Below are 48,844 nucleotides of genomic sequence, written 5' to 3'. Positions count from 1 at the left end.
AGCGCCGATGGTACTGCACTCGACAGGGTGTGGGAGAGTAGGACACCGCCGAACATCCGTTACCGAAAGGGGACCCAACACACTGGGTCCCCTTTCGTGTTTTGTATGAAAGGAATGGCTGTGTCGGAAAGCAGTGGTGATCGTCGGAACTTCCGCGGAGACGGCCCCCACCGTTCCGAAGGACAACGCGACGGTCGACCGTCGGATCGACGCGGTGATCGGGAAGATCGCCGTCAGTCTCCCCCGAGTGGACAGGATCGCGCCGGCCGTCCCGGTGGGGGTTCAGGTCAGTGGCGCGATCGCGACGATCGCCGTAACGACCGGTCCGACGATCGCCGTGGAAGCCAGGGTCGCGAAGAGCGCGGTGGATACCGGGGTCGCGACGACCGACGCGACGACCGCGGCGAGCGCCGGTCCGATGAACGGCGCTCCTTCCAGGGACGCGGCGACGATCGTCGATCCGGTGGCGGTCCACGTCGTCGTGGTGGGGAAGGTGGCTTCGGGCCGGCACGCGGTCGCGAGGCAGTCGGTCAGCAGCGTCGTGACGCGCGTCCCGACGAGCCGGACATCCCGGACGAGGTGGAAGCGTCGGAGCTCGATCCGGCCGTGCGCCGCGATCTGCTGAGTCTCGACAAGAACAACGCGAACGCCGTCGCCCGTCACCTCGTGATGGCTAGTCGGTTGATCGAGGACGACCCACGTCTCGCGCTTGCTCACGCCCGCGCGGCACGTCAGCGCGCCGGCCGAATCGCCGTCGTCCGTGAGACCGCAGGTATCACCGCCTACCACGCGGGCGAGTGGGCCGAGGCGTTGTCCGAGCTGCGGGCTGCCCGGCGCATGTCGGGTGGACCGGGCTTCCTCGCCGTCATGGCAGATTGCGAGCGTGGCCTCGGTCGTCCCGAGCGGGCGATCGAACTGGGCCGAAGTGACGAAGCGCGTGCGCTCACGGGCGAGGATGCCAGCGAGCTTCGCATGGTCGTCGCGGGCGCGCGCATGGACCTCGGTCAGTACGACCAGGCCGTGGTGACGCTGCAGACCGCCGATCTCGACGCGTCGCGTTCCGGGTCGGCTGCGGCTCGATTGTTCTACGCGTATGCGGACGCGCTCGTCGCCGCCGGACGAATCCCCGACGGTCTCAAGTGGTTCCTGAACGCGGCTGCGGCCGACCTCGACGGTGAAACCGATGCAGAGGAGCGTGTGGCCGAACTGACCGGAGAAGGTCAGTGACGTCTGCGGAGGGTGCGACGAATCGCCCGTCGCTTCGCGCCGGTCATGATGTCCTCCTGCTCGACCTCGACGGCACGGTCTACCAGGGCCGCGAGGTGATCCCCGGTGCCCGGGAGGCGCTCGAAGCGGGCAACGAGCGGCAGCTCTACGTGACGAACAACGCCAGCCGAAGCCCTGCGGAGGTGGCGGAACACCTGCGCGAGCTCGGCTTCGACGCTGCCGACGACGACGTTGTGACCAGCTCACAATCCGCTGCGCGGCTGCTGGCGGAGCATCTGGATACGGGTTCGGCGGTGTTGGTCGTCGGTACCGAGGCACTGTGCGACGAGGTCGAGAAGGTCGGGCTGCGCGCGGTTCGGCGGTTCGTCGACGCCCCCGTCGCGGTGGTGCAGGGGCATTCCCCGGCGACCGACTGGGCGATTCTCGCGGAGGCGACTCTCGCGATCCGGGCCGGTGCGCTGTGGATCGCGGCCAACGTCGACTCCACGCTGCCCACCGAGCGCGGGCTCGTCCTGGGCAACGGCTCGATGGTCGCGGCTCTGCGTACCGCGACCGGTCGGGAGCCGATCGTGGCAGGGAAGCCGGCGGCGCCGCTCATGCACGACGCGCTCGACAGGGCCCGTGCAAGCCGGCCGCTGGTCGTCGGTGACCGACTCGACACGGACATCGCGGGGGCGAATGCCGTCGACGTCGAGTCGTTGCTCGTACTCACCGGCGTGAGCACCACCGCGGACCTCCTGCGTGCCGACGTCGAGCACCGACCGACGTACGTTGCTGCGTCGTTGGAGGCGCTGAACCGGCCGGCGGAGGAGTCGGCGGTAACGGCTCATCCTGGCTGGCAGGCGAACTTCGAGGCAGGGGATGTCGTCGTGCGGAGTGTCGATACGGGCGACGGCGGGGCTGGGCATACGACCGCCGGCGCCTTCCTCACCGTGCTCGCCGCGGCGTGGGCCCATCCGGAGTTCGTTCGAATCAGGGCTGCCGACGCCGAGGCACGCGCTGCGGTCGCCGCCCTGCTCGGCGGATTGTGACGGCTTGTCGGCCGGGATCGCAGGTGGTCCGTTGTCGGGCCGATGGGCTAGGTTTGCATCGATGAGCACGCCAGTACCACTTCCAGGCCAGCACCTCCCGGGTACGGGCAGCGGTGTCGACCCGGCGGGTATCCACTCGCAGGTAGACGAGTTGCTCGCGCGGTTGGACGGTACCGCCGCCGATACGGACACTGAGACCAGACTTTCCCGGCAGGCACAGATTCTCGAACGGGCTCACGATGTACTCGTCGAGTCCCTGGCAGCAGTGGACAAGGTCTGAGGTGGCACGTCGAGCAAGGGTCGATGCGGAGCTGGTGCGACGCGGTCTCGCGCGCTCCCGCGAGCAAGCGGTGGAGTTGATCGCCGCGGGCCGCGTCCTCATCTCTGGAACTGTCGCGACCAAGCCGGCCACGGCGATCGAAGCGGGTACGCCGCTCCTCGTGACCGAGGTGGCCGAGGAGGTGTCCTGGGCGTCGCGCGGTGCCCACAAGCTGATCGGGGCGCTCGAGGCGTTCATGCCACACGGACTCGCGGTCGAGGGGCGTCGATGCCTCGACGCCGGCGCGTCTACCGGCGGGTTCACCGATGTGCTGCTGTACAACGGTGCTCGTGAGGTCGTGGCGGTCGATGTGGGTTACGGCCAGCTCGTGTGGAAGCTTCAGACCGACGACCGCGTGCACGTCCACGATCGCACCAACGTCCGGTCCATCGATGCCGAGACGATCGGAGGTCCGGTCGATCTCGTCGTCTCCGATCTTTCCTTCATCTCCCTCAAACTCGTCCTCCCGGCACTCGTCGCGTGTGTGAACGAGGGCGCGGATCTCGTCCCGATGGTGAAGCCGCAGTTCGAGGTGGGCAAGGATCGGGTCGGAGCCGGGGGCGTGGTGCGGGATCCCGAACTGCGAGTCGGTGCGGTCCTCGAGGTCGCGGAAGCTGCGGCTGCGCTCGGGCTGCAGACTCTCGGCGCGGTGGCAAGTCCGCTGCCCGGGCCGTCGGGCAACGTCGAGTACTTCCTGTGGCTCCGGAAGGGCGACCCGACCCCGGACGCCGACTCGCCGGAAGGTGAGGGCGGCGAGATTCGGGACGTCGAGGCGCTGGTTCGTCGCGCAGTCGAGGAAGGTCCGCAGTGACGCACGGGGTCTCGCGAGGCGAGGCGGGCCGCCAGATACTGCTGGTGGCGCACTCCGGTCGACCCGACATCACCGACACCGCCCGCAGGGTTGCGGCAATCTGCGCGCACGCGGGGATCGCGCTGCGCCTGCTGGACAACGAGGTCGACCTCTCCTGGGTGGAGAACGGCGTCGACGATCCGGACGTTCCTGTCGTCACCGTCGTGCCGGAGGGGCCGGGTGCCGCCGCGGATTGCGAGATGGTCATCGTCCTCGGTGGCGACGGCAGCTTCCTGCGTGCCGCCGAACTCGCTCAGTCGGCGGATGTGCCCGTGCTCGGTATCAATCTCGGCCGGATCGGGTTCCTCGCCGAGGCGGAAGCCGAGCACCTCGAGGCGGCGATGGCTCAGGTGGTCCGCCGCGAGTATCGGATCGAGCATCGGATGACGCTCGACGTCCTGGTCCGGATCGAGGACAGGATCGTCCAGCGCGGCTGGGCCTTGAACGAGGCAAGCATCGAGAACCGTTCGCGTCTGGGCGTTCTCGAAGTCGTCCTGGAGGTCGACGGCCGTCCGGTCTCGGCATTCGGGTGCGACGGGGTGCTGATCGCTACACCCACCGGGTCCACCGCCTACGCGTTCTCGGCCGGCGGACCCATCGTGTGGCCCGAACTCGAAGCGCTGCTGGTGATCCCGAGCAATGCGCACGCACTGTTCGCGCGTCCCCTCGTCACGAGTCCGGAGTCGATCGTCGCGGTCGAGACGGTCGCCGACAGCCACGACGGCTTGGTCTTCTGCGACGGACGCCGAACCCTGGAACTTCCGGCGGGCGCACGTGTCGAGGTGGTGCGGGGCAAGGACCCCATTCGCTGGGTGCGACTCGATTCGGCGCCGTTCGCGGACCGGATGGTGCGCAAGTTCGAACTACCGGTCACCGGGTGGCGAGGGAGGAAACGGTAGCTGTGCTCTCGGAGATTCGGATCGACAACCTCGGGGCCATCTCCTCGGCCTCGGCCCAGTTCCACGAAGGGCTGACCGTGCTCACCGGGGAGACCGGTGCCGGCAAGACGATGGTGGTCACGAGCCTCCATCTGCTCAGCGGTGCCCGCGCCGATGCCGGTCGGGTACGCGTCGGAGCGGCCCGAGCGGTGGTCGAGGGTCGCTTCAGTGTCGACGGCAGCTCTCAGCAGATCGACCGTGAAGTGACCCGACTGCTCGAATCGTGCGGCGCCGAACGGGACGAGGACGGCAGCATCATCGCGGTCCGCACCGTCGGCGGCGACGGGCGTTCGCGGGCGCATCTCGGTGGCCGCAGCATTCCGGCCGGCGTGCTGTCCGAGTTCACGGACCCGCTGCTCACCGTGCACGGTCAGAACGACCAGTTGCGCCTGCTGCGGCCGGATCAGCAACTTGCAGCGCTCGATCGGTTCGCGGACAAGACTGTGGGCCCTCTGCTCGCCCGCTACGGCAAGCTGCGCTCGGAGTGGGCGGAGGCGCGCAACGAACTGCTCGAACGAACCAGCCGCACACGCGAACTCGCGCAGGAGGCCGATCAGCTGACGTTTGCGCTCGAAGAGATCGACCGCATCGCGCCCACTCCGGGCGAGGATCGGGAGATCGTCGACGAGGTCCGCCGTCTCGGCGACCTCGACTCGCTGCGCTCGGCAGCCGAGGGCGCGCAGGCCGCGCTCGCCGGAGTCGAGGACGTCATGGACGGTGGCACCGGCGCGCTCGACCTGCTCGGTGAGGCACGGTCGCGGATCGAGGCGTCCGATGATCCCGCACTGGCCGGACTCGGGCCACGACTGGGCGAGGCGATGGCTGTCGTCGCCGATGTCGCGGGCGAGCTGTCCGGCTATCTCTCGGGTCTGCCGAGCGACCCCGGGGCTCTCGATACGTTGCTGACCCGTCAGGCGGAACTCAAGACACTCACCCGGAAGTACGCAGCCGACATCGACGGCGTGCTCGAATGGGCCGAGACGGCGCGCGATCGGCTCGCCCGCATCGATGTGTCTGCCGATGCGCTGGCGGAACTGTCCGAGCGGGTCGAGAAGACCGCCGCTGCCACCGCGGAGTCGGCCGTCAAACTCACCGCCGCCCGGACGAAGGCCGCCGTGAAGCTCGCGAAGGCCGTCAGCAACGAACTGGCGGGACTGGCGATGGGGCGGGCCGCGCTCGAGGTGTCGGTGCGTGCCCGGGAGGCGGGACCGGCGGATTCCGCCCCGCTGCTGGTCGACGGCCGGGAACTGCATGCCGGAGTGTCCGGCGTCGACGAGGTGGAGTTCCGGCTCGCGGCGCACAGCGGGGCGCAGTCGCTACCGATCAGCAAGAGCGCGTCCGGCGGCGAGCTGTCCCGGGTGATGTTGGCGCTCGAGGTGGTACTCGCCGGTTCGGACCGCGGCGCGACGATGGTGTTCGACGAGGTCGACGCCGGCGTCGGCGGGCGCGCTGCGGTGGAGATCGGGCGTCGGCTCGCCCGTCTCGCGAGGACCCACCAGGTGATCGTCGTGACCCACCTGCCACAGGTCGCGGCTTTCGCCGACACACACCTCGTGGTCGACAAGACCGACGACGTCCGGAGCGGAGTCGACAGCGGAGTGCGCACCCTCACCGAGGACGAGCGTGTCGTGGAACTGGCGCGCATGTTGGCGGGCCTCGACGACACCGAGACCGGACGCGCCCACGCCGAGGAACTGTTGACGATCGCCGGGCAGGAGCGCAGCGCCGCGTTCGCCTGAGTCGAAACAGACTTTTCAGTTGGCATTGTGTGACTGGTGTGGTATTTGATACGGCGCGCCTCCCGTGTGATCGCCGAGTGACGGGTGATGATCGACGGCATGAAGATGCCGGCGCTGCTCTCCCGTAAGACCGAAACGCTGCCCGGAATCAGTGGCATTGCCCGCGTCGACCGCGACACCGGCAAGCTGCTGCGCCGCGTCGGGCACGGCGACATCGTCGTGTTGGACGAGATCGACCTCGATCGCGTCACCGCGGACGCGCTCGTGGGGGCCGGCGTCCTGGCTGTCGTCAACGCCTCGATGTCGATTTCCGGGCGCTACCCGAATCTGGGCCCGGAGGTCCTCGTCGCGAACGGCATCACGCTGATCGACGCGCCGGGCACCGACCTGATGAAGGTCGTCAAGGACGGCTCCAAGATCCGACTGCACGAGGGCGCCGTCTACGCCGGCGAGCGCCTGCTGGTCCAGGGCGAGGAACAGGTCGAGGCCGAGATCTCCGATCGGATGATCGAAGCGAAGACCGGTCTCGTCGATCACCTGGAAGCGTTCTCCGGCAACACGATCGAGTTCATCCGCTCCGAGAGCCCCTTGCTGATCGACGGGGTCGGCGTGCCGGACATCGATGTGGATCTGAAGGATCGGCATGTGGTGGTGGTCGCAGACGGCCCCGACCACCTCGCCGACCTCAAGAGTCTCAAGCCGTTCATCAAGGAGTACTCGCCGATCCTCATCGGCGTCGGAGCAGGAGCCGACTCGTTGGCCAAGGCCGGCTACCGTCCCGATCTGATCGTCGGCGACCCCGACGGCATCACCGCCGAAACGCTCAAGTGCGGCGCGGAGGTGGTGCTACCCGCCGACCCGGACGGCCACGCGCAGGGACTCTCGCGCATCCAGGACCTCGGCATCGGCGCGATGACGTTTCCGGCCTCCGCGTCGCCGTCGGATCTGGCGCTGCTACTCGCCGATCATCACGGTGCGTCCCTCATCGTCACGGTCGGCACCACGGTGTCCCTCGACGAGTTCTTCGACCGCGGTCGCCGGGACACCAACCCGGCCGCGTTCATGACGCGGCTGAAGGTGGGGCCGAAACTCGTCGACGCCAAGGCGGTTTCGACGCTGTACAGCAGCCGGGTGTCGGGCGCGGCAGTAGCGCTGCTGGTTCTGGCGGCGCTCACCGCGGTGATCGTCGCTCTGGTGGTGTCCAACATCGGCGGTGACGCGATGGACTGGGCGATCGACACGTGGAACAGCTTCGCGCTGTGGGTTCAGGGGCTCTTCAAGTGATTTCGATGCGTCAACATGCCATCTCGATAGCGGCGATCTTCCTGGCACTGGCCATCGGTGTGGTGCTGGGTTCGGGTTTGCTCTCGAACGGGATGCTCTCGGGCCTACGCGACGACAAGGCCGATCTGCAGAGCCGGATCGAGGACCTCAACACGACCAACAACCAGTTGAACGAACAACTGACCGCCGCGGACGGATTCGACTCCGTGGTGTCCGACCGCATCGTGCGGGACACCCTCGCGCAACGGTCCGTCGTCATCGTGACCACGCCCGATGCCGATCCGGGTGAGGCCGAGGGAATCAACCGGTTGATCGGCCAGGCCGGCGGGAATGTGACCGGCCGCGTCGCCCTCACGAAGTCGTTCGTGGATTCGGTGAACGGCGACCAGCTGCGCACTACTGTGACGAACGTCATCCCCGCCGGGATCCAGCTGCGAACCGGCGCCGTCGACCAGGGCAGCCTGGCCGGGGACCTGCTGGGATCGGTGTTGCTGCTCGATCCGCAGACCGCGCAGCCGCAGACCACCCCCGAAGAACGGGCCCTCGCCCTCGATGCGCTGCGGGGCGGAGGCTTCGTCGACTTCGACGGCAACGTCGCGCCCGCACAGTTCGCGATCGTCCTCACCGGCAGCGGTGACCAGGAGAACACCAGTGGCAATCGTGGCGCCGTGATCGCACGCTTCGCGGCGGCGATGGACGGCCGCGGCGCCGGTGCGGTGCTCGTCGGGCCGCCGGCGGCAGCGGAGGGCAGTGGCCCGATCGCCGTCGCGCGTGCCGACGCAGGGGTCTCGGCGACCCTCTCGACGGTCGACAACGTCGATCGGGAATCGGGCCGGATCACCACGGTGCTCGCACTGCAGGAGCAGCTCGGCGGCGGCGCCGGTCGCTACGGAACCGGGCCGGGAGCGACCTCGGTGACGGTCGGGGCGCCGGCGCAGTAGCGGCTGCGGTCGGGGGACTGTGACGTCTGTCGCTCCGCAACACGTACGCCGCGCGCGGCGACTGCGCGAGAAGGTGTTACCGTGAAGTCCCGTGGGTCGGCAGGCCCCCAGCAGCTTCAACTCAGACCAAGTCCTGCACAGTCGTCACGGGAGCCCCTTTGCCACAGTCACGCATCCAGTCGCGTAGCGCCACCAAGCACATCTTCGTGAGCGGGGGTGTCGCCTCCTCCCTCGGTAAGGGATTGACCGCTTCCAGCCTCGGTGAGCTGCTCACCGCGCGCGGGCTGCGCGTGACCATGCAGAAGCTCGACCCCTACCTCAACGTCGACCCCGGAACGATGAACCCGTTCCAGCACGGTGAGGTCTTCGTCACCGAGGACGGCGCCGAGACCGACCTCGACGTCGGGCACTACGAGCGCTTCCTCGACCGCGACCTCAACGCCTTCGCGAACGTCACCACCGGCCAGGTGTACTCGGCGGTCATCGCCAAGGAGCGCCGCGGCGAGTACCTGGGCGACACCGTCCAGGTGATCCCGCACATCACCGACGAGATCAAGAGCCGCATCCTCGCCATGGCGGGTGCCGACGCCCAGGGCCATGTGCCGGACGTCGTGATCACCGAGATCGGTGGCACCGTCGGCGACATCGAGTCGCAGCCCTTCCTCGAGGCCGCGCGCCAGGTCCGCCACGACGTGGGCCGCGAGAACGTCTTCTTCCTGCACGTGTCGCTCGTTCCGTACCTCGGGCCGTCCGGCGAGCTCAAGACCAAGCCGACGCAGCACTCGGTCGCGGCCCTGCGCAACATCGGTATCCAGCCCGACGCGCTGATCCTGCGCTGCGACCGCGACGTGCCGCAGGCACTCAAGTCGAAGATCGCGCTGATGTGCGACGTCGACGTCGACGCGTGCATCTCCACACCCGACGCGCCGTCGATCTACGACATCCCCAAGGTGCTGCACCGCGAGGGCCTCGACGCGTACGTCGTCCGCCAGCTCGGTCTGCCGTTCCGAGACGTGGACTGGACCGTGTGGGGTGACCTGCTCGATCGTGTCCACAACCCGCGCGAGACCGTCAAGGTCGCCCTGGTCGGAAAGTACGTGGACCTGCCGGACGCCTACCTGTCGGTCACCGAGGCGCTGCGGGCCGGCGGCTTCGCGCACCGTTCGAAGGTCGAGATCTCGTGGGTGCCGTCCGACGAGTGCGAGACCGAGGAAGGTGCCCGGGCCGCTATCGGCGGAGTCGACGCCGTCCTGATCCCGGGCGGTTTCGGTATCCGTGGCATCGAGGGCAAGCTGGGCGCGATCCGTTTCGCCCGCACCCACAAGATTCCGCTGCTCGGTCTGTGCCTGGGCCTGCAGGCCGTGGTCATCGAGGCGGCCCGCTCGGTGGGTCTCGAGGACGCGAACTCGGAGGAGTTCGATCCCGACACCAAGCATCCCGTCATCTCGACGATGGCCGATCAGGAACAGATCGTCGCCGGTGAGGCCGATCTGGGTGGCACGATGCGTCTCGGCGCGTACCCGGCCGTGCTGGAGAAGGGCTCCGTCGTCGCCGCGGCGTACGGCAGCGAGAACGTCTCCGAGCGCCACCGTCACCGCTACGAGGTCAACAACGCGTACCGGAGCCGGATCGCCAAGAGCGGCCTCGTGTTCTCGGGCACCTCGCCCGACGGTCACCTCGTCGAGTTCGTCGAGCTGCCCGCGGACAAGCACCCGTTCTTCGTTGCCACGCAGGCACATCCGGAGCTCAAGAGCCGTCCGACCCGCCCGCACCCGCTGTTCTCGGCGTTCATCGGCGCGGCTCTCGACTACAAGGCTGCCGAGCAGCTTCCCGTCGAGGTCACCGACGTCAGCGCATCGTCGCCGGCGGACGCTGCCGAGGCGGCTACCGCGGACAGCGTCGGATAACCCCCGATGAGCCTGCCGGGGGAACACGAGTTCGACACCGTCGCCTCACGTGACGTGTACAGCGGGGCGATCGTGGCCCTGCGGGTGGACCGGGTTGCCATGCCCGGCGGGCGGGAAGCCGATCGTGAGGTCGTCGAGCACCACGGGGCTGTTGCCGTGGCGGTGCTCGACGACCTCGATCGGCTGGTGCTGATCCGGCAGTACCGGCATCCGCTGGGCCGGCGACTGTGGGAGTTGCCGGCCGGGTTGCTCGACGAGCCCGGGGAAGCGCCGCTCGACGCGGCCCGCCGGGAGCTGGCCGAGGAGACGGGTCTCGCTGCCGACGACTGGTCGATCCTCGTCGACGTGGCGCTCTCACCCGGGTTCACGGACGAGAGTGTTCGCGTGTTCCTGGCGACCGGCCTGCACGACGTCGAACGGCCGGACGCCCACGACGAGGAAGCCGACCTCGAGATAGCAAGGGTGCCGCTCGACGATGCCGTGTCCATGGCGCTGCGGGGCGAGATCGTGAACGCGACCGCGGTGTCGGGAATTCTCGCGCTCGCCGCGGCACGCGCGCGGGGGGAGGATCTGCGGTCTGCCGATGCGGCATGGGTGGACCGGCCGGACGCCTTCGCCCGCCGCAAGCACGGTCGGGCCGGGCACGGATCCGCATGACGGAGCTGGGCGGTCTGATCGACTCGTATCTGGACCACCTGGCCGTCGAGCGGGGTGCCGCACGCAACACCCTCACGTCGTACCGCCGCGACCTGGATCGCTACGCACGGTTCCTCGAAGCGCGGGGGACGGATGACATCCGGTCGGTCACCGAGACGGACGTCAGCGAGTTCGTCGTCGCTCTGCGCAAGGGCGATCCGGCGGACGGAGTGGTCGCACTGGCGCCCAGTTCGGCGGCACGGGCGCTCATCGCGGTCCGCGGACTGCACCGGTTCGCGGCGGCAGAAGGCGTGACCAGCGGGGACGTCGCGCGGGCGGTGAAACCCCCGACCCCGGGACGCCGGCTGCCCAAGTCGCTCCCGCTCGACGACGTCCTCGCGATCCTCGAAGCGTCCGGCGGCGACGGTTCCGCGGACAACCCGCGCACGCTGCGTGACCGGGCGCTGCTCGAACTCCTCTACTCGACCGGCGCCCGCATCTCGGAAGCCGTCGGTCTCGATGTCGACGACCTGGACACACAGTCGCGTTCGGTGCTGCTGCGCGGCAAAGGCGGCAAGGAGCGCGTGGTCCCGGTGGGACGGCCCGCGATCACCGCGATCGACAACTATCTGGTCCGAGGGCGGCCGGCGTTGTCGGTGCGGGGTGGTCCGGCGCTGTTCCTCAACGTCCGCGGCGGGCGGCTGTCCCGGCAGAGCGCGTGGCAGGTCCTGCACACCGCGGCCGAGAAGGCCGGCATCGCGGTCGCGGTGTCGCCGCACACGCTGCGCCACTCGTTCGCGACACACCTGCTCGACGGCGGCGCTGACGTGCGTGTCGTGCAGGAACTCCTCGGCCACGCCTCGGTGACGACGACGCAGATCTACACCCTGGTCACGGTGGGTGCGCTCCGCGAGGTGTGGGCGCAGGCGCATCCCAGAGCGCGCTGACGCGGTTGCGTGTTGGGCGTCGTTCGAGATCACGAAGCGGTAGCGTTACGGCATCAGTCAGCGACAGGATGGGACCTACAGGACAGGGGAGCATCGGACCGTGGTGACACCGCAGCCGCCGGAGGCGGAGCCAGCGCACCCGCATTCCAGGGGCGCGCTGTCGTACGCAGAGAATGTCGAACCGGCACCGGACGCGCCGCTCGGCCCCACCGGGCGTCCGTTGCGGGAGATACCCGAGCCGGGACCGGTCACCGCGCACGGGCCCGCTCGGATCATCGCGATGTGCAACCAGAAGGGCGGCGTCGGCAAGACGACGTCGACTATCAACCTGGGGGCCTCGCTGGCGCAGTACGGTCGGCGAGTGTTGCTCGTCGACCTGGATCCGCAGGGCGCGCTGTCCGCAGGTCTCGGCGTCGCGCACCACGATCTGGAGCTGACGGTCCACAACCTGCTGGTGGAGCGCACGTCGATCGACGACGTGCTGATGCGCACCCGGATCGACGGACTGGACCTGCTGCCCAGCAACATCGACCTGTCGGCAGCCGAGATCCAGTTGGTCACCGAAGTCGGTCGTGAGCAGACACTCGGCCGCGTGCTCCATCCGGTTCTGGACCGCTACGACTACGTGCTGATCGACTGCCAGCCGTCGCTCGGTCTGCTCACCGTCAACGCGCTCGCGTGCGCCGACAGTGTGATCATCCCGATGGAGTGCGAGTACTTCTCGCTGCGCGGTCTCGCGCTGCTCAACGACACCGTCGACAAGGTCCGTGACCGGCTCAATCCGCGCCTGTCGCTCGAGGGCATCGTCGTCACGATGTTCGACGCCCGCACGCTGCACGCCCGCGAGGTGATGTCGCGCGTCGTCGAGGTGTTCGGTGACCTCGTCTACGACACCGTGATCAACCGCACCGTGCGCTTCCCGGAAACCAGCGTGGCCGGAGAGCCCATCGTCACGTGGGCCCCCAAGTCCGGCGGCGCCGAGGCCTACCGGGCACTGGCCCGTGAGGTCATCCATCGCAGCGGCCGGTAGTGGTCGTGGCCACCGACGTCGTCACGGAGGCTCCCGCCGAAGACGGACCCTCGGGGTTCCGGCTGCGGCTGCGCAACTTCGAAGGGCCCTTCGATCTGCTGCTGACGCTGATCAGCCAGCACCAACTCGACGTCACGGAGGTTGCGCTCGCGGAGGTCACCGACGAGTTCATCTCGTACACACGCAGTCTCGGCAGCGAACTGGAGCTGGACCAGACGACGGAGTTCCTGGTGGTCGCCGCGACGTTGCTCGACCTGAAGGCCGCGCGTCTGCTGCCCGCCGGTGAGGTGGACGACGACGAGGACCTGGCGCTCCTCGAGGCGCGAGATCTGCTGTTCGCCCGGCTTCTGCAGTACCGCGCGTACAAGCAGGTGGCGCAACTGTTCGGTGAACTCGAGTCGGCCGCGCTGCGCCGCTACCCGAGGTCGGTGTCGGTGGAGGAGCGCTACGTCGGTCTGCTCCCCGAGGTGCTTCTCGGGGTCGACCCCCTCCAATTCGCGGAGATCGCGGCCACCGCGTTCCGTCCACGCCCGGTTCCGACGGTGGGCCTCGACCATCTGCACGCACCGACAGTGTCGGTTCCGGAGCAGGCCGCCCGGGTCCTGGAACTGCTGCGGGAACGCGGCGCCGGCGTGTGGACACCGTTCGGGGCGCTGATCGCGGAGTGCGACGTCCAGGTACAGATCGTCGCCCGGTTCCTGGCGCTGCTCGAGCTGTACCGAGAGCAAGCGGTGCTGTTCGAGCAGCCCGAACCGCTGGGTGAGCTGATGGTGAGCTGGACCGGTGAGGACCGGACGGCTCCCGCGACCGAGGAGGACTACGGATGACGTCCGTCGGCAGCGACGACGTGGGAACGGACGACGCGCGATCGTTCGAGGACGAGTTCACGGAGCTGCCCGACTCCGAACTCGCCGCGGCACTCGAATCGATGCTCCTCGTGGTCGACACCCCGGCCTCGTCGGCGATGCTCGCCGACGTCGTCGGTGTTCCCGAGGCACGGGTCGAGACGATGCTGCGGACGATGGCGGCGGACTTCACCGAGCGGGGCAGTGGCATCGACCTGCGCTACGCGGGTGACGGGTGGCGCTTCTACACCCGTACCGAGTACGCGCCGTACGTCGAGCGACTGCTACTCGACGGCGCCCGCTCCAAGCTCACCCGGGCGGCCCTCGAGACCCTGGCCGTCATCGCCTACCGGCAGCCGCTGACCCGCGCGCGGATCAGCGCGGTGCGTGGCGTCAACGTGGACGGCGTGATCCGCTCGCTGTTGGCGCGCGGTCTGATCACGGAGGCGGGTGTGGACACGGACTCCGGAGCGACCACCTATGCGACGACGGAACTGTTCCTCGAGCGCCTCGGGCTGGCGTCTTTGGCGGATCTGCCACCGCTCGCGCCGCTGCTTCCGGACGTCGATGTGATCGATGACATCACCGAGAGTCTGGAAGCCGATCCACGATTTGCGAGAATGGACAGGTCTACGTCGTCATCGGGGTCGACGGCGACCGCGCCGGACCCCGGGATCGACATCGAAAACTGACAGGGATCAAAAGTGAACAAGCCCGCTCGCCGTGATGGCACACCGGACCGTAAGAAGAGGCAGCCCGCCAAGGGCGCCGCCCGATCCACCGCTGCGAACAAGCAGCAGACGAACAAGCGGGGCAAGCCGAAGTCGGCCAAGCCCCAGCGCGCCCAGGCGCAGTCGCACACTCCCACGATCAGCAACGCGAAGCCCGCGAAGCACCAGTACGCCGACGTCGACCGCGAGCGTGCGCCGATGAAGGGCGACGGTGTGCGCTTGCAGAAGGTGCTCGCGCAGGCCGGCGTCGCCTCCCGGCGCGCCGCGGAGGCACTCATCGACCAGGGCCGGGTCGAGGTCGACGGTCGCATCGTCCTCGAACAGGGCCTGCGCGTCGATCCCGAGAACGCCATCGTCCGCGTCGACGGCATCCGCGTCGTCGTGAAGAAGGACCTCGTCCACATCGCGCTGAACAAGCCGCGCGGCTGGCAGTCGACGATGTCCGACGACCTCGGCCGTCCCTGCATCGGTGACATCGTCTCCGAGCGCGTCTCCGCCGGTCAGCGCCTGTTCCACGTCGGCCGTCTCGACGCCGACACCGAAGGCCTGATCCTGCTCACCAACGATGGGGACCTCGCGCACCGGCTGATGCACCCGTCGTACGAGGTGCCGAAGACCTACCTGGCCACCGTCCAGGGCGTCGTCGACCGCAACGTCGGAAAGACCCTCAAGGCCGGCGTCGAACTCGACGACGGGCCCGCGAAGGTCGACGCGTTCACGCTCCTCGACGTCAACGGTGGCAAGTCGCTGGTCCGCGTCGTGCTGCACGAGGGCCGCAAGCACATCGTGCGCCGCCTCCTCGAAGCCGTCGGGCACCCGGTGGTGCGGTTGGTCCGCACCGACATCGGCAATGTCGCGCTCGGCGACGGTCGTCCCGGCACCCTGCGGGTTCTCGGTCGCGGCGAGGTCGGCGGCCTGTACGGGGCGGTGGGTCTGTGACGGACGGGACCGCGCTGGTCGTCGCGATCGACGGCCCGTCCGGCACCGGCAAGTCCAGTGTGTCGCGCAGGGTCGCGATCGCCCTCGGCGCGCGCTACCTCGACACCGGGGCGATGTACCGCATCGCGACGCTGCACGTACTGCGTCACGGCGTCGACCTCGGTGACCCGCCCGCGATCGCGAAGGCCACGGCGTCGCTGCCGTTGTCGATCGGCACCGATCCCGAGGCTGACGGTGTGCAACTGGCCGGCGAGGACGTCACCGCCGAGATTCGGGGCGCGGCCGTCACTCAGGCCGTGTCCGCGGTGTCCGCGGTCCCCGAGGTCCGGACGTTCCTGGTGGATCTGCAGCGCCGCATCGTGGCGCAGGCGGGGCGGATCGTCGTCGAAGGCCGCGACATCGGCACGGTGGTGCTGCCGGACGCGGACGTGAAGATCTTCCTGACGGCCTCCGCGGAGGCGCGGGCGACGCGGCGCAACGCCCAGAACATCGCCGAGGGGCGCGGTGACGACTTCGCCGCCGTCCTCGCCGACGTGCAGCGTCGCGACCACCTCGATTCCACCCGCGCGGTATCTCCGTTGCGCCCGGCGGAGGATTCGGTGACGGTGGACACCAGCGAACTGGGCATCGAAGACGTGATCGGCAGGTTGCTGCTGGTGGTAGGCGACAGAACTGGAGCAGTGCAGTGACCGACGATTATTCAGCAGATTCGGCGACCGAGTACGCCGGCGACGGAATCTGGAGCGAGGAATCCGACTGGGACCTCGCCGACTTCCTCGACGGCGAGGACGCCGAGGAGCACGTCGCCGTACCGACACTCGCAGTGGTCGGACGGCCGAACGTGGGCAAGTCCACGCTCGTCAACCGCATCATCGGCCGTCGTGAGGCCGTCGTCGAGGACATCCCCGGCGTCACGCGTGACCGCGTCTCGTACGACGCCAACTGGGCGGGACGCCGATTCATGGTGCAGGACACCGGCGGCTGGGAGCCCGACGCGAAAGGGCTGCAGCAGTCGGTCGCCCGCCAGGCCGAGTTGGCCATGAACACCGCCGACGCGATCCTGCTCGTGGTCGACGCCGTCGTCGGCGCGACCGCGACGGACGAGGCCGCGGTGCGCGTGCTGCGCCGGTCCAAGACCCCGGTCATCCTCGTCGCGAACAAGGTCGACGACGCCCGCACCGAGGCCGAGGCCGCTGCACTGTGGTCGCTCGGTCTGGGCGAACCGCACATGGTGAGCGCCACGCACGGCCGCGGCACCGGCGATCTGCTCGACGAGGTTCTGCGGGTGCTGCCGGAGACTCCGCGCGAGGGCACCGGCGGCGGCGGGCCGCGGCGTGTCGCGCTCGTCGGCAAGCCGAACGTCGGCAAGTCGAGCCTGCTCAACAAGCTGTCCGGTGACGAGCGTTCGGTGGTGCACGACGTCGCCGGCACCACCGTCGACCCCGTCGACTCGCTCGTCGAGCTGGGCGGCAAGGTGTGGAAGTTCGTCGACACCGCCGGCCTGCGCAAGAAGGTCAGCCACGCCAGTGGCCACGAGTTCTACGCGTCGCTGCGCACCAAGTCGGCGATCGAGGCCGCCGAGGTCGCGATCCTGCTGATCGACGCGTCGAAGCCGATCACCGAGCAGGACCTGCGCGTCCTGAGCATGGTGGCGGACACGGGCCGGGCACTGGTGCTCGCCTTCAACAAGTGGGACCTGGTCGACGAGGACCGGCGTCTGATGCTCGAGAAGGAGATCGATCGCGAACTGGTCCGCGTGCCGTGGGCGCAGCGGGTCAACATCTCCGCGCACACCGGCCGGGCCGTCCAGAAGCTCGTCCCCGCGCTCGACACGGCGTTGGAGTCGTGGGACAAGCGCATTCCGACCGGACGCCTCAACAACTGGCTCAAGGAGGTCGTGGCGGCCACGCCGCCGCCGATGCGTGGCGGACGCCTGCCGCGCATCATGTTCGCGACGCAAGCGGGCACCCGCCCGCCGACCTTCGTGCTGTTCACCACGGGCTTCCTCGAGGCCGGCTACCGCCGCTTCCTGGAGCGTCGCCTGCGGGAGGAGTTCGGCTTCGACGGCAGTCCCGTCCGCATCTCCGTGCGGGTCCGGGAGAAGCGGGACCGCGGCAACAAGAGGCGCTGATCGTCCGACGTCGCACGGGTTTCGGTGGCCAACCGGCACCGGACTCGTGCGGCGGGGGCAGCGGAAGCCCGAAAGTTGCCTCTGACCTGGCGATTCGCTTTCCGGAGCGACACTGTTGTAATCTTCTGAGGCGCCCGAACGAGGGCGTGGACGGGCTGTGGCGCAGCTTGGTAGCGCACTTGACTGGGGGTCAAGTGGTCGCAGGTTCAAATCCTGTCAGCCCGACCGAAAAAGTCCCAGGTGATCATTCACCTGGGACTTTTGTCGTTCCGACGGCGGCTCCCGGGTCGGCCCGCGGACGTCGACCTCAGCGGTGGTCCGAACGGCTGCTCACGTCCGTGATCGCGTCGGTCCACGTGCGGTGGGCGTCGATCAGTTCACGGGTTCCGCCGGAGACCTTCCAGACACCCCAGTGCCCGACGTGGACACCGGCGTCGAGCTTGCGGATCGCCCACGGCGCCGAGATCCGGGTACGGCGGACGGGGAGGCCGAGGATGCGTCGCATCTCCTCGTACGGGATCGCGTCGGTCATCGGGATGTCACGCGAACTCGGGGCAGTAGGAGACCGTCGCCGCGCCCAGGACGTTCGTGATCTCGGTCGTCGTGTAGCGGCCGTCGCCCACGTAGTCGGTGGTGACGTCGGCCTTGCTGCGGCCCCGGTAGAGCGAGTTGCACATCGACAGCCCGAGACGGATCTGGTCGCTCTCCGACTTCTCCATCAACGTGAACTCGGTGATGTACGACAGGAACAGCAGATCCTCGGTGCTCAGTTCCGTGGTCGGTTCGAGGACGCGTGCCGAATCCGCTTCGGGTGCGGGGACGCGCGCGGTGGTGCCCTGCTCGGTCGCCGGTGTGACGGCCGGGGTGGTCTGGATGCGCGGCAGGGCGTCGACGGGGGTCGTCACGGCGGCCGGTGCCGGGGCCGCACGCGAGATGACGACCGGCTCTCCGTCGGTCGGGGTGCCGCTGCACCCCGTGAGAATCAAAGCAGAGGTTGAGAGGGCGGAGAAGAGGCCGAGCCGAGCCGAGCGAATCACGATGCGCGATCTTTCCTTACCTGTCCGACCGGCGCGCTGCCGGGGGCGGCATCGACTGAACCGTCAGTTCAGTCGGGCATCGGGCCGGGTGACGGGCATGACGATCTCGGTGCGTGGATCGGGCACGTTCGGGCCGTCGAGGTAGCACTCCCACGCCTCCCCGACGGTGAGGTAACCGTGTTCGGCGATCCATGACGTCAACGCGATGTACGCGGGTTCGACCGTGTCGTAGCCGCCCACATGGACGGTGGTGACGACCGGTCCCGCAGGCAGCGCGGTCGGCTCCACCTCTCCGTCCGGAGCCATCTCGCGGTCGAGCGGGAAGCCCGCCTCGACGTTCCACACGCCGCCCGGAAGCGGGCGGTACCGAGCGAACGGCGGACCCGCGAGCGCTGTCCCGGAACGCTCCGCGGCCGCGACGACCTCACGGAACGCTGCCCCGATGAAGTCGGCGATCCGGTCGACGGTGACGTCGCCTGCCACGACTCCCGCAGGCTGCTCGTCGCGGTCCTGAAACCGGATGTCGTAGCTCACGATTCGTCTCCCGCGGGAAAGCCCTCGAAGCCTGCCGCGCACCGGGCATCGGATCGGGTGGCGCGGCGGCGGCACTCGGGGCCGCGGAGGCCGCACCGGAACCGGTGGGAGAGAAAGCGCGACGACATGTTCATCCGAACCCCAATCGCAGGCACTCACGATATCGAGGGACCTGGCTGCATGGGGCATGATCGATCGAACAGCGGTGCGGGGTGCGGGAGGCGGACATGGCGGAGGCGAAGCGGCTGTCGAAGAACGAGATCCGGGCGAGGCTCGACGACTTCGACGCGATGACGGTACCGCTGGGGGAGCGGCGTGCCGCAGCCGTCGTGATCGCCGTGATGCAGGGCGAGGACGGCATTCCGGTCTTTCCTCTGACGTTGCGGCCCGCGAAGATGCGGGCGCACGCGGGCCAGTTCGCACTGCCCGGCGGGCGCCTCGACGCCGGTGAGACCGCGCAGGATGCCGCGCTGCGCGAGCTGGCCGAGGAACTCGGCGTCGACGTCGATCCCGAGAACGTGCTCGGCCGTCTCGACGACTACGTGACGCGGTCCGGCTACGTCATGACCCCGTTCGTGGTGTGGTCGGACCGGTCCGTCGACTCGGTGGTGCCCAGTCCGGCCGAGGTGGCCCACGTGTTCGCGGTTCCGCTGGACGAACTCGACGTGCCGACACAGCTGACCGACATACCGGGATCGGGCGAGCCGGTGGCGTGCTGGCCGTTCCGAGGCGAGCACATCCATGCGCCCACCGGGGCCGTGATCCACCAGTTCTGCGAGGTCGTGCTGCACGGCAGGCACACCCGGGTGTCCGCGTTCGCGCAGCCCAGCTTCGCGTGGCGCTGAAATCGGCCTGAACGACAGCCGTCCGGACTAGCGTCAGCGCGGTGACCCTCCTGCGATCGGCGTTGCGCGCACTCGACCGCACCGGGATCGAGCCGGTGGCCTGGCAGCCGCCCGCCGCGCCCGCGCTCACCGGCGTGCTCGCGCCAGGTCGCCAGCTCGACGCGACCGAACAATGGAAGCTCCCTACGGGCCGAGGACCCGAGGACGTCGCCGTCGACGGTGAGGGACGCGTGATCACCGGGGGCGAGGACGGACGGCTGTGGCGTTTCGACGCCGACGGCAGACCCACCGAACTCGCCCACACCGGAGGCCGGCCACTCGGCGTCGAGGTGCTGGGCGACGGCCGATACCTGGTCTGCGACAGCGAACGGGGACTGCTGCGCGTCGACGAGACCGGACGCGTGGAGTTGCTCGCGGACACCGCTCTCGGTACTCCGCTGCTCGCATGCAACAACTCGGCCGTCGCGCGGGACGGTGTCGTGTACTTCACCGACTCGTCGTCGAGGTTCACCGTGCCGAACCACCGCCTGGATCTGCTCGAGCATTCGGGTACCGGCAGACTGCTCCGCTTCGATCCGGGCACCGGTGAGATCGACTTGCTCGCGAGTGGGCTGCAGTTCGCGAACGGGGTGGGGCTCGCGCGTGACGAGTCGTTCGTGGTGGTCGCCGAGACCGGGTCCTACCGGATCCAGCGGGTCGAGCTGACCGGTCCGCGCACGGGCGCGGTGTCGGTCTGGGCGGACAACCTGCCGGGTATTCCCGACAATGTCGCGTCGCAGACCGCCGACGGCATCTTCTGGGTGGCGCTGTACAGCCCGCGAATGCCACTGCTCGATCGAGTGGCCCCGCACCCGACCCTGCGCGTCCTGACAGCGAACCTGCCGGCGTTCGTCCAACCGGACCCGGAACACCGCGCGTGGGTCCTCGGCCTCGATGCGGCCGGGCGCATCGTCCACAGCCTGCAGGGCGGGAAGGGCAGCTACTCGCCGGTCACGGGCGTCCGCGAAACCCCCGAATGGCTGTACCTCGGCAGCCTCACCGCCGGAGCGATCGCCCGCGTGCCACGCAACACGCTCGGCATCTGAGCGCCGCGGCCCTGCCCGGTCGGTCGCTGAAATGCGACACCGCATGTGGAAGGGTGGCGTACCGACACAGCACGGGAGCCGAGAGGATCGTTGGTGGACGCGGTAGGACAGCAGAACGTGAGCTCCAGTCCCGGCGCCGACCGCATTCTCACGATCCCCAACGTTCTGAGCATGATCCGGTTGGCGGGCGTGCCGCTGTTCCTGTATCTGCTGCTGGGACCGCAGGCCGACGGCTGGGCGTTGGCAGTGCTGATGCTCAGTGGATTCACGGACTGGGCGGACGGCAAACTGGCCCGCCTGCTGAACCAGATGTCGCGCCTCGGGGCCCTGCTCGATCCGTTCGTCGACCGTCTGTACGTCATCTCGACGCTCGTCGCGTTCGTCCTGCGCGACATCATCCCGTGGTGGCTCGCCGCGATCCTGATCGGGCGCGATCTGATCCTCGCGCTCACGCTCCCGCTGTACCGCCGTCGGGGTCTTCCCCCGCCGGACGTGATCTACCTCGGCAAGGCCGCGACGTTCGCGTTGATGTTCGCACTCCCGATCCTGCTGGCCGCCCAGAGCGACTGGGCAGGAGCGTCGATCGCGAACGCCTGGGGCTACGCACTGCTCGCGTGGGGAACGGTGCTCTACGTCTGGACCGCGGGCATCTACATCGCGAAAGCGGTCGGCGTGGCGCGCGCGGTGGCCCGGAGCGGCCCGTGAGCGACGCGCCCCGGTCGGTGCGACGGAATCCGGTCCCGTCGCTGCTGAAGTCCCTCATGAACGATCACCTCGACCCCGGATACGCCGGGGCGGCCGCGGATCGGGAACAGGGGCACTCGAAGCCGCCCCGCATCGCGGCCGGCGCGTGGATCGCGCTCGGGGCGCTGCTGGTGGGAATGGTGTTCGGCATCGCGTACGCGCAGGCGTCGTCGTCGGCCTCCGACGCGGACGCGACCCGAGCCGAGATGCTGACGAAGGTGCGTGACGCCGAGGACCGCGGCCGCAGCCTCGCCACCACACGCGACGATCTGACCGCGCGCGTCGACGACCTGCGGGCCAAGGTGCTCGCCGGCGACGCGGAGGGCGCCCAGCTGCTCACCGAACTGCGGACCCTCGAGTCCGCCGCCGCGGCGGAACCCGTGCACGGACCCGGCATCGTCGTGACGTTGACCGACCCTGCCGCCCGCCCCGACCTGTCGGACTCGTCGCAGCGGGTGCCGGGCTCGCCGCAGTCCGGTGTGCTCGACCGGGATCTGCAGTCCGTGGTCAATGCGCTCTGGGCCAGCGGTGCGGAAGCCGTCGCCGTCGGCGACGTCCGGATCGGTCCGGGCGTCACGATCCGCCAAGCGGGCGGGGCGATGCTCGTCGACAATCAGCCCGTGCCGTCGCCCTACCGGGTCTCGGCCATCGGACCGCCCGCCAAGTTGCAGACGAGTTTCGTCGTGAGCGACGCCTACCTTCGGATGGCGGCGGTCCGCGATTTCTACGGCGTGGGCTTCACCATCGCCGAGTCGGACGACCTGCAGCTGCCCGCTGCGGCAGGTCGTGAAGTGCGGTACGCAAAGGAAACGGGGGCCCCGTGAAAGTGAAGGGTGGATACGCGCTCTACGGAGTGCTCGCACTCGTCGTCGGCATCGTCGTCGGGGTCGTGTTCAGCCCGCAGGTGCCCGACGCCGTCCAGCCCTATCTGCCGATCGCCGTGGTCGCCGCCCTCGACGCCGTCTTCGGCGGCCTGCGTGCCTACCTCGACGAGATCTTCGACTCGAAGGTCTTCGTCGTGTCCTTCGTGTTCAACGTTCTCGTCGCCGCGCTGATCGTCTGGCTCGGTGACCAACTGGGCGTCGGAACACAGCTGTCCACCGCGATCATCGTCGTGCTCGGCATCCGCATCTTCGGGAACGCGGCCGCACTGCGGCGGCGCCTGTTCGGAGCGTGATCGGCATGCAGGACAACGGGACTCCCACCGGGCCACGGACCGACGGGCGGCACGAGATGCCGTCGAAGGGACCGGCACGATCCCGCGCGCGTTTCGGGTTCGGACTGCTCGCGGTCCTGCTCATGGCAGCGCTGGGTGTGGCGATCGCGACGCAGGTGACCAGTACCGGCTCGGGCGACAACCTCGACTCTGCCCGCCCCGCGGACCTGCTCGTCGTTCTCGGCAACCTCAACCAGCGCGAGGCGGCGCTGCGGCAGGAGATCGCCGGACTCGAACAGACCCTGTCGAAACTCGAAGCCGGTGGGGGCGGTTCGGGCGCCGCGCTCGACGAGGCGAAGGCCCGCCTGTCGGCGCTCTCCATCCAGGTCGGCACGGTGGCCGCGACCGGGCCCGGGGTGACGCTGACGATCCAGGATCCCGGCAGGTCGGTCGGCTCCGAGGTGATCCTCGACCTACTGCAGGAACTGCGGGCCGCGGGAGCGGAGGCGATCGAGATGCAGGGTGCCGGTGCGGACCCGATCCGGATCGGGGTGGACTCGTGGGTCAGCGGCGGCGGGGGCGACATCACGGTCGACGGGCGCAAGGTGTCCGCGCCGTTCCGCGTCGTCGCGATCGGTGATCCGCCGACGCTGGCTGCGGCCCTGAACATCCCCGGCGGCGTGGTCGACACCGTCGCGCGGAGCGGCGGACAATTGCGGATCGAACAATCGCCGCAGGTCACCGTGACCGCCTTGCGGGAGATCTCACCGCGCCAATACGCTCATCCCGGAAACTGATCTTCTGCGGTCCGCTCGTCGGACCTCCTCGAAAGGACGCCACCGTGAGTGAGCTCGCTACCCCCGACGATCTGCGCTACACAGCAGAGCACGAATGGGTGCGGCGGACGGGTCCGACGACGGTACGAGTCGGCATCACCGACTTCGCCCAGTCGCAGCTCGGTGACGTCGTGTTCGTCCAGCTCCCCGCAGTGGGGGAGGACGTGACCTCCGGCGACTCGTTCGGCGAGGTCGAGTCCACCAAGAGCGTGTCCGACATCTACGCGCCGCTGACCGCGAAAGTGGTTGCCGTGAACGAGGATCTGGACGGCAGCCCCGAGCTGGTGAACTCCGAGCCGTACGGAAACGGCTGGCTCGTGGACCTCGAGGTCGAGGACGAGGCTGGCCTCGACTCGGTGCTCGCCGCAACCCTGGACGCCGAGGCCTACCTCGCGCTGTCCGGGAGCTGATTTCGCGGGTCGCCGCGCGGCCTGTCCACCTACACGCACCGGCACTCTCAGGGTACGGTCGAGGTGAGCGCAAGGCCGTCTCGGTGCGCACATCCGCATCGGAATGTGATCGTGGCCGCGGCGTCGTCACACGACGTCGTCGGGGCCGAGTTGGACCGCGTGAACCCGGGAGCGCCGCGAGCGCTCCCGGTTCGTCGGATTGAGGAGGAGAAACGGTGAGCGAGAACGGCAACGATGCGGTTTACGGAGAAACGCCGGCCGAGACCACATCGGTTTTCCGTGCGGATTTTCTCAGCGAGATGGACACCCAGTCGTCGCAGACGGCCGAGGCTCCGGTGTCCGGGGTCGAGGGTCTGCCTGCCGGGTCCGCGCTGCTCGTCGTGAAGAGAGGCCCCAACGCGGGGTCGCGGTTCCTGCTCGACCAGCCGACCACGTCGGCCGGCCGGCATCCCGACAGCGACATCTTCCTCGACGACGTGACCGTCAGTCGTCGGCACGCCGAGTTCCGCCAGGACGACGACGAGTTCCAGGTGGTCGACGTGGGAAGCCTCAACGGCACCTACGTCAACCGCGAGCCCGTCGATTCGGCGGTGCTGGCGAACGGCGACGAGGTCCAGATCGGCAAGTTCCGACTGGTCTTCCTCACCGGCCCGCGCGGCAACAGCGGCGGCCCCCAGATCGGCGAATCCGCGGCGGGTGCAGGTAGCTGATGACCGCCGTTCGGCAGGACGCCGCCACGGGCATGTCGATCGGCACGGTGCTCGATCGACTGCGTCCGGATTTCCCGGACGTCACGATCTCCAAGATTCGATTCCTGGAGGCCGAGGGGCTCATCAGCCCCGAACGGACGCCGTCGGGCTATCGGCGGTTCTCGATCGCGGACTGCGAGCGGCTTCGCTACGTGCTCACGGCACAGCGGGACCAGTACCTGCCGCTGAAGGTGATCAAGGAACAGTTGGAGGCGATCGACAAGGGCGCGGCCACCGTGGGCGCCGTCGATTCGGCTCCCCGGCGCCCACGCCCCCTCGCGGTGGCCCCGGGGGAGGTGTCCCCCGAGGAGTTCCGGTCCGACCGTGAGGTGCGGATCAGCCGGGACGACCTGATCGAACGTTCCGGCATCGACGTCAAGTTCCTGAACGAACTCCTGCGCAGCGGACTGGTGGTGCCCGGAGCCGCCGGTTTCTTCGACGAGGACGCGGTCATCCTGGCGCGGACCGCGAAGGCGATGTCCGAGTTCGGACTCGAGGTGCGGCATCTGCGGGCCTTCAAGCTCGCCGCCGACCGCGAAGCAGGCCTCGTCGCCCAGATCGCCGGTCCGGTCGCGAAGGGACGCGATGCAGGTGCGCGCGATCGCGCGGAGGAGATGGTCCGCGAACTCGCGGCGCTGTCACTGACACTGCACACGTGCCTCGTCAAGGCTGCGGTTCGTGGAGCGCTCGATCGCTGACGACCACAGCAGGTTCGAATAGAATCGGGGCAGTACGTCAAGCGGGGCTCGTCCGCCGTCCGCGGTGGATCCGGTCACCGGTACGAGGTGGAGGACGCGATGAGTGAGATGCGTGTGATCGGAATCCGTGTCGAGCAGCCGCAGAACCAGCCGGTGCTGTTGCTGCGGGAGAGCAACGGTGACCGCTATCTGCCGATCTGGATCGGCCAGACGGAAGCGACGGCGATCGCGCTGGAGCAGCAGGGAGTGGAACCCGCGCGCCCACTCACGCACGACCTCATCAAGGATCTGCTCGATGCGTTCGGGCACACGCTGCGCGAAGTGCGGATCGTGGATCTGCAGGCCGGCACCTTCTACGCGGATCTCGTGTTCGACGGGGATGTGCGGGTCTCGGCCCGTCCTTCGGATTCCGTGGCCATCGCGCTTCGGATCGGCGTGCCGATCTTCGTCGAGGAGGCGGTGCTCGCAGAAGCCGGGCTGGTGATGCCGGACGAGCGCGAGGACGAGGTGGAGAAGTTCAAGGAATTTCTCGAGTCGGTCTCTCCGGACGATTTCAAGGCCACCGACGGCTGACTCCTCAACCTCAAGTTCAGGTTGAGACTCTTGGGCGCGTCGCGTTGACCCGGCCCCCGCGGGTCCCTAGCGTCTTGCATGCGAACGCGCGCCACGCTGTGAATCCGGGGCGTACGCTGAGTGGATCCACAGTTCGGGTTTACTCGATGTCACGAGTGTGTGATCGACGGGTTGCAGAAGTTCGGCAGTACCGTCACCGCCACTGAACACACGAGAGGGAGTAGTCCGTGGGAGATCGGCCGCAGGAGCAGCAGTTGGACCTCGCCGACGAGGCAACCGGCCAGGCATCGATCGAGACGTCGACCGTCGACGACGTGCAGCCCGGACTGTTCCCCGACGACACCGTTCCCGACGAGCTCGTCGGCTACCGGGTGCCCACGGCATGTCAGATCGCCGGCATCACCTACCGGCAGCTCGACTATTGGGCCCGCACCAACCTCGTGGTCCCGTCGATTCGCGGGGCCGCCGGCTCCGGCAGTCAGCGGCTGTACTCCTTCAAGGACATCCTCGTCCTGAAGATCGTGAAGCGTCTCCTCGACACCGGCATCTCACTGCAGAACATTCGCGTCGCGGTGGACCACCTGCGCCAGCGCGGTGTCGGCGATCTGGCGCGCATCACCCTCTTCTCCGACGGCACCACCGTCTACGAGTGCACGTCTCCGGAGGAGGTAGTCGACCTGCTGCAGGGTGGTCAGGGCGTGTTCGGGATCGCGGTCAGTGGCGCGATGCGGGAGCTGACCGGAACGATCGCCGATTTCCCGGCCGAGCGCGCGGACGGTGGCGAGGCCACCCAGAGTCCCGAGGACGAGTTGGCGTCGCGCCGGAAGAACCGCGGCGCACGCAAGACCGGCTAGGCGATCACCGCCGCTCAGCCTGTTCGGTAGGCGCGCGGTCGTGACATAGACTGACGGTGCGTCGCCGTCGCGCGGGAGAGTTCCGGGCAGATCTGTATGTGCTGCCCGGGCGCCGAAGGAGCAGCACCTCCCCGTCAATCTCTCAGGCACCCAGGACCGTGCGGGCTCCGACGCCTCTGGAAAGCGGTGGGAGCACCCACCCGCCCACGGGGAAAGGCGTACGCCGTCCGAGTCTCCGCCCGGCCGGTGTGGCAGCCGAATCTCTCAGGCGCTCGGAAGATCGAGCAGGCGACAGAGGGGGAGGACCGTTCCGCCGGAACGCATCCTGTACCCGTCGAACCGCCTGGGAGTTCACTTGATCGACGCTCGTAGCCATTCGTTCGCCGACCGTCACGTCGGCCCCGATTCGGCCGAACTGGCACGCATCCTCGACGTCGTCGGCGTCGACTCTCTCGATGAACTCGCAGCGCGCGCCGTTCCGGACAGCATCCTCGATCCTGCCTCCGACGGTGTCGCGGCGGGCCTGGACGCGTTGGATGCGCCTCTTTCCGAGCACGAGGCCCTCGCGGCCCTCGCCGAGCAGGCAGCGCGGAACACCGTCGCCACCTCGATGATCGGTCTCGGCTACTACGACACGCTCACCCCGCCCGTGCTGGTGCGGAACATCCTCGAGAACCCCGCCTGGTACACGGCGTACACCCCGTACCAGCCCGAGATCAGCCAGGGTCGGCTCGAGGCGCTGCTGAACTTCCAGACGATGGTCGGCGACCTCACCGGTATGGAGATCGCGAACTCGTCGATGCTCGACGAGGGCACGGCCGCGGCCGAAGCCATGACGCTGCTGCGCCGGGCGTCGCGGAGCAAGTCGCCGAGGTTCGTCCTCGACACCGATCTCTTCCCGCAGACCCGCGCCGTGGTGATCACCCGCGCCGAGCCGCTCGGCATCGAGATCGTCGAGGCGGACCTGACGCAGGGGCTGCCGGACGGCGAGTTCTTCGGTGTCCTCGCCCAGCTTCCGGGCGCGTCGGGCCGGGTCGTCGACCATGCCGCGATGATCGCGGAAGCGCACGAGCGCGGCGCCCTGGTGGCGGTCGGTGCAGATCTGCTGGCGATGACGCTGCTGACCCCGCCGGGCGAGCAGGGTGCCGATGCGTGCTTCGGCACCACCCAGCGCTTCGGTGTCCCGATGGGCTTCGGCGGCCCGCATGCGGGTTACCTCGCGGTCCACAGCAAGCACGCCCGCCAGCTTCCCGGACGCCTGGTCGGCATCTCGGTGGACGCGGACGGCAACAAGGCATACCGACTGGCGCTGCAGACGCGTGAGCAGCACATCCGCCGGGAGAAGGCGACCAGCAACATCTGCACCGCGCAGGTGCTGCTCGCGATCATCGCGGCGATGTACGCCAGCTATCACGGTGCGGAGGGGCTGAAGGCGATCGCGCAGCGGGTCCACCAGCGCGCCGCCTACCTGGCCGCCGGCCTGCAAGTGGCCGGCATCGAGGTCGTCCACGACGAATTCTTCGACACCGTCCTGGCCAGGGTGCCCGGTCGCGCCGACGAGATCGTCGCGAACGCCAAGGCGTGGGGCGTGAACCTGCGGCTGGTCGACGCCGACCACGTGGCTGTCGCGTGCGACGAGGCGACCACCGATGCCCACCTGCAGTCCGTGCTCGCGGCGTTCGGGATGCCCGCCGATGCCGAGATCGCCTACACCCCGGCACCGTTCGGCGACCGCACGTCGGTGTATCTGCAGCACGAGTCGTTCACGAAGTACCGCACCGAGACCGCGATGCTGCGCTACCTGCGCGCACTGTCAGACAAGGACATCGCACTCGACCGCAGCATGATCCCGCTCGGCTCGTGCACCATGAAGCTCAACGCGACTGCCGAGATGGAGCCCATCACGTGGCCCGGCTTCTCGAAGCTGCACCCGTTTGCGCCCGAGGACGCCCCCGGCATGTTGAAGGTCGTCGAGGACCTGCAGGACTGGTTGGCCGCGATCACCGGCTACGACGCGGTGAGCCTGCAGCCGAATGCCGGCAGCCAGGGCGAGTACGCGGGTCTGCTCGCGATCCGCAACTATCACCTCAGCCGTGGTGACGACCACCGCGACACCTGCCTTATCCCCTCCAGTGCGCACGGCACCAACGCCGCGTCCGCGGTCATGGCTGGTATGCGGGTCGAGGTCGTGGCGTGCCGCGAGAACGGTGACGTCGACCTCGACGACCTGCGGTCGAAGATCGCCGACCACGCCGAGCGCCTGGCCGCGATCATGATCACCTATCCGTCGACGCACGGCGTCTACGAGGAGGAGGTCGGCGAGATCTGCGCGGCCGTCCACGACGCCGGTGGTCAGGTGTACGTCGACGGTGCGAACCTGAACGCGCTCGTCGGACTCGCGCGTCCGGGCCGCTTCGGCGGCGACGTCAGCCACTTGAACCTGCACAAGACGTTCTGCATCCCGCACGGCGGCGGCGGTCCGGGCGTGGGGCCGATCGGGGTCCGTTCGCACCTGGCCCCGTTCCTGCCCGGGCACCCCCTGGCGCCCGAACTGGGTGACTGCGGACCGGTGTCGGCGGCACCCTACGGTAGTGCGTCGATTCTGCCCATCACCTGGACGTACATCAAGATGATGGGCGCCCAGGGGCTGCGCCGGGCATCGCTGACCGCGATCGCCTCGGCCAACTACATCGCCCGCCGCCTCGACGAGTACTTCCCGGTCCTCTACACGGGCGAGAACGGCATGGTGGCGCACGAGTGCATCCTCGATCTGCGTCCGCTCACGAAGGAGACCGGTGTGACGGTCGACGACGTCGCCAAGCGACTGGCGGACTACGGCTTCCACGCACCGACGATGAGCTTCCCGGTCGCCGGCACGCTCATGGTGGAGCCGACGGAGAGCGAGAACCTGGCCGAGATCGACGAGTTCTGCGACGCCATGATCTCGATTCGTGGCGAGATCGATCGGGTCGCGGCAGGGGAGTGGCCGGTCGGCGACAATCCGCTGCGCGGTGCTCCGCACACCGCCGAATGTCTTGTTTCCGAGTGGAACCACCCCTACTCACGGGAGATTGCGGTGTTCCCGCGCGGCACCGCGCGACCGAAGGTGTGGCCGGCGGTACGCCGGATCGACGGTGCCCACGGCGACCGCAACCTCGTGTGCTCGTGCCCGCCGATCGAGGCGTACTCCGGCTGACGTCCCAGAGGTGAGGGCGGGCCCTCGGATCGTGGACCCGCCCTCACCGTCTGCCGACGTTGCGCGCGGTTATGGACATCCGGACGGGACGGAAGTCAGTGAAATACCGAATCTATTGGTCCGGTCGGCGCCTTCCGATACCTGATCGTCGTTGACCTGGCGGTGCGCCCGGCACATGATCGATGGATGGTCGAGGTGCCGGACGAGGTACACACCGCACGGATCGCGGATCTGTTCGATCTGGTCGCGGACAGCTACGACAGTCTGGGCGTGCCGTTCTTCGGGCCCATCGCGGATCGTCTCGTGCGTGCCGTCGCGCCTCGGCCCGGTGCCCGAGCGCTCGACGTCGGATGCGGTAGGGGCGCGGTGCTGTTCCGCCTCGCCGACGCCGTCGGCCCGTCGGGGGAGGTGACCGGAATCGATCTCGCGCCGCGGATGGTGGCCGTGACAGGGCGCGAGGCGCGGACCCGAGGGTTGACGAACGTGCACGTCCAGGTGATGGACGCCATGCGGCCGTCCCTTCCACACGGCCGGTACGACGTCGTCACCGCGTCGTTCATGCTCTTCTTCCTGCCGGATCCGGCGGCCGCGCTGACCGCGTGGCGATCGCTCCTCGTTCCACACGGGACGGTGGGCGTGTCGACGTTCGGCGCGTGGGATCCGCGCTGGGAGGAACTCGACGATCTGTTCGCGCCGTACCGCGACACGCGCTTCTTCCCCGTGGATCCTCGCGATCCGGATGGGCCGTTCGGCGCCGATGCCGCAGTCGAGGCACTGATGCGGACCGCCGGCCTCGTCCACGAGAGGACTACGTCCTTCGATCTCGAACTGGAATTCGACGACCCCGCACAGTGGTATTCGTGGACGCGCTCCCACGGGCAGCGCATGCTGTGGGATTCGATTCCGGAGGACGAACGCGACCACGTTCGGGACGCCGCGCTCGAGCGGGTGGAGGGCTGGCGTGACGAGGACGGCCGGGTGGTCACCCGGCACAAGATCCGGTTGACGCTCGCGCAGCGTCCCTGACGTTCGGGCGCCCGGGACCGGGGGAGAGGGGGAGGGGTGTCGAGGATAATCGTTGCCGTGCTGGTGGTCGCGGCGCTTCTCGGGACGGGTTTCGCCTTCTATCGCGCATTGTCGGACGTCGCCCAGACGTCGACGGAACGGCCTCTGGCCGACGATGTGGCGACCGTACGGGGGCGGACGATGACCTGCGTCGAACTGCTGCCGGACAGCTGTTCCTTCGATATGCAGTTCGCGTTCGATCGGTGGGGTGACGGCCTGAACGCCTACCTGGCATCCGATCTCGGGCCGTGGGGCCGGGGCGTATCGGACGCCTCGGCCGCGAAGCTCGGTCTACAGGCGTGCAACCTGTCGTCGATGCCGGGGCAGACCTATCTCGAGTTCGAACGCGTCGCGCGGGCCGACCATCCCGACGCGAACACATCGCAGCTGTACCCGTTCTGGGATCAGGCCCGGCGGATTCTCTGTCCCGCAGGCTAGCCGCAGCATCCAGTCCCTCCCGCTCGGTGCGATGATTGAACTCCGTATGTGACGGAATCGAAGGAAACCCGGAATCTTGCGACTCGCTGCAATCTCACGCGGGTTCACCACCAGTTCTCGAGCAGCCACGACCGGGGAGGGTCAGTCGTCGAGGAAGCCGAGGGAGCGGGCACGATCGATCGCCTCGGTGCGCGAGTGCGCAGTCAGCTTTCGATAGAGCGTGCGCTTGTGGGTCTTGACGGTCGAGGTCGACAGGAACATCCGGCTCGCGATCTGTCCGACGGTCAGGCCCTGCACGACACCCTCGAGCACCGTCGCTTCACGGTCGGTGAGCTGCGGGAAGGCCAGCGTCGACGGGTAGTGCTCGCGGGACGGCGCCTCGAGGAACGCGGTCACCGCCGGCGAGGGTCGTGCCGCACGCTGGGAGAGAAGGACGACGGTGTCACGGTCGACGCTCGCGAAGGCGCTCCGTATACCCGTGCGGTCGGCGATCGCGCAGGCATGGGTCCAGGCACGGAGGGCGTCCTCGTCGCGGCCGAGTCGGCACGCGGCGGCCGCCTCGATCACGAGTGCTTCCAGCTGCGCTCGCGCGTACGGCGAACCCAGCCAGTCGTACCGGCGGCACATGGTGATGGCGGACTGGTGATCTCCGGTGAGAAGGTGCGCCCGTGCGGCAGCAACGACGCCCCACGGCGTGTCGGACGTCAGCGAACCGGCGATCACCCGGGACCGCGCGATGTCGCCGAGCGCGAGACACACCTCGATCTCGACAGCGGAGAGCAGCGACTGCACGAAGGCGCCGTTTGCAGTCGTCCGCGCGTCGGCGAACACACCGAGCGCCGCGAGTCCGTCCGCCGGTTCGCCCGTCGCGATGGCGTACCTGCAGCGGGCGTACGTCACGAACGGCCACAGTTCCACGACTTCCGGGAGAACGCGCAAGCTTTCGACCGCGCGTTCCGCAGACGGGAGGTCGAGTTCGTCGATCGCGGTGAGCACGCGCGCGACAGCACCGCCGATGCGGACGAGGGCTTCGATCCACTCGTCGGGCGGCGGGATCCGCGCCTCGGCGGCGAGCCAGTCGTGTGCTCGCTGCAGTTCGCCGGCGAAAGCCCAGTTGAGGGCCGAGTTGCCGGCCGCATTCCGCGAGATGTAGTCCATGCGACGTGCCGCACCGAGTCGGTGTGCGAGCCGTAGCTCGACGGTGGAGTCCGCGAAGTCGCCCGCCAACTGATACGTGAGGCCGCTCTGCATCCGGAGGAACGGCAGTATGTCGGTGATCGCGTCGGGGTCCGTGTCCAGCAGCCGTCCCACCGAAACGTGCAGCCTGCGTGTCTGATCGGCCGCGGTTTCGTAGTCGCCACCGAGGCGCTGCGAGAGAATCCGGTTCCCGACGATCGTGAGAGCTTCGCGGGGGTCCTCGACCACTGTGAGGTCGAGGAGGTCGGCGGTGTCGTAGCGGGCCTCGTCGTTCGAGGGATCGCCCGACAGCTGTCGCACGAGGTTGCGCAGCATCGTGAGACCGGGTTGGGCGTCCAGCACTTCGGCCGGCAGCGCCAGGAGCGCTTCGCGGAGGACGTCGATGTGCGTGTTGACCAGAGTTGCGGCCTGTCGGTTCAACAGATCGACGGCGAGGTCCCAGTCCTCGGCCTCGGCGGCACAGCGCAGCGCCGCGCCGTGATCGCCGCGGTCCCGATGATGGAGAGCCAGCAGCCGAGACCGCGCCGCGGGTTCGAGGCCCTCCGCGCGCTGAACGCTGACCAGTTCCGTCCGTACCGCGGGTGGCAGCATCCAGGCGTCGCCGTCGGCGGTGTCCCGGTGGTCCAGGATTCCCATGGATTCGAGGTCGTGTAGGTGGCGCGCCGAGTCGGGGCCACCACCGAGGTACTGCGCGAGCTCCACAGTGACCACACGTGCGGTCGCGGTACGGACCAGGAAGCGTCGCAGTTCGGTGTCGACCGCAGAGAGGATGTCGTGGTGGACGTATCTCGTGACCACGTCGGCGCAGGCCTGTTCGAGCACCTCGCCCGCCGGTACGCCTGCCGATGTCGTCGATGCCAGCACCGCCGTGCAGAGCCGGGGTAGTCCGCCGGTCCGGCGGTGGAGACCGTCCAGAACTGCGTCGGACGGTTCGTGCCCGGCGCAGCCGAACAGTTCCCGCAAGTCGTCGGGCGTGTACAGAAGGTCGTCTGCGCGGAGCGAGTCGTGGTCGGGCGGGAAGGTCAGCGGATCCTCGAAGGTCGACCGCCCGACCACCGTCGCCAGGACGTCGACCGCGAGGTGCTCGTCGACGAACTCGTGGATCCGGCGTTCGACGATCGGATCACCGAGCAGGTCCACGCGTTCGAGGACGATGTCCAGCGGGTCCCCGGCGCCGGTCGGTGCGCGGTAGACCTGTGTCCAGTAGTCGTCGACGGACGTCGTCGGCTGGGGCGGTGGGATGTGGAGTGTGCGGCGTCCCGCGGCCGGCGATGTCGTGAGCCACGCCGACGCCAGCGCCGACTTCCCGAACCCGTGGGGCGCCCGGACGACGGTGAGTCCCGAAGTGCGCCGGAGTCGGTGCAGCAACCTCGTCGGCGCCCAAACGGCGATCCGGTTGCTGGTGAACTCCTGGGTCATGGGTGTCCTTCGGTTTCGGCGACCGACCGCATCTGCAGAGAAGGTGGGGGCATGGAGGATCGGCAGAACTCTCATCCACGCACATATCGGGCGAACCAACCAGTGGTGGGCGCGTGTCACGTCGTTTGTCACCCGCGACTTCACCCGTGCCCGCACTGCACGCCCGGTCAGCGGGACGGTTGCGGGCGGCTCGCGAGTTCGAGGATGGTGATCTCCGGTGGCACACCGACCCGAACGGGCGGTCCCCACGCGCCTGCCCCGCGCGTCGTGTACAGCACGGTGTCGCCCACCCGGTCGAGGCCGGTCACCGACGGCTGCTGCAGGGGGACGAGATACCCCAGCGGCCACATCTGGCCACCGTGTGTGTGACCCGACAGTTGCAGGTCCACCCCGAGTTCGGACGCCTCGACCGCCTGCTTCGGCTGGTGTGCGAGGAGCAGCACGAAGCGGTCGGGGTCGCGTCCGGCGAGCGCGGCCGGAAGATTCGGTTCGTAGGGCGCGGGGGAGGTGTGGTCATGGATGCCGGCCAGGTCGATAACCCCGCCGCCGCGGTGGATCTCGACGCGCTCGTTGCGCAGCGTGCGGATACCGAGCGTGTCCCACAGATCCAGCCAGCGGCCGCCGTCGCCCGCGTAGAACTCGTGGTTGCCGCTAACCCCGAACACGCCCAGCGGGGCCCGCAGATCCCGCAACGGCTCCAGGTCGCGGCCGACCTTCGCGACGGTGCCGTCGACGAGGTCGCCGCCGAGCAGGACCAGCTCGGGCTTCTGGGCGTTGACGAGATCGACGACCTTGCGCGTGAACCCGATTCCGCGGGACGGACCGACGTGCAGGTCCGTCACGAGGGCGATGCGCATGCCGGCGAACTCGCTCGGCAGGCGCCGCAGCGGTACCCGGACCCGCTGGATCCGGGGAGTGTGGGCCTCGACGACGCCGTAGCCCGCGGCACCGATCGCGGCGACCGTCACCGCGGCCGTGGCACCGCGCAACACCCGGCGGCGGGACGGGTCGGTGGGCTGCGGGCGTCCGGCGAGGCGTGCGACACCAGACCCGGCGCCGACCAGTATCAACCCGAGCACGAGGTAGAGCAGAGCCGCAAGCCATACCCAGCCGACGAAGCCGGGGATCCGCGCCCAGGCCGGGTCGAACACCTCACCGCTACCGACCCCGACGAGCGCCAGCACCCACAGCACGATCAGCGTGACGTCGACGGCGCGGGCCGGCCGTCCGGTCAGCCCGGTCGCGCGTACCAGACGGCGGTGCACCCAGTAGCTGACCAGCGCGAGGAAGGCCCCGAAGATCGCGATGCGGATCACGGCTACGACAGCGTCTTCGCGAACGCGTCCCCGAGGGCGGGACCCTGCGTGGACGGTACGGCGATCAGCGTGCCGCCGGTGCGGTCCGCCATCGACCGGAGCGTCGCCTGATCGCTGTTCTCGCCGATCGAGACGACGTCGACCCGCACGGGGTGTGCCGCGCCGGTCAGCGACTGCATGAGCTTCTGAGTTCCGACCGAGGTGTCGTCGTTGGGTCCGTCGGTGACGAGCAGCACCGAGTTGGGGCGACCGTCGACGAACCCGTCCACCGCACTGTCGTGCGCCGCAATCACCGACGCGTAGGTCGACGTCGCGGTGGCCGGACGCAGCGACCGCAGCGCCGCCTCGATCCGCTGCCTGCGGTCGCCGTCCGACAGCGGCCCGGTCGGCACCTTCACCAGGTACGGTTTGGCACCGTCGAGGCCGCGGCTGTACACCCACAGCCCCACGTCGGACGATGTGGGCAGTGCCACGATCCGAGCGGACAGCGCGTCGACGGTGTTGCTCAGCCGGGTGCCGTCTCCGTCGGTGTAGTCCATCGACCCGGAGACGTCGAGCAGGATCGTGGTTGCCTGCGGGACGGCCGGATTCGCGAACGTCTGCGCGAGCCGCGTGGCAGCGGCCCCCGTGGCGGGGGTGAGCACCTGTCCCAGCTCGGGCATCGGTGTGCGGTCGGTGGCCGCAGGCGTGCGGTCCCCGACGCGGAACCCCGCGTCCACGAACTGTTGCACCGATTCCGGCTGCCGCATGAAGTCGACGAACTGTGCGGCTGCACGGCCGCGCGTCTCGTCGACCCACGGCGTGGCGAGGATCGTGGCGGGGTGGTCGAGGACCGGAGTCGCGCCCGCCGGTGCGTAGGCGACGAGGCCGCGCGCGTCGTCGCCGGCGGCGTACAGCTGCTGCTCGGTGGCGGGCACTGCGTGGACCGGGGCGGACGCGGGATCCGACCGGCCGGCGAGGAGCTCGACGGCATCGGCGGTGGTGGCGGGTGCGGCGTCGATGGCCTTGCTGCCGTTGGCGAGAGCGCCGACCGCGGCGACCACCTGGGGGGACGCTGCCTGTGTCTCGTCGAGGGGGCCGGTTCCGGCGTTCGCCGTCGCGGCGGCCACGGCGTCGAGCGCGGCGGCGGAATCCGGTCCGGCCGGCAGGGCGAGCTTCAGACCGCCCCAGCCGCGCAGGCCGATCCCGTCGAGCGAGTCCTTGCCGCTCTGCAGGGCGGGGAGGTTCTGCCACCCGGTCCCGGACGCCGTGAGCGCCGCCGCGAGGTCCTCGGGCGCGACGACGACCACCGGACTCGAGGCAAGTGGCTTGGGGCTGCCGTCCACCAAGCCGGCCCCTGCGAGGCGGTCGATCGCGGTGCCGCTCGCCGGGATCCACAGCGCCGGAGCCGGACCGAGATCTTCCTGCCACGGACCGTCCGGCGCCGCGGCGAGTGCCTCGGTCACCGCTGCGGTCGGAGCGTCGTACACGGTCACCGACACGCAGTGGTCGCGGACCACCGGCAGGGTGTCGGTGAACCGGGCGGCGAGATCGCGGACCGGGGCGGCGATGCTCGGGTCCGCGGCGACGTCGAGTCGGACCTCGCCCTCGACGCATGCGCCCGCCGCCGCCGTCCCCTGACTGCTCGCGCGGTCCCTGAGCTGGAACCAGCCGACGACGCCGAGCACGATCACGACCACCGACACCAACGCGATGACCGGTCCCTTGCTGACGCCGCGGGTGCGTCGATCACTGCGATGCTGCCCCACGTGGAAAACCGCCTTGCTCTCTACCGCGTCGGACCGGCGCCCGACCGGTCCCGACGAACGCAGTCTAGTGACGAATACGGACACCTCGAACGCCCGCGGCCCCGGCACCTGTGACGGTGCCGGGGCCGCGGGCGGCGCGCGCGAGGATCAGGCGTTGGCGGCCTTGTACTCGCGACGACGGCGGTGCAGGATCGGCTCGGTGTAGCCGCTGGGCTGCTTGCCGCCCTCGAGGATCAGTTCCTTGGCCGCCTGGAAGGCGATGTTGGAGTCGAAGTCCGGGGCCATCGGACGGTACGACGCGTCGCCCTCGTTCTGGCGGTCGACGACCGGCGCCATCCGCTCGAGGCTCGCGACGACGTCGGCCTCGGTGACGATGCCGTGCCGCAGCCAGTTGGCCAGCAGCTGGCTCGAGATGCGCAGCGTCGCCCGGTCCTCCATGAGTGCGACGTCGTGGATGTCGGGCACCTTGGAGCAGCCGACGCCGGCGTCGATCCAGCGCACCACGTAGCCGAGGATCGACTGGCAGTTGTTGTCGAGTTCCTGCTGCTTCTCGGCGTCGGACCAGTCGGTGGACGGGGCGAGCGGGATCGTGAGGATCTCGTCGACCGTCGCGCGGGGCTTGCCCTTCAGCTGGTCCTGGACCGCGAACACGTCCACCTGGTGGTAGTGCGTGGCGTGCAGTGTCGCGCCGGTCGGCGACGGCACCCACGCGGTGTTGGCGCCGGAGCGGGGGTGACCGATCTTCTGCTCGAGCATGTCGGCCATCAGATCGGTCATGGCCCACATGCCCTTACCGATCTGAGCCTTGCCCTGCAGACCGGTCGCGAGGCCGGTGTCGACGTTCCAGTCCTCGTACGCGGCGATCCACGTCTGCTTCTTCATGTCGGCCTTGCGCACCATCGCGCCGGCCTCCATCGAGGTGTGGATCTCGTCTCCGGTGCGGTCGAGGAAGCCGGTGTTGATGAACACCACCCGCTGGTCCGCTTCCTTGATGCAGGCCGCGAGGTTGACGGTGGTGCGCCGCTCCTCGTCCATGATGCCGACCTTGAGGGTGTTCGCCGGCAGACCCAGGACCTCTTCGACGCGGCCGAACAGCTCGGTGGTGAAGGCCACCTCCTCGGGGCCGTGCTGCTTGGGCTTGACGATGTAGATCGAGCCGGTGCGCGAGTTGTTCAGCGGGCCGTGGTCGTCGTCGATGCTCAGGCCGTGGATCGCGCACGCGCTGGTGATCAGCGCGTCGAGGATGCCCTCGGGCAGTTCGTTGCCGTCGGCGTCGAGGATCGCCGGGTTCGTCATCAGGTGTCCGACGTTGCGGACGAACAGCAGCGAGCGCCCGTGCAGGGTCAGCTCCTCACCGTCCGGCGTGGTGTAGGTGCGGTCGCCGTTGAGCGTGCGGGTGACGGTCTTGCCGCCCTTGTCGAACGACTCCGACAGGTCGCCGCGGTTGAGCCCCAGCCAGTTCCGGTACCCGACGACCTTGTCGTCGGCGTCGACCGCGGCCACCGAGTCCTCGAAGTCCATGATCGTGGTGATCGCCGACTCGAGCACGACGTCCTTGACGCCGGCACCGTCGGTCTTGCCGATCGGGGACGTCGGGTCGATCTCGATCTCGACGTGCAGGCCGTTGTTGCGCAGCAGCACCGAGGTGGGGTGGTCACCGTCGCCGAGGTAGCCGACGAACTTCTCCGGCTCGGCCAGAGTCGTCACGACCTCGCCGCCCAGTTCGACGGCCAGCTTGCCGTCGACCACGAAGTAGCGGGTGGCCTCGGTGTGCGAGCCCTTCGCCAGGGGTGCCGCCGTGTCCAGGAAATTGCGGGCCCACGCGATGACCTTGTCGCCGCGCACCTTGTTGTAGCCCTTACCCTTCTCCGCGCCACCGTCCTCGGAGATCGCGTCGGTGCCGTAGAGCGCGTCGTACAGCGAACCCCAGCGGGCGTTGGACGCGTTCAGGGCGAAGCGGGCATTGAGGACCGGGACGACAAGCTGCGGGCCGGCGGTCGTGGCGATCTCGGCGTCGACGTTCTCGGTCGCGACCTGGAACGGCTCGGGCTCGGGCAGCAGGTAGCCGATCTCCTGCAGGAACGCCTTGTACTCGGCGGCGTCGAGCGGCTTGCCCGCCCGCTCGCGATGCCACGCGTCGATCTGCGCCTGCAGGTCGTCGCGCTTGGCGAGCAGTGCCTTGTTCTTGGGGGCCAGGTCGGCGAACACCTTGCCCGCACCCTCCCAGAACGCCTCGGCGGAAACGCCGGTGCCCGGAAGAGCCTCATCGTTCACGAAGTCGTAGAGAACCTTGGCGACCTGAAGACCACCGACCTGCACGCGTTCAGTCATTGAACTGCCTCACTTTTCCGGTACCTGCGGCGCCTCGGGCAGGGACAGTTCCCTGGGAAATGCGGGGACGCCGAACGGGACGACATTGATGTTACCCGGGAGTAGCTTCGCGAGGGAGATCGGTTTCGGTACGGCTGTCCGGGTATCGACGAAAACAGCGGCAGAACGGGGCTGCACAGCTGAGGCGCGTGAGGTGGGCGCCGCCCGCGGGCGACGAGAAGGTGCTCGTCGGGAGGCGGGATCGATCACGAAAGGCGAGTTGGCCGATCGTGCGTGAATGGTACCGGTCGGTAGTCGGTGGTGTGCGGCGGGGCTTGGGGTTGTGCATCCCGATTTCGATCCGTACACCGACTACGAGGTGACGAACTCGGCGTCCGAACTGTTGGAACTGAGGCGGTTACTGTCGTGGGCATGTTCAGCACCGAGATCGAGGTCCGCACGGGCGACAGGCCAGTGGTCTACGACCTGACCCGGGACATCGAGCAATTCCTCGACGCCGCCGCCGGTGACGGCCTATTGCACGTCTGGGTGCCGCACGCCACCGCCGGTCTCGCCGTCATCGAGACCGGAGCCGGTAGCGATGATGACCTGCTCGCCGCGATCGACCTGCTGTTGCCCCGCGACGACCGCTGGCGGCACCGGCACGGCAGCCACGGCCACGGCCGCGACCACGTGCTACCGGCTTTCATTCCGCCGTTCGTGTCGGTTCCGGTGCTCGACGGCGCCCTGGCCACCGGCACCTGGCAGTCGGTCTGCCTCGTCGACACCAACATCGACAACCGCATTCGCCGGGTGCGCTTCAGCTTCTTGCCGGGGTGATCATCGCCGGACGATCGCGGCTGGCATCGGCGCGGACGGGTGGGGTCGAAGGTCCCTTTTCTCGCACCGAAGTTGACCCTGTCCGGCATGTGCCGTTTCGTGTCGATTGAAAGTTGATCAACCACAGGAGGTATCCGTGAGCGACTACGACGCCAAGATGATCATGCTGTCGACCGAGAACCTGGACGAGTCGATCCGGTTCTACACCGAGACCCTCGGGATGACCCTCAAGTTCCGCGACGGCGCGCACTTCGCCGCGCTCGACGGGGAATCGGTGACGATCGCGCTCGCGACCTCGGTGGACCACCCGATCCCCGGGAAGGTCGTCGTCGGCATCAAGACCGCCGACGTCGACTCCGCGGCGAAGGCGATCGAGGACGGCGGCGGGGCCATCGTGAAGGGCCCGTACGACGACGCGCACGAGCGGCGCGCCGTCGTCTACGACAACCAGGGCAACGGGCTGGTCTTCTACAGCCCGCTCGCCCGGAAGTAGTCGGCCGGCGGCGGAGGGCCCGCAGCGTATGACGCTGCGGGCCGCCGAGCTCATCGAGAATCCGGCACCGGCGCGGCCGGGCGCCAACCAGGCGTGCCTGCAGGAACTAGGTTGCGGCGACATCTCGGGGATCGTGAAGGGCGAGAACAACCTCCACGCCGCGTTGTTCGCGGTACCTGCAGTCATCGGACCGTCACAACCGATCGAAGTACAACCGGATGGTCTCGGCCATCAACGCTCGCCGGGACGCGAGGAACTCGGGGTACGAAGCGGCCGTGACCGTCGCGATGTCGGCGGGAATCGCGTTCTCTCGGAGATTCTTCGCCAGATCGTCTGCGTCGATCAGCTCGCCCAGCGTCAGGTCGTTCGAGGCGATCTGCTCCCGGACCTCCGCCATGTAGCGGGTTGGAGGTTTGTTGCTGATGCTGATGTTGATCGAGGTCTCGGTCAGTGCCAGGTTGGCAACCTGGTTGTAGGTGGCCCTGTCCGCATACCCGTTCTTCTGCAGGTAGTCCTTCGGTACCACGTGGTGGATGTCGCCGGACTGCTCGTGCATCGCGGCGACGGTGATGCTCTTGGACAGGAAGCCGCGGGCTCCGGTTGATACCTGTGCCGCGAGGAACGTTTGAAAGTAGGGGCTGGCAGTGCTGGTCGTCTCGAGGTTGCCGGGAAGAGCCACCTCCCAGAATCCATCCGTCAGCTCGGATTCTTCGATCTGCTTCAAGTAGGCGGCCGGCCCGAGTGCGTCGATGCGGCGGATGTCCTGCTCCCACCGGGACTCAAAACTGCCCGAATGTCGTCCCGTGAGCATTGACATCACGAACCAGCGGCGGACGATGCGTTTGCGTTCACCCTCGGACAGTGACTCGTCGGCGCGCAGTCGCAGGTACAACGCGTACGCGAAGTTCAGGGCGTTCTTCGACCCGATCATCCGTGGCGTGATGAAACCGGCCGACTTGATCGTCATCACAAAGTTTTCGAAGTGGTACTTCTTCACGATTTCGAGGAGCGCGGACTCGAGGACGTCATAGGCAGCCGGAATTCGGGCCTCGTCCACTTTGCGCGTCTCCGGGTCGCGTCCAGATAGCTCGCTGACGATCGACGACGCCTTGCCCCGGCTGAATCCGACGAGTCCTGCCACACGAATCAGGTCGCCGTACGACGGGTCGTACAGGTCCTCGGAATCATCCTTCAACCACCGGATCGCTTTCAGATACGGCGACGACGCGAACTCGACGTCGTTGTTCTCGATGTCGTCGAAGGCATGCGGGGCCACGGCGAGGTGACAGAAGTAGTCGATCAGCTTGCGAATGTTGCGGCCACGCTCCCCGTAGGTGGCGATCTTGCTCATCGCGAAGTCCGCGCTGCTCAGCGGGACACCCTTGGAGTTGATGCGGATGAAGATCTCTGACACCGTCTCGACGTCGAGATCGTCGTTGAGGGAGATGATGCCGATCTGTGCAGTCTTGATCGCTTCGAGAGCCGAGATGGCGGACTCGACTGTGCTGACATCGACATCGGGATTCGCTTCGAGGTAGTTCTTGACGAACCCGAACGTGGATGTGGCGGTGAATAGTTCGCTGACATCGGAGATCCACTGTGGATTCCTGTCGATCACCGGCGTGAGGGTCGCGAACTCTTCCTTGACGGGGTTGAACGCGATGCGGATCCGGACAGGCTTGTACTGCTTGTCGACGACGGGGAGTCCGGCCACCGCGGCACGCAAGGCGGTGACGCGCTGCTGACCGTCGATGAGGATCTGCTGGTGCGCGGCAACCTGTCCCCCTTTGAGGTTCGCGCCCACGGACTGCCACGTGATCAAGTAGCCGACCGGATAGCCCTTGTAGAGAGAGTCCAGGAGGTCGCGAACCTTCACGCTGTCCCACACGAACGGTCGCTGCAGTTCAGGAATGGCAATGTGGTCGCGGCGGACGTCCTCGAGAAGTTGAGAGACGGCGGACTGCATCACCTTGTACTTGGTCACGTTCGTGATTCTGCCGGATGTGCACATCTTGCAGGCCTCCGGCGGTCACCCGACAATCGCGTTGTCGCTGCCATCGCACCTACCCCTCGAACTGTGCTGACGGTTCCGTCCCGGCGGAACGTCGGGACGAAAGCCCTCGGACGTGTCGAGGCCGAGGTCGCCGCAGGGAGTCGGCTCCTGACATGCGCCGGCGGCGCCGAAGTGTCGACCGGACGCCATCCGTGAGTCGATCTGCAGGAGAGCTTGTTCCGGTCGAGAGGATCTGAGGCGGCTATCCGTGCGCGACAGCCGCCGCGAGTCGTTGCGCCGCATCGGCCAGCGGCACGCCGTCGTCGGCGAGCGCCGGCACCAGCAGGTCCATGCACTTGCCCAGCATGACGACCAGCAGCACCCGCAGCGCAGAGATGTCAGCGGTCACCCGCACCCGGTCGGTGCTCGGGCACGACAGCCGCGAGTACGCCTGCTCCACCGTCTGCCACTCGCCCAGCAGTCCCTCGACCAGCAGCTGCGCGCGGACCACCGGCGCGGCCGCCGGGTACAGCGACTCCTCGGTGGCCCGGTGCCACGGGCGCAGGGTGAACTCGGCGAAGTCGACCACGGCGCGGTGGGCGGCGGCGAACTCGGCGTCGCTCGCGCCGACGGTGCGGAACACGTCCCGCTCGAGTGCGGCCATGCGGCCCAGCAGGTCGAACATCGTCGCCTGCAGCTCGACGGCCGCTTCCTGGTTCGTCGTACCGGTCATCGACTTCCTCTCGTTCCGTGAGCTCGTGCCTTCGTGGGCGCTCCCACAGTAGGGGTCCCCGGCTGCCGCATCACCGTGCTGTCGCACTCACCGATACGCTTCTTTTCGTGCGTGGTGAATACAAGGTTCCCGGTGGCAAGCTCGTGATCGTCGACGTCGATGTGGAGGACGGGCAGCTGTCCCGGGTGGCGCTGTCCGGCGACTTCTTCCTCGAGCCGGACGACGCACTCGAGGACATCGTCGCCGCGGTCACCGGGCTGCCGACCACCGCCGACGCCACCCGAATCGGCCAGGCGATCGCCGAGAAGATCGGCGACGACGTGGCTCTGATCGGATTCACCCCCGAATCGGTCGGTATCGCGATCCGCCGAGCGCTCGGCCACGCGACCAGCTGGCACGACCACACCTTCGACGTCATCGAACCGGTGGTGCTGGACCCGGCGATGCACGTCGCGCTCGACGAGGTGATCACCCGGGAGGTGGCCACCGGTGAGCGCCGCCCGACGCTGCGATTCTGGGACTGGGATTCTCCGCTGGTGGTGCTCGGCTCGTTCCAGTCGGTGCGCAACGAGGTCGACGAGGAGGCCGCGGCCCGGCACGGTATCGGCATCGTGCGACGCATCTCCGGCGGCGGGGCGATGTTCATGGAACCGGGCAACTGCATCACCTACTCGCTGTCGGTGCCCACGTCCCTGGTCGACGGGCTGAGTTTCGAACGCTCGTACGAGTTCCTCGACCAGTGGGTGATGGGCGCGCTCGCCGACGTCGGCATCAAGGCCCGGTACGTCCCGCTCAACGACATCGCATCCGAACAGGGCAAGATCGGTGGCGCCGCGCAGAAACGCTTCGCGGCCGGTGCGGTCGTCCACCACGTGACCATGGCCTACGACATCGACGCCGACAAGATGACCGACGTGTTGCGCATCGGCCGGGAGAAGATATCCGACAAGGGCATCACCAGCTCCGGCAAACGGGTCGACCCGATGCGCTCGCAGACCGGGATGGCGCGCGATGCGATCATCGCCGCCTTCCTCGCGCACTTCCGCGCCCGCTACGACACGACTACCAGCGCTTACACCGACGCCGAGTTGGCGGCCGCGCAGCAACTGGTCGACACCAAGTTCGCCAACCCGGAGTGGACGTATCGGGTGCCGTGACCGGGGTGTCAGTCCGTCGGCGCCGACTCTGTGATCCAGCTGGCGACCTGCACGCGTGAGGTGAAGCCCAGCTTCGTCAGGATGTGGTCGACGTGGCCGTCGACGGTGCGGCGCGAGATCGTGAGCCTCTGTGCGATCTCCTTGTTGGTCAGGCCTTCCGCGACGAGTTCGGCAACCTCGTGCTCCCGCTTGGTCAGCACCGTCCGCTCCTGACCGGGCGTGTCCGGCATCGGCTCGCGGGACTGTTCACCGAGCGTGTACGCGATCGCGTCCGCGGTGGTCATCGATGCACCCTCACGGTGCGCGGCGTCGAGCGTCTTCGCGTCCAGCGCCTCGCGGACCGTCTCTTCGTAGGTGTTCTGGTGAACGAGCAGATTGGGGAAGAAGACCGGGTTGCTACCGACGAGCCGGCGGTGGGCGTCGGCCGCTCCCATGACGACGGCCGCGCGTCGCACCTGACCGTTCTCCGCGTCGAGCCAGGCCAGCGCCTGCAGGCACGTGAAGACCATCAGTGGATCGCGAGTCTGCCGGGTCAGGCGCAGTCCCGCTTCGAGAAGTTCGGTTGCGTGCTCGCGATCGCCCGAGCGCCAGGTGTCGACTCCGTTGGCCCACAGTGAATAGCCGCGATGAATGTATTCGCCGTGGCCCTGCGCGATGGCGAGAGCGCGGCCCTGGAAGGTCAGAGCCTGCGAGGTGTGGTCACCGACGTGGGCCCAGCCGAGCAGACTGAGCGCCTCGAGCTGGAGTTGCGGATACGCGTCGACGCCGGGGGTGTCCGCCGCGAACCGCAGGCGTACCCGAGCCTGTTCGAGGTCGCCGCTGCAGAAGGCTGTGATCCCGGCGGCCATCGCGACGTAGGCGCGGGCGATCGGGTCCGCCGCCGGCGACTCCAGTGCAAGCGCGTCCTCGGCTCGGGCAGCGGCGACCGTGAGGTCACCTTGGAAGGCGGCCAGGATCGCGGCCGCGAAGAGCGATTTGGCCTGGAGGGTGGTCGGTTGCCGGTGGGTTTGGTCGAGTGCGCGATGGAGCCAGCGCCGGCCCTCGGCGAACAGGCCGCGTGCGATCCAGAACGGGTAGAGGGCGGCCGCGAGGGGCAGCGCGCTTCCGTCGTTCTCGGCGATCGCGAAGTCGAATGCCTCCCGCAGGTTCGGCAGTTCCCCGCGAAGCCGATCGCTCCAGTCGAGCTGCCGGGGACTGATCCAGTCGGCCTCCGCGTCCAGCGCCATCCGGGTGTACCAGTCGCGGAACCGCAACCGCAGATTCACATCGCCCGCGGTCTCGTCCAGCTGTTCGCGGCCGAAACCACGGACCGTGTCGAGCATCCGGTAGCGAGCCCGGCCGCGGGCGTCCTCGCGGACGATGATCGACTTGTCCACCAACGACGCCAGGATGTCGAGCAGGTCGCCGGCACAGTCCTCCCCGCAGATGTGCTCGACGTCGTCGATGTCGAAGCTCCCGGTGAACAGCGACAGCCGGCGCCACAGCTGCTGTTCCTCGGGGGTGCACAGGTCGTAGCTCCACCCGATGCTCCACTTCAGCGTCTGCTGTCGGGGCGGCACACCTCGACTGCTCCACGTCAGCAGGCCGCGACGCTCGATCAGGCGCTGCAGGATCTGCTCGGGTGACAGGGCGCGGGTGCGGGCCGCAGCCAGTTCGATTGCCAGCGGCAACCCGTCGAGCCGGGCGCAGATCTTGGCGATCGTCGCGGTGTTGTCGTCCGTCAGTGCGAACCCCGGCACCGCGGAGGCGGCCCGTTCGGCGAACAGGGCGACGGCGTCGAACCGGGACACCTTGATCACCGGTTGGCTCCGGTCCCGGCTCGGCGTGGTCAGCGGGGACACCGGAATGACGGTCTCGCAGCCGAGTCCGAGCAGTTCCCGGCTCGTGGTGAGGACATGCAGGCCGGCGCACCGCTCCAGCAACGTCTGGACCAGCTCCGCGACCGCGTCGACGACCTGTTCGCAATTGTCGAGAACGAGGAGCCTGGCCCCCTCGGCCATGGCTTCGACGAGCGAATCCCGGGGTGGGCGGCCGGTGTAGTCGCGCACCCCCAGCGTGGTGGCGACGACGTCGACGACGAAGTCCGGGTCGTGGACATCGGCGAGTTCGATGAGCCACACGCCGTCGGGGAAGTTCCGCCGGACCGAGGTCGCGACGCGCAGAGCGAGCCTGGTCTTGCCGACACCGCCGATGCCGGTGAGCGTCACGAGACGGCATTCGGTGAGCGCGCCACGAACCGCAGTGAGTTCGTGGCGGCGACCGACGAAACTGGTGAGATCGGCCGGGAGTCGGCCGTGACCGGGCGACGGACCGGACGCCTGGTGGGGCCCGAGGGTGTCGACGTCGGCCATTCCGCCACCTACGTTTCCGTCAGATCAACACAACCGAGACTACTCGCCGGGCCGGGTGGAGGCGCCGCGCACGAACCGGCCGGTGCCGGTGTAGTCGGCGATGCGCTGCTGCGGCATCGGCCGTGACGGCTGGATATGGCTAACTGTGCGCCGTGACCAGCAGTGCCCGGCACCGTTCGACCAGGTGCGTCCGCAGTCGCGCGGCCCGTTCCGCCAGCGACACCTGCTCGCGGACGTAGTCGGCGCGCCCCTGGGGGGTCTCGATGCGGACGGGTTCGTACCCGTACTCGGTCAGGTCGTAGGGGCTGGCCTTCATGTCCAACTCCCGCGCGTCCGTTGCCAAACGGAAACAGTCGATGACGAGTTCGGATTCGACGAGCGGCCCGAGCTTGGTCGCCCACTTGTACAGGTCCATGCCCGCGTGCAGGCAGCCGGGCTGTTCCCGGGCGACCTGCGTGTCCCGCGTGAGCGCTGCCTCGTTGCGGGGGACCGCGTCGGGGGTGAAGAAGCGGAACGCGTCGAAGTGCGTGCAGCGCAGTTGCATCGACTCGACCACTTCGTCGGTGCCGGCGTGCCCCAGTCGCAGCGGGACCTGCGCGTGCCGCACCGCTTCCTCGCCGCCGCGGTACACCATCGCCCACTCGTGCAGACCGAAGCAGCTCAGCTGGGGGCGCCGGGCGGCGGTGGCGGACAGCAGCTCGGCGACGAATTCGACCGTCTCGCGACGCCGTGCCAGGACGTCGGGGGACAGGGCCACCAGATCGTCGGCGGTTTCGTAGCCGGCGTAGATGAGGTAGTCGCGCGCCGACGGCCCGGCGAGGGCGGTGCCGTACCCGGGATGCCAGCGGCGCAGTTGGTTCGGTTTGACGCTGTAGTAGGTGAACAGGAAGTCGTGCACGGGATGCTTGACGCCCGCGGCCTTGCGCTGCAGGTGCGGCCCGACGAGATCCGCCACCACCTCTCGGTGGCGGTCCCGCCGGGCAGTCCACACCTCTTCCGGCAGAACTGCCGAACTCACTACTCTCAGACCGCCTTCTGACCGGGTACGACGTCGACGATCCGGTGGGTGCCGTCCCGCACCGTGCCGACGAACTCCTCGACCAGATCCTCGAGCGCGACGATACCGATCACCGCACCCGACGCGTCGACCACCGCACCGAGGTGCGAGTTGGTGCGGCGCAGCCGGGCGAGCGCGTCGTCGAGCGGCAGCGTCACCGAGATCAGCGGCAGCCGGCGGATGTCCGAGCGCGGGATCACCGTCTCGGGTCCGGCGGCCTCGTCGGCGATCCGATCGAGCACGTCCTTGAGGTGCAGGTAGCCGATCAGAGCACCGTCGGCGCCGCGCACCGGGTAGCGCGAGTAGCCGGTCTGCACGACCGCTTCCTCCACCGCTCCCAGCGTGGTGCCGCCGTCCCGGAAGGGGACGGTGCGCATCTTGGCCGACGGGATCATGACGTCGGCGACGGTGCGGCCCTCGGTCTCGAGCGCCTGCGTCAGCCGGCGGTGCTCCTCCTCGTCGATCAGGCCCTCGGTGTGGGATTCGCCGATCATCTCGGACAGCTCCATCGTGGA

The 48,844-nt window shown here is 68.6% G+C and carries 45 protein-coding genes, 1 tRNA gene and 1 riboswitch (1 of these 47 running past the window's edge); of the genes, 34 read left to right on the top strand and 12 right to left on the bottom strand.

The features are described from left to right. Positions 1-114: 114 nt before the first annotated feature. The 17 genes from A6I89_RS13925 to A6I89_RS13840 all read left to right on the top strand — a co-directional run bounded on the left by A6I89_RS13925 (position 115) and on the right by A6I89_RS13840 (position 17,720). Positions 115-1,227 carry a tetratricopeptide repeat protein gene (locus A6I89_RS13925; RefSeq protein ID WP_080668408.1) on the top strand — a complete coding sequence of 371 codons (1,113 nt, stop codon included), beginning with the start codon at positions 115-117 and terminating at the stop codon, positions 1,225-1,227. Continuing rightward, a complete protein-coding gene (locus A6I89_RS13920; RefSeq protein ID WP_022596139.1) occupies positions 1,224-2,258 on the top strand; it encodes an HAD-IIA family hydrolase in 1,035 nt (344 codons plus the stop codon). Before A6I89_RS13925 ends, A6I89_RS13920 begins: the two co-directional genes overlap by 4 nt. 281 nt (positions 2,259-2,539) lie before the next feature. Continuing rightward, positions 2,540-3,388, top strand: coding sequence for a TlyA family RNA methyltransferase (locus A6I89_RS13910; RefSeq protein WP_022596136.1), 849 nt, complete (start codon positions 2,540-2,542; stop codon positions 3,386-3,388). After that, positions 3,385-4,326, top strand: coding sequence for an NAD kinase (locus A6I89_RS13905; RefSeq protein WP_005512969.1), 942 nt, complete (start codon positions 3,385-3,387; stop codon positions 4,324-4,326). The genes A6I89_RS13910 and A6I89_RS13905 overlap by 4 nt, the downstream gene beginning before the upstream one ends. Before the next feature lie 2 nt (positions 4,327-4,328). Then, positions 4,329-6,104 carry a DNA repair protein RecN gene (gene recN / locus A6I89_RS13900; protein ID WP_022596135.1) on the top strand — a complete coding sequence of 592 codons (1,776 nt, stop codon included), beginning with the start codon at positions 4,329-4,331 and terminating at the stop codon, positions 6,102-6,104. 99 nt (positions 6,105-6,203) lie between these two features. Continuing rightward, positions 6,204-7,388, top strand: a complete 1,185-nt coding sequence (gene steA, locus A6I89_RS13895; protein WP_013416129.1) for a putative cytokinetic ring protein SteA — start codon at positions 6,204-6,206, stop codon at positions 7,386-7,388. Further along, positions 7,385-8,329, top strand: a complete 945-nt coding sequence (locus A6I89_RS13890) for a copper transporter (protein WP_022596133.1) — start codon at positions 7,385-7,387, stop codon at positions 8,327-8,329. The genes steA and A6I89_RS13890 overlap by 4 nt, the downstream gene beginning before the upstream one ends. A gap of 158 nt (positions 8,330-8,487) precedes the next feature. Further along, positions 8,488-10,236: a CTP synthase gene (locus A6I89_RS13885; protein ID WP_005512974.1), complete on the top strand. Its 1,749-nt coding sequence runs from the start codon at positions 8,488-8,490 to the stop codon at positions 10,234-10,236. A 6-nt stretch (positions 10,237-10,242) separates the two neighbouring features. Continuing rightward, positions 10,243-10,893, top strand: coding sequence for an NUDIX domain-containing protein (locus A6I89_RS13880; protein WP_013416127.1), 651 nt, complete (start codon positions 10,243-10,245; stop codon positions 10,891-10,893). Then, positions 10,890-11,819: a site-specific tyrosine recombinase XerD gene (xerD, locus tag A6I89_RS13875; protein WP_022596131.1), complete on the top strand. Its 930-nt coding sequence runs from the start codon at positions 10,890-10,892 to the stop codon at positions 11,817-11,819. The genes A6I89_RS13880 and xerD overlap by 4 nt, the downstream gene beginning before the upstream one ends. Before the next feature lie 157 nt (positions 11,820-11,976). Then, a complete protein-coding gene (locus A6I89_RS13870; RefSeq protein ID WP_390893131.1) occupies positions 11,977-12,849 on the top strand; it encodes a ParA family protein in 873 nt (290 codons plus the stop codon). Next, complete coding sequence (locus tag A6I89_RS13865; RefSeq protein ID WP_022596126.1) at positions 12,849-13,676, top strand: segregation and condensation protein A; 828 nt, start codon at positions 12,849-12,851, stop codon at positions 13,674-13,676. Before A6I89_RS13870 ends, A6I89_RS13865 begins: the two co-directional genes overlap by 1 nt. Next, entirely contained in the window at positions 13,673-14,386 is a 714-nt protein-coding gene (gene scpB / locus A6I89_RS13860) for an SMC-Scp complex subunit ScpB (RefSeq protein ID WP_022596125.1), read from the top strand. Before A6I89_RS13865 ends, scpB begins: the two co-directional genes overlap by 4 nt. Positions 14,387-14,398: 12 nt before the next feature. After that, on the top strand, positions 14,399-15,364 hold the full coding sequence (locus A6I89_RS13855) for a pseudouridine synthase (protein ID WP_022596123.1): 966 nt from the start codon (positions 14,399-14,401) through the stop codon (positions 15,362-15,364). Beyond that, positions 15,361-16,053 carry a (d)CMP kinase gene (gene cmk / locus A6I89_RS13850; protein WP_022596121.1) on the top strand — a complete coding sequence of 231 codons (693 nt, stop codon included), beginning with the start codon at positions 15,361-15,363 and terminating at the stop codon, positions 16,051-16,053. Before A6I89_RS13855 ends, cmk begins: the two co-directional genes overlap by 4 nt. After that, the gene (gene der, locus A6I89_RS13845) at positions 16,050-17,495 is read left to right on the top strand and encodes a ribosome biogenesis GTPase Der (protein WP_005512985.1); all 1,446 of its coding nucleotides are present in this window, start codon (positions 16,050-16,052) and stop codon (positions 17,493-17,495) included. The genes cmk and der overlap by 4 nt, the downstream gene beginning before the upstream one ends. Before the next feature lie 151 nt (positions 17,496-17,646). Beyond that, positions 17,647-17,720: transfer RNA gene (locus A6I89_RS13840), tRNA-Pro, on the top strand. 82 nt (positions 17,721-17,802) lie between these two features. Here A6I89_RS13840 and A6I89_RS13835 read toward each other — a convergent pair. From A6I89_RS13835 to A6I89_RS13825, 3 genes are all read right to left on the bottom strand, one after another. Further along, the gene (locus tag A6I89_RS13835; RefSeq protein WP_005513074.1) at positions 17,803-18,027 is read right to left on the bottom strand and encodes a hypothetical protein; all 225 of its coding nucleotides are present in this window, start codon (positions 18,025-18,027) and stop codon (positions 17,803-17,805) included. Between the two features lie 7 nt (positions 18,028-18,034). Further along, on the bottom strand, positions 18,035-18,481 hold the full coding sequence (locus A6I89_RS13830; RefSeq protein ID WP_232244732.1) for a DUF732 domain-containing protein: 447 nt from the start codon (positions 18,479-18,481) through the stop codon (positions 18,035-18,037). Between the two features lie 114 nt (positions 18,482-18,595). Next, positions 18,596-19,066, bottom strand: a complete 471-nt coding sequence (locus A6I89_RS13825; RefSeq protein ID WP_022596117.1) for a GyrI-like domain-containing protein — start codon at positions 19,064-19,066, stop codon at positions 18,596-18,598. Positions 19,067-19,293: 227 nt separating this feature from the next. Between A6I89_RS13825 and A6I89_RS13820 the strand changes: the two genes are divergently transcribed. The 14 genes from A6I89_RS13820 (at position 19,294) to A6I89_RS13755 (ending at position 31,715) form a co-directional block, all read left to right on the top strand. After that, on the top strand, positions 19,294-19,911 hold the full coding sequence (locus A6I89_RS13820) for an NUDIX hydrolase (protein ID WP_037085220.1): 618 nt from the start codon (positions 19,294-19,296) through the stop codon (positions 19,909-19,911). 41 nt (positions 19,912-19,952) lie between these two features. Beyond that, positions 19,953-20,996: an SMP-30/gluconolactonase/LRE family protein gene (locus A6I89_RS13815; RefSeq protein ID WP_022596115.1), complete on the top strand. Its 1,044-nt coding sequence runs from the start codon at positions 19,953-19,955 to the stop codon at positions 20,994-20,996. A 117-nt stretch (positions 20,997-21,113) separates the two neighbouring features. Then, positions 21,114-21,701 carry a cardiolipin synthase ClsA gene (locus tag A6I89_RS13810; protein ID WP_164490704.1) on the top strand — a complete coding sequence of 196 codons (588 nt, stop codon included), beginning with the start codon at positions 21,114-21,116 and terminating at the stop codon, positions 21,699-21,701. Positions 21,702-21,757: 56 nt separating this feature from the next. Next, complete coding sequence (locus A6I89_RS13805; RefSeq protein ID WP_044991051.1) at positions 21,758-22,564, top strand: DUF881 domain-containing protein; 807 nt, start codon at positions 21,758-21,760, stop codon at positions 22,562-22,564. A 2-nt stretch (positions 22,565-22,566) separates the two neighbouring features. Beyond that, positions 22,567-22,917, top strand: coding sequence for a small basic family protein (locus A6I89_RS13800; RefSeq protein WP_013416116.1), 351 nt, complete (start codon positions 22,567-22,569; stop codon positions 22,915-22,917). Positions 22,918-22,922: 5 nt separating this feature from the next. Continuing rightward, positions 22,923-23,693 carry a DUF881 domain-containing protein gene (locus A6I89_RS13795; protein ID WP_037085222.1) on the top strand — a complete coding sequence of 257 codons (771 nt, stop codon included), beginning with the start codon at positions 22,923-22,925 and terminating at the stop codon, positions 23,691-23,693. Positions 23,694-23,737: 44 nt separating this feature from the next. Next, entirely contained in the window at positions 23,738-24,142 is a 405-nt protein-coding gene (gene gcvH / locus A6I89_RS13790) for a glycine cleavage system protein GcvH (RefSeq protein ID WP_005513083.1), read from the top strand. 215 nt (positions 24,143-24,357) lie between these two features. Beyond that, positions 24,358-24,852, top strand: coding sequence for a glycogen accumulation regulator GarA (gene garA / locus A6I89_RS13785; protein ID WP_005513084.1), 495 nt, complete (start codon positions 24,358-24,360; stop codon positions 24,850-24,852). Then, on the top strand, positions 24,852-25,589 hold the full coding sequence (ftsR, locus tag A6I89_RS13780; protein ID WP_013416113.1) for a transcriptional regulator FtsR: 738 nt from the start codon (positions 24,852-24,854) through the stop codon (positions 25,587-25,589). Before garA ends, ftsR begins: the two co-directional genes overlap by 1 nt. A 99-nt stretch (positions 25,590-25,688) precedes the next feature. Next, a complete protein-coding gene (locus A6I89_RS13775) occupies positions 25,689-26,162 on the top strand; it encodes a bifunctional nuclease family protein (RefSeq protein ID WP_013416112.1) in 474 nt (157 codons plus the stop codon). Positions 26,163-26,389: 227 nt separating this feature from the next. After that, positions 26,390-27,016, top strand: coding sequence for a MerR family transcriptional regulator (locus A6I89_RS13770; RefSeq protein ID WP_005513087.1), 627 nt, complete (start codon positions 26,390-26,392; stop codon positions 27,014-27,016). A gap of 62 nt (positions 27,017-27,078) precedes the next feature. Further along, a riboswitch (glycine riboswitch) is annotated at positions 27,079-27,185 on the top strand. A 186-nt stretch (positions 27,186-27,371) separates the two neighbouring features. Continuing rightward, on the top strand, positions 27,372-30,212 hold the full coding sequence (gene gcvP, locus A6I89_RS13765; RefSeq protein WP_022596109.1) for an aminomethyl-transferring glycine dehydrogenase: 2,841 nt from the start codon (positions 27,372-27,374) through the stop codon (positions 30,210-30,212). Positions 30,213-30,398: 186 nt separating this feature from the next. After that, a complete protein-coding gene (locus A6I89_RS13760) occupies positions 30,399-31,238 on the top strand; it encodes a class I SAM-dependent methyltransferase (protein ID WP_005513090.1) in 840 nt (279 codons plus the stop codon). 36 nt (positions 31,239-31,274) lie between these two features. Further along, positions 31,275-31,715: a hypothetical protein gene (locus A6I89_RS13755; protein ID WP_049910376.1), complete on the top strand. Its 441-nt coding sequence runs from the start codon at positions 31,275-31,277 to the stop codon at positions 31,713-31,715. A gap of 141 nt (positions 31,716-31,856) precedes the next feature. Here the strand turns inward: A6I89_RS13755 and A6I89_RS13750 are convergent, their stop codons facing one another. From A6I89_RS13750 to A6I89_RS13735, 4 genes are all read right to left on the bottom strand, one after another. Further along, a complete protein-coding gene (locus A6I89_RS13750) occupies positions 31,857-34,331 on the bottom strand; it encodes a LuxR C-terminal-related transcriptional regulator (RefSeq protein WP_022596104.1) in 2,475 nt (824 codons plus the stop codon). A gap of 167 nt (positions 34,332-34,498) precedes the next feature. Then, a complete protein-coding gene (locus A6I89_RS13745; protein ID WP_022596102.1) occupies positions 34,499-35,647 on the bottom strand; it encodes a metallophosphoesterase in 1,149 nt (382 codons plus the stop codon). Positions 35,648-35,649: 2 nt separating this feature from the next. Then, a complete protein-coding gene (locus tag A6I89_RS13740; protein ID WP_022596100.1) occupies positions 35,650-37,395 on the bottom strand; it encodes a substrate-binding domain-containing protein in 1,746 nt (581 codons plus the stop codon). 147 nt (positions 37,396-37,542) lie between these two features. Continuing rightward, positions 37,543-39,726, bottom strand: coding sequence for a malate synthase G (locus A6I89_RS13735; protein ID WP_022596098.1), 2,184 nt, complete (start codon positions 39,724-39,726; stop codon positions 37,543-37,545). A gap of 411 nt (positions 39,727-40,137) precedes the next feature. On the opposite strand from A6I89_RS13735, the gene A6I89_RS13730 reads away from it, so the two are divergent. Beyond that, positions 40,138-40,545 carry a YjbQ family protein gene (locus tag A6I89_RS13730; protein ID WP_022596096.1) on the top strand — a complete coding sequence of 136 codons (408 nt, stop codon included), beginning with the start codon at positions 40,138-40,140 and terminating at the stop codon, positions 40,543-40,545. A gap of 136 nt (positions 40,546-40,681) precedes the next feature. Next, positions 40,682-41,038, top strand: coding sequence for a VOC family protein (locus tag A6I89_RS13725; protein WP_022596094.1), 357 nt, complete (start codon positions 40,682-40,684; stop codon positions 41,036-41,038). 193 nt (positions 41,039-41,231) lie between these two features. Here the strand turns inward: A6I89_RS13725 and A6I89_RS13720 are convergent, their stop codons facing one another. Beyond that, positions 41,232-43,022 (bottom strand): GmrSD restriction endonuclease domain-containing protein, encoded by a 1,791-nt coding sequence (locus tag A6I89_RS13720; protein WP_022596092.1) that lies wholly within the window; start codon positions 43,020-43,022, stop codon positions 41,232-41,234. A 271-nt stretch (positions 43,023-43,293) separates the two neighbouring features. Further along, a complete protein-coding gene (locus A6I89_RS13715) occupies positions 43,294-43,764 on the bottom strand; it encodes a hypothetical protein (protein WP_022596089.1) in 471 nt (156 codons plus the stop codon). 107 nt (positions 43,765-43,871) lie between these two features. Here A6I89_RS13715 and A6I89_RS13710 point away from each other — a divergent pair, with 107 nt between their 5' ends. After that, complete coding sequence (locus A6I89_RS13710; RefSeq protein WP_022596087.1) at positions 43,872-44,921, top strand: lipoate-protein ligase LplAB; 1,050 nt, start codon at positions 43,872-43,874, stop codon at positions 44,919-44,921. Between the two features lie 8 nt (positions 44,922-44,929). On the opposite strand, the gene A6I89_RS13705 is transcribed toward A6I89_RS13710, so the two are convergent. From A6I89_RS13705 to A6I89_RS13695, 3 genes are all read right to left on the bottom strand, one after another. After that, positions 44,930-47,272 carry a LuxR C-terminal-related transcriptional regulator gene (locus A6I89_RS13705; protein WP_022596085.1) on the bottom strand — a complete coding sequence of 781 codons (2,343 nt, stop codon included), beginning with the start codon at positions 47,270-47,272 and terminating at the stop codon, positions 44,930-44,932. A gap of 139 nt (positions 47,273-47,411) precedes the next feature. Next, on the bottom strand, positions 47,412-48,290 hold the full coding sequence (locus tag A6I89_RS13700; RefSeq protein WP_044991039.1) for a hypothetical protein: 879 nt from the start codon (positions 48,288-48,290) through the stop codon (positions 47,412-47,414). 5 nt (positions 48,291-48,295) lie between these two features. Further along, positions 48,296-48,844, bottom strand: partial view of a hemolysin family protein gene (locus A6I89_RS13695; RefSeq protein WP_022596082.1) — the 3' portion only. It continues 540 nt past the right edge of the window; 549 of the gene's 1,089 nt are visible here — the last part of the coding sequence; the start codon falls outside the window, past its right edge; its stop codon occupies positions 48,296-48,298.

The organism is Prescottella equi (genome assembly GCF_002094305.1).
GTDB classification, from domain to species: Bacteria; Actinomycetota; Actinomycetes; order Mycobacteriales; family Mycobacteriaceae; genus Prescottella; species Prescottella equi.
The sequence above is the reverse complement of the archived record's forward strand: the minus strand, read 5'-3'. Positions and strand labels throughout refer to the sequence as shown.

What these genes read in the sequence shown, in the direction of transcription:
- A6I89_RS13925 (WP_080668408.1), top strand. Translation starts at nt 115, where the DNA reads ATGGCTGTGTCGGAAAGCAGTGGTGATCGTCGGAACTTCCGCGGAGAC.
- steA (WP_013416129.1), top strand. Translation starts at nt 6,204, where the DNA reads ATGAAGATGCCGGCGCTGCTCTCCCGTAAGACCGAAACGCTGCCCGGA.
- A6I89_RS13880 (WP_013416127.1), top strand. Translation starts at nt 10,243, where the DNA reads ATGAGCCTGCCGGGGGAACACGAGTTCGACACCGTCGCCTCACGTGAC.
- xerD (WP_022596131.1), top strand. Translation starts at nt 10,890, where the DNA reads ATGACGGAGCTGGGCGGTCTGATCGACTCGTATCTGGACCACCTGGCC.
- scpB (WP_022596125.1), top strand. Translation starts at nt 13,673, where the DNA reads ATGACGTCCGTCGGCAGCGACGACGTGGGAACGGACGACGCGCGATCG.
- A6I89_RS13835 (WP_005513074.1), bottom strand. Translation starts at nt 18,027, where the DNA reads ATGACCGACGCGATCCCGTACGAGGAGATGCGACGCATCCTCGGCCTC.
- A6I89_RS13820 (WP_037085220.1), top strand. Translation starts at nt 19,294, where the DNA reads ATGGCGGAGGCGAAGCGGCTGTCGAAGAACGAGATCCGGGCGAGGCTC.
- A6I89_RS13805 (WP_044991051.1), top strand. Translation starts at nt 21,758, where the DNA reads ATGAACGATCACCTCGACCCCGGATACGCCGGGGCGGCCGCGGATCGG.
- A6I89_RS13795 (WP_037085222.1), top strand. Translation starts at nt 22,923, where the DNA reads ATGCAGGACAACGGGACTCCCACCGGGCCACGGACCGACGGGCGGCAC.
- ftsR (WP_013416113.1), top strand. Translation starts at nt 24,852, where the DNA reads ATGACCGCCGTTCGGCAGGACGCCGCCACGGGCATGTCGATCGGCACG.
- A6I89_RS13775 (WP_013416112.1), top strand. Translation starts at nt 25,689, where the DNA reads ATGAGTGAGATGCGTGTGATCGGAATCCGTGTCGAGCAGCCGCAGAAC.
- A6I89_RS13760 (WP_005513090.1), top strand. Translation starts at nt 30,399, where the DNA reads ATGGTCGAGGTGCCGGACGAGGTACACACCGCACGGATCGCGGATCTG.
- A6I89_RS13750 (WP_022596104.1), bottom strand. Translation starts at nt 34,331, where the DNA reads ATGACCCAGGAGTTCACCAGCAACCGGATCGCCGTTTGGGCGCCGACG.
- A6I89_RS13735 (WP_022596098.1), bottom strand. Translation starts at nt 39,726, where the DNA reads ATGACTGAACGCGTGCAGGTCGGTGGTCTTCAGGTCGCCAAGGTTCTC.
- A6I89_RS13730 (WP_022596096.1), top strand. Translation starts at nt 40,138, where the DNA reads ATGTTCAGCACCGAGATCGAGGTCCGCACGGGCGACAGGCCAGTGGTC.
- A6I89_RS13715 (WP_022596089.1), bottom strand. Translation starts at nt 43,764, where the DNA reads ATGACCGGTACGACGAACCAGGAAGCGGCCGTCGAGCTGCAGGCGACG.
- A6I89_RS13705 (WP_022596085.1), bottom strand. Translation starts at nt 47,272, where the DNA reads ATGGCCGACGTCGACACCCTCGGGCCCCACCAGGCGTCCGGTCCGTCG.